Below are 55,888 nucleotides of genomic sequence, written 5' to 3'. Positions count from 1 at the left end.
CGCGTCGGGCGCACCGCCGCGCCGTGCTTCAGCGCGACGCCGCCATGGCGGCCGCGGCGGCCGAGTCGTTCATCGCGAACCAGTCGCGCGCGGTCGTGACGATCACGGTGGGCGCGACCGAGCAGTTGCCGAACGCACGCGAGCCATCGGCGCGATACCAGAGCATCGACACGATGTCGCGCGCGTCGCGCACGGTGATTTCAGGAAAATTCTGCAACATGGCCCTTCTCTCTCGGTATCGATCCAGACGGCGCGCGCCGGCCTGCTGTCGGCAGGTATCGCGGCCCGGCGCCGGGTACAACGGTTTCGGTGCAAAAGTATGGTGGCTTCACGCCTCGTCGAGCACCCACTTGACGAGGCCGTGACGTCCCTTGAAGCCCAGCTTGACGGCTGAACGCTTGATATAGGTTTCGATGGTGCTGGGCTTGACGCCGAGCTTCTCGGCCATCTCGCGAAACGTGCTGCCGCTCAACAGGCCGACGCACACCTCGATCTCGCGATCGGACAACACCACGGCAACACTGGACAACCGGCGCTCGAATTCGCTGCGCAACAGCGCCTGGCGGTTCGGGTCGGCGGCGTGGCCATCGGCCGGCTCCGGCCGGGCACCCGGCGCGAAACGCCGGTGCGATGCATGCATTTCGACGAGCGGCAGCAGCATTTCCGCGCAACTCTTCAAAAACGACATTTCCTGCAACGTGAAATCGTAAGCCTGAAAGGGACGGTACAGCGAGATCACGTAGCGCCGGTTCGCCTTGCGCGACACCAGGTGACATTGGAACCCACGCTCATGACGGCACGATGGCAACGCCTCACGCGTGTCGTCGCACGACAACGGGGGATTCAGGTGGATCAGTTGGGTATCCGACGCATCGAGCACTTTCCGCGAGAGCGGATCGTGCGCCGGATCGGCCTTCGGCATGGCGGGCCGGATGTCCTGGTCGTGCGAGGCGAACGCGCCCAGCAGATGCACGCCGACGATCTCGCCGCGGCTTTCGTTGACCGACCAGGCGGTGATCTTGGTCGAGGCCAGCTCGACGGAACCGGCGAGCAGCGCGTGCAGGTTCGACGCGAAGCGCTCGGTGCCGGTGCTGGAGATGATTCTCCCTAGCTTCCCAAATAGCTCGACCAATTGGTTTTCCTCGGAATGTTCTGTTTATCCGGCTTGGGCCGCGTGCGGCGCCGGTATTGCCCCGTGTTTTGCTCGTGTTGCGTGTGCCGCATCGACTCCCGGCTGCGCCTCTCAAGGCAGCCGGCGATCCTCTCCGCGCAACGCATGAAACCGGCCATGTGTCGGGCACGGCGCATGCTGACGGAAATTCTCAGAGTTGCGACTGTACTGGATTTTCGATGACGCCGCCGTTGCGTATAAAAATACTTTTCGGATGCCTTCGCATCGATGCTGGCAACGGCGGGAGGATTCGCGCAAGGCGAGGCGCGGCAACGAATGGCCGCGCGAAAACTGCGATTGCAGTTGGGGCTGAAAAACCTGTCGAGACAGCCGGGCACAAACTGCGATCGCATGCCCGGCTTCGTGCATCACGTCATGCCGGTTGCGCCTCGCGCCGGCGCTCCAGTTCGCGCACGAGCGGCAACACGCGCTCGCCGAAATACACCACCTCCTCGTGGTAATGCAGGAAGCCGGCCAGCACCAGATCGACGCCGATCGCCTTCAACGCGACGATGCGCTCGGCGATCTGTTGCGGCGTGCCGATCAGGTTGGTGCGAAAGCCGTCGTTGTACTGCACGAGATCCTGGAACGTCGAGTTGGCCCACATGCCCTGCCCGTCGGGCGCGGCCTTGCCGGCCTGCTTGACCGCGTGGCCGAACGCGTTCACGGCGTCCACGTCGGCGTGGCGCACGATCTCGTCGAGCACGGCGCGCGCCTCCTCCTCGGTGTCGCGCGCGATCACGAACGCGTTCACGCCGAAGCGCACGCGCCGCCCCTGTTGCGCGGCGGCCGCGCCGATCTCCTCGATCTGCGCGCGATGGCCGTCGAGCGTGTTGCCGTTCATGAAATACCAGTCGGACACGGCCGCCGCCATCTTGCGCGCGGCCGACGAATTGCCGCCCTGGAAGATTTCCGGGTGCGGCTGCTGCAGCGGCTTCGGCTTCAGCGTGTAATCGTTGAAGCGGTAGAAGTCGCCCTTGAACGTGAAGTTGTCCTCGGTCCACACGCCGCGCACGGCGCGAATGAATTCCTCGGAGCGGCGATAGCGCTCGTCGTGTTCGAGCCACGGCTCGCCGAGCGCCGTGAATTCGCCCTTGAACCAGCCGCTCACCACGTTGATGGCCACGCGCCCGCCCGTGAATTGATCGATCGTCGCCAACTGCTTGGCGACCACGGCCGGATGCCATGGCCCGGGCAGGATCGCGGCGATCACCTTGAGCCGCTCGGTGGCGGCCAGCAGCGCGTGGCTGATCGCCACCGATTCGTGCTGGTATTCGGCGCCGTAACCGGCCGTGAAGCGGATTTGCGACAGCGCGTAATCGAAGCCGTTGCGCTCGGCGAGTTGCGCGAGCTTGCGGTTGTAGTCGATGTCCCAACTGGTGCGCTGCTCGATCTTGCTGACCACCAGGCCGCCGCTGACATTGGGCACCCAGTAGGCGAATTTCAGCGCTTCGGGTTCGTGGCTGATCGGCTCGTGACTCATCGGCGGATTCCTCGCATGAAAAGACGAAACGGCCGGAGCAAGCTCCGGCCGCGCGTACGACTCATGCTAGGTTTGCCGTTCGATCCGGACAACCAAGCAATTCGACTATCGATTCCGCCTCCGCTGCATAGGCGTCAGTCGCGCCCCAGATCGGCCAGCGGATGCGTATCCGGCGTCCATGGCGAAGACAGGAAATGCCGCACGCGCTCGCCGCTCACCTCGGCCAGCGTGGCCGGCGACCAGCGCGGCCGGCGATCCTTGTCGACCAGATGCGCGCGCACGCCCTCGACGAAATCGCCTTCCTCGATCGCGCGCACGCCGATCTCCAGCTCCATGCGGAACGCTTCGGCCAGCGTCATCTGCCGGCCGCGCAGCAGCGCATCGCGCGTGACGGCCAGCATGGTGGGCGAATGGCCGAGCAGCGCATCGAGCGTGGCCAGCAGCCATTGGCGGTATTCGCGGCCGGTTTCGTCGCGATCGAGTTCCTGACGCAGCGTCGCGACGATCCGCTCGACGCTCGAGCGCCGGTCGAAGTGCCGGACGATCCACGGCAACTGGCCTTCGAGCACGGCGTGCGGCACGACGTTGGCCGGCGGCTCGAACACGGCGCGCAACGCGCCCGGCAGATCCGCGCCGCCGAAATCGGCGCGTTCGAGCCGCTGTTCGAACGTGTCGAGCCACGCGCCGGGCACGCACACGTCGGCGAGCCGGGCGGCCAGCGCATCGGCGCCCGACAGCGTCACGCCGGTCAGCCCGATGTAGAGCGCGAGCTCCACCGGCAGCGCCGAGAGAAAGTGCGTCGCGCCCACATCGGGCACGAAGCCGATGCGCGTCTCGGGCATCGCGATCTTGCTGCGCTCGGTCGCGACGCGCAGCGCCGCGCCCTGCGCGAGCCCCATGCCGCCGCCCATCGTGATGCCGTCCATCAGCGCCACGAGCGGCTTGGGGAACGTGTGCAGCGCGTAGTCGAGCCGGTATTCGTCGACGAAGAAGCCGATCCAGCCGCGCGAGCCTGCCCTGGCCTCGTGATAGAGCGCGCGCACGTCGCCGCCCGCGCAGAAGCCCTTGCCGCCCGCGCCGCGCAGCACCACGGCGGCCACGCCGTCGTCGCGGCGGCAGCGTTCGATCAGCACGGCCAGCTCGCGCACCATCGCGTGCGACAGCGCATTGAGCGCAGCCGGCCGATCGAGCGTGACGACGGCGACGCGGTTGATCACGCGCATCGTCACCTCGGGCGCGGCCGCGGCGGTCGCCGCATCGCGGCCGGTGTCGTTCAATGCAATCATCGGGATTCCTGTTTGTCTGGCATCTGGTAGAGGCGGATCACCGCCGAGAAATCGAGCCGGCCGTCGCCGCGGCTGCTCATGGTCTGGTAAAGCTGTTGCGCGAGCGCGCCGAGATAGACAGGCTGGCGCACCTGCCGCGCCGCGTCGCCGGCGAGACCCAGATCCTTCAGCATCAGGTCGGTGCCGAAGCCGCCCGTGTAGCCGCGCGACGAAGGCGCCGTGTCGATCACGCCCGGATACGGGTTGTAGGTGTCCGCGCTCCAGCAGCGGCCGGTGGACGTGCTGAGAATGCCGCCGAGCACCTTCGGATCGATGCCGAGCGCCGCGCCCAGCGCCATCGATTCGGCCACGCCGGCCATCGAAATGCCGAGCACGAGGTTGTTGCAGATCTTCGCCACCTGCCCCATCCCCACCGGCCCGCAATGCACGAGGTTGCGGCCCATGCCGCTCAGGATCGGCGAGACGTGCGCGAACGCCTCGGCGCTGCCGCCCACCATGAACGTGAGCGTGCCGGCCGCCGCGCCGCCGGTGCCGCCCGACACCGGCGCATCGACGAAATGGCCGCCGCGCGCCTCGACCAGCGCGCCGAACGCTTGCGCGCTGGCCGGATCGATGGTGCTCGAATCGATCACCGTCGCGCCCGGCGCGAGGCCGGCCAGCACGCCGTCGTCGGCCGTCAGCGCCGCGCGCACGTGCGCGGCGGCCGGCAGCATCGTGATCACACAGGCCGCGCCGTCCGCCGCGTCTCGGGCCGATTCGGCGAGCGTCGCGCCGCCGTCGGCCACCAGCCGCAGCGCGTCGGCACTGAGGTCGAACGCGTGCACGTCGTGGCCCGCCTTGACGAGGTTCAGCGCCATCGGTGCGCCCATGTGCCCGAGGCCGACAAATCCGATCTTCATGCTGCGTCTCCCGGTTGTTGCGTCATCCTGCGTATCTGTCCGGCGGCCCGCGATTCAGGCCGGAAAATCCTCTTCCCAGTATTCGTCGGGCATCCGCGCCGACGGATCGGCGTCGCGCTCGATCTCGCGCCGGCGCAGTTCCACGCGACGGATCTTGCCGGAGATCGTCTTCGGCAGCTCGGCGAATTGCAGGCGGCGGATGCGCTTGTACGGCGCCAGCTTCTCGCGCGAAAAGCGGAAGATTTCGCGCGCCAGCGCCTCGCCCGGCGCGTAGCCGGCGCGCAGCGTGATGAAGGTTTTCGGCACTGACAGCCGCAGCGGATCGGGGCTGGGCACCACGGCCGCCTCGCCGATCGCCGGATGCTCGATCAGCACGCTTTCGAGTTCGAACGGGCTCAGGCGATAGTCGGACGACTTGAACACGTCGTCGGCGCGGCCGATGTAGAGGTAGTAGCCGTCGCTGCGGCGCAGCGCGATGTCGGAGGTGCGGTAATGGCCGTCGCGCATCGCCTGCGCGGTGGCTTCGGCGTGGTTCGCGTAGCCGCGCATCAGGCCGGCGGGCCGCTCGCCGTCGAGCGGCAGCGCCACTTCGCCTTCCTCCACCGGCGCGCCGTCCGGATCGAGCAGCGTCACGCGATAGCCGGGCATCGGCCGCCCCATCGAGCCGGCCACCACCGGCTGGCCCGGCGAATTGCCGATCACGCAGGTGGTTTCGGTCTGCCCGTAGCCGTCGCGGATCGCGATGCCCCACGCGCGGCGCACGCGCTCGATGATCTCGGGATTGAGCGGCTCGCCCGCGCCGATGATCTCGCGCAGCGTCACCCCGTAATCGGCGAGCGGCTGCTGCACGAGCATGCGCCAGACGGTCGGCGGCGCGCACAGCGTGGTGATGCCGTAGCGCACCAGCGCGTCGAGCACCTGCTTCGGATCGAAGCGCGTGTAGTTGAACGCGAACACGCAAGCCTGCGCATTCCACGGCGCGAACAGGCAGCTCCACGCATGCTTGGCCCAACCGGGCTAACTGATGTTCCAGTGGATGTCGCCCGGCTGCAGGCCGATCCAGTACATCGTCGACAGGCTGCCGATCGGGTAGGTGCGGTGCGTGTGCTCGACGAGCTTCGGCTTCGACGTGGTGCCGGACGTGAAATACAGCAGCAGCGTGTCGTCGGCATGCGTGGGCGCGTCGGGCGCGAACTCGGGCGATGCGGCGTAGCCGTCGTCGTAGCGCAGCCAGCCGTCGCGCGCGCCGCCCACCACGATGCGCGTCAGGTTCACGCCGGCCTCATCGAACTTGGCCGCTTCGTCGGCGTCGATCACGGCGTAGCGCGCGCCGCCGATCGACACCCGATCGCGAATATCGTCGGCGGACAGTTGCGTGGTGGCCGGCAGCACCACCGCGCCAAGCTTCATCGCCGCGAGCATGGTTTCCCACAGCTCGACGCGGTTCGGCAGCATCAGCAGGATACGGTCGCCGCGGCCCACGCCGAGCGCGCGCAGATGGTTGGCAATCCTCGACGATCGTTCCGACATGCGCGCGAACGACACCGGCTCGCCCACGCCCGTCGCCGCGTCGACGATCCACAGCGCGGGCTTCGCGTTGCCGCGCGCCATCGGGTCGAAATAGTCGAGCGCCCAGTTGAACGACTCGACCTGCGGCCAGCGGAACTCGCGATACGCGGTGTCGTAATCGGTGCGGTGCCTTAGCAGGAAATCGCGGGCGTCGAGGAATGCCTGTGCCGTCATCGTGTCGTCTCCTTCGGTCTCGCGCACGTGATCGTGCGTCGTTTGCGTCGTGGATGCTGCGGTCCGGCGCTGCCGGCGGGCACGGCTAAAGCTGGCGCGCGATCACCATGCGCTGCACTTCGCTCGTGCCTTCGTAGATCTGCGTGATGCGCGCGTCGCGATAGTGGCGCTCCACGTCGTAGTCAGCCAGGTAGCCGTAGCCGCCGTGGATCTGGATCGCATCCGAGCATACCGCCTCGGCCATCTCGGAAGCGAACAGTTTGGCCTGCGAAGCTTCCGACAGGCATGGCAGGCCCTCGGTGCGCAGCCGCGCCGCATGATGGACGAGCAGCCGCGCCGCGTTCAGTTGCGTGACCATGTTCGCGAGCTTTTCGGCGATCGCCTGATGCGCGGCGATCGGTTTGCCGAATTGGGTGCGCTCCGCCGCGTAGCGGCGCGCCTTGTCGAACGCCGCGCGCGCAATGCCCACCGCCTGCGCCGCGATGCCGATGCGCCCGCCCTCTAGATTCGACAGTGCGATCTTCAGCCCCTCGCCGCGCGCGCCGAGCAGGTTCGCCTCGGGAATCGCGCAGTTCGTCAGCGTGACCGGGCAGGTGTCCGACGCGCGGATGCCGAGCTTCTTCTCGGGCTTGCCGACCTGAAAGCCGGGCGTATCGGCCGGCACGAGGAACGCCGACAAGCCGCGCTTGCCGAGCTCGGGATCGGTCATGGCAAAAACGATCGCCACGCCGGCGCGCGACGCGTTCGAGATGAACTGCTTGTTGCCGTCGAGCACCCACCGGCCGTCGTTCAGCACGGCGCGCGTGTGCAGATTGTTCGCCTCCGAACCGGCCTGCGGCTCGGTCAGGCAGAACGATCCGACCATCCGGCCCGACGCCAGCGGGCGCAGCCAGCGCTCGCGCTGTTCGTCGGTGCCGTAGCCGAGGATCGGGCCGCAGCACACCGAGTTCTGCACGCTCATCAGCGTGGCGCACGACGCGCAGCCGGCCGCGATTTCCTCGACGGCCAGCGCGTAGGCCGTGTAATCGGTGTAGGCGCCGTCCCACTCCGGCGGCACCACCATGCCGAGCAGGCCGAGTTCGCCCATCTGGGCCACCACGCGATCGGGCAGCGCGCCGTCGCGATCCCATTGCGCTGCGTTCGGCGCGAGCACCTCGGTGGAAAAATCGCGCACGCTGTCGCGAATCATGCGTTGATCTTCGGTGTAGAGCGCATCCATGGCGTGCCTTGTCTCCTGATCTTGTGTGTCGCGCGCCCGGCCGGTGGCGGCGCGGCGCGCGCCGATAAAGGCAGTGTAGGCAACGAACGGCGCCGTATCGATGCTCGCCGCACTCAATTACAATGATCGTTTTTGCCATACCGTGTTCGCGGCGGCCATACCGCACCGCCGCCACACGCCGCGTTCGCGTGAAAACCGCCGACAAAGGAACCGTTTCCGTCCGCCTCGTGGCCACCAGCCTTGCGCTGGCGCGCCAACGCGGCGCCGATCCCGACGCGCTGCTCGCGCAGGCCGGCATCGCGCCGGGCGTGCTCGACGCGCCCGACGCGCACGTGGGGGCGCGCCAGTACGGCGCGCTCTGGAATGCGATCGCGCGCACGCTCGACGACGAATTCTTCGGACAGGATTCGCACCCGATGCGCAGCGGCGCGTTCGTGGCGATGAGCGAGGCCGCGCTCGGCGCGCGCACCGGCCTGGGCGGGCTGTCGCGCGCGCTCAACGTGATGCGCTGCGTGCTCGACGATCTGCATGCCGAACTGGAGGTGGACGCCACGCGCGTGCGGTTGCGTTTCGTCCATCGCGACGCCGATGCGCAGCCGCCCGCGTTCGTCTATGCGACGTTCTTCATTCTGGTGTACGGGCTGACCTGCTGGCTGATCGGGCGGCGCATTCCGGTGCTGAGCGCGAGCCTGCGCAGCCCCGCGCCCGAGGTGGCGCGCGATTACCGGCAGATCTTCTGCGACGACCTGCGTTTCGAGGCCTCCGACGCCTGCGTGGATCTCGATCCAGCGTTCGCCACGCTGCCCGTGGTGCAAACGCCAACCTCGCTGAAGGCGTTCCTGCGCAACGCGCCGGGCAACTTCATCGTCAAGTACCGCAACCCCGATTCGCTGGCGAGCCGCGTGCGCGCCGTGCTGCGCGCCACCGCGCCGGCCGACTGGCCCGATGTGGCGAGCCTGGCCGCGCGCCTGCACGTGGCCGAGGCGACGCTGCGGCGCAAGCTGCGCCAGGAGGGCGCGTCGTATCAGGACATCAAGGATGCGTTGCGCTATGAAATCGCCTGCGCCGCACTGGCCGACATCACGCTGACGGTCGCCGACGTGGCGAACGCCGCCGGCTTCGCGGAGCCGAGCGCATTCTATCGGGCGTTTCGGGGGTGGAGCGGCATGAGCCCGGCGGCCTATCGCGAGCGCGCGTCGAACGCCGTGCGGGCGGAATGAGGGGAACGCTGGATGCCGCGAGTGCGGCGATCAACGATGGGACATCTTGAGGAACGTGCGGTTTTTGCCGATTCGCACCGTCTGACTGCGCAAATCGGCGCAAACCGCACGATGCCTGCACTCAGGTGCTGGCGGCCAGACGGGGGCCGCTCTGGCCGCGCGCGACGCCGGAAGGCGCAACGTGCTCCGGCGTTTGCGCCGTGGCGCCGACCCACGGATCGATGCCCTGCTTCTGCACTTCCTCGAGGAACGACACACGCGTTCGCCAATATTCGGCCTGCGTTTTCGCATCGATCACGCGCTGTTCGGCTGCGAACAATTCCATGCGTGCGGTAACGAGCATCGAAGCGGCAGTTTTCTCGGGAGTGGGGGCATGCCGCATCGCCCAACGACTGATCAAGTTCATCATGCTGACCTCCGTATCGACCGTTGAATTCGAACGGGAAGCCGGGCGCTGGTCACCCGGCCAATACCGGTAGTGCGTATCGCCGGGCCTGAAAACAAGCGCTTTGCGTCGCCAGTGTCCAGGTACGGCATCGTTCGACCCACCGTCACATCGTAGTGTCCAAACCCGATTTTCGCGATAGCACCTTGCAATCTTTTACATCCTGAACCCGTTTTTTTATGGGCTCCGAAGCAAGGTTTCGCACGCCGCGCGTTGCTCGGCAAGGCTTCGCCACGAATCTAGCCGCACGCAGCGGTGTGGTATGTGCGGTACGGAGCATTCCAGCGATTTGCCGCGATGTGCAATCTGCACAATCGCGGTGCGCAAATCCAGGCTAGCCGCCGCTCGGCCAGCGATAACCCAGCAACGACGATCCGTCGTAAGCCAGCTCGCGAACCGTCTCCAGCTGATTGCCGCCGAACAGCACGATGGCATCCCCCTCGTGACGCAGGTAGAAACCGACATGCCCTTTCCAGCTTCCCGGATCGTCGCGCGTCAACACCGCGATGCAGCCGTAACGCGGCTTGTCGAGCGGCCGGCCCCATTCGAGCCACGAACGCGCGAGCGCCGAGCCGGTGCCGCTCAATCCGGCGCGGGCGATGCACCAGTTCGCGAACGACGAGCACCACGACACCTTGTCGTCGTAGCCCACGAGATTCGTCGTGCCGTTGTATTCGACGATGCGCGGATTGCTGCGCCCTGGGCCGTGACGCGTCACGCCGGATTCCGCCAGCGCGATCGGCATCCAAGGCGGCACGATGGCGTGCGGCTCGGAACGGTTCATCGCACGCCCTCGAGCAGCCGATTCGCTTCATTTCGATATGGTTGCGTGCGCAACCAGCAGGCGCGCATTCGATGCAGCGCATCGAAAAATGGAATTGAAAGCATCGGCGCAGCCACGGACGTTTCGACGCTCGGCGGGAAAGGCCGCTGCAACAGTCCGGCGCATCGTTGCGGCCGGGCGGGCATTCGCGCCGCGGCGCGGAGGTTGGGCATGATCTCTCGGGTATTTTGGCGACTTATCGTATGACGCGCGGCGCGCTTCGCAAGGCGGCGCACGCGCGGCGGCCGCAGCCATCGTATCGTTTCCCGGCACGCGGCCGCAACGGCGATAGGCGCGCGGCCGCGCTGCGTTTACAATCGCGGCCGCCACCCGGGGCCGGCAACGCCGCCCCGAACACACGATACGTCGAGCACGACACGACCACCGACCGGAGAAGCCCCCTCATGGACTCGATCAAACGGTATTTCGGCTTTCAGGAAGCCGGAACCGATCTGCGCACCGAATTGCTCGCGGGCGTCACCACGTTCCTGACGATGGCCTACATCATCTTCGTGAACCCGGCGATTCTCGGCGACGCGGGCATGCCGAAGGAATCGGTGTTCGTCGCGACCTGCATCGTGGCCGCGCTCGCCTCGCTGATCATGGGGCTCTACGCGAATTACCCGGTGGCCTGCGCGCCGGGCATGGGCCTGAACGCCTACTTCGCCTACGCGGTCGTGAAGGGCATGGGCTTCACCTGGGAGGCGGCGCTCGGCGCGGTGTTCGTGTCGGGCTGCCTGTTCCTGATCGTCACGCTGCTGCGCGTGCGCGAGGCCATCATCAACGGCATTCCCAAGACGCTGCGCGTGGCCATCACCGCCGGCATCGGCCTGTTTCTCGGCATCATCTCGCTGAAGACGGCCGGCGTGATCACCGGCAGCCCGGCCACGCTCGTCACGCTCGGCAACCTGCACGAGCCCACCACGCTGCTCGCGATCGTGGGCTTCTTCGTGATCGTCACGCTCGACGCGCTGCGCGTGCGCGGCGCGATCCTGATCGGCATCGTCGCGGTCACGATCCTGTCGTTCTTCTTCGGCGGCAACCAGTTCCATGGCGTTTTCTCCGCGCCGCCGTCGATCTCGCCGACGCTGTTCAAGCTCGATATCAAGGCCGCGCTGTCGACCGGCGTGATCAACGTGATCCTGGTGTTCTTCCTGGTGGAGCTGTTCGATGCGACCGGCACGCTGATGGGCGTGGCGAACCGCGCGGGCCTGCTCGTCAACGGCAAGATGCATCGCCTGAACAAGGCGCTGCTGGCCGACAGCACCGCGATCGTCGCAGGCTCCGTGTTGGGCACCTCGTCCACCACGGCCTATATCGAAAGCGCCTCGGGCGTGCAGGCCGGCGGGCGCACCGGCATGACGGCCGTGACCGTCGCCGTGCTGTTCCTGGCCTGCCTGTTCATCGCGCCGCTGGCCGGCGTGGTGCCCGCCTACGCCACCGCGCCGGCGCTGCTCTACGTGTCCTGCCTGATGCTGCGCGACATGGTGGACGTGCCCTGGGACGACGCCACCGAAGCCGTGCCGGCCGCGCTGACCGCGCTGCTGATGCCGTTCACCTACTCGATCGCGAACGGCGTGGCGTTCGGCTTCATCGCCTACGCGGGCCTCAAGCTGCTGACGGGCCGCGCGAAACAGGTCAAGCCGGTGGTCTGGATCATCGCCGTGGTGTTCCTGTTCCGCTATTTCTACCTGGGCGCGGATTGACGCGCGCGCACGCCGCGCCAACGACGCCGCCCGCGGGCGGCGTCGGCGTTTCGGAGCACGATGCGCTTGCGGACACGGATCGATATACTGTGCGCCCCGGTTTCGTTTCCCCGAGATCCATGCGGCGGCTCACCTGTTCGATCGTTCTTCTGTTGGGCTGCGCATGCACCGCGTCGGCCGCGCTCGCGGCTGCCTCGGCCGACGGCGCCATGGCCGCATCCGATCAGCAACTGGCGGCGGCCCCGGCCGAGCCCGCCTCGGGCCTGTTGCTCGACGCCGAAGCGCCCGCCCAGCATGGCCCCGTCTCCACGTATCTGATCCACAAGTTCGGCGTCGCGAAGCAAAAGGCGCAGCAGATCTCCGACGCCGTCGCGCTCGCCTCCGCCAAGTATTCGCTGCCGCCGGCCGTGCTGCTCGCGATCATCTCGATCGAGTCGCGCTTCCGCGAAAAGGCCAAGGGCGCGAACGGCGCGACCGGGCTCATGCAGGTCGTGCCGTCGGTGCATCGCGGGCTGGTGCGCAATCAGGACCTGACCGAACCCACCACCAACATCAAGATCGGCTCGGCGATTCTCTACGGCTACATGCAGGGCGCGAACGGCGATCTCGACGTCGCGATGCGCCGCTACGGCGGCTCGCAGGCCTATGCGCAGAAGATTCGCGTGCGGGCCGCGGAATTCAACCGCGCGCTCGACACCGATGCGCAACCCGCCGCCCCCGCCTCGGAAGCGGACACCCGCCGCGGTTTCTCGCGCGCGCGGTAATCCCCCGCGCGACGCGGCGATTCGCTCGTCATCCTGAATGATCGCCACGCGGGCGAGCGCCGGCCTCCGGCCCCGCCCCGCCGCCTGCTCAGCGCAGGTTCGCCTCGTGGAAGCGCACGTAGCCGCTGCGCAGCGTCACGCACTGCGCGCGCGTATCGGCCAGCAGCCGCCGCGCGGCCGCCTCGATGCGCGGGCGGTGATTCGCGAAGGCGCCTAGCATGTCCTCGGAACGCGACGAGGCCGCGCCGAAATGCGATTCCAGCGCCTCGGCCGTGATCTCGCAACACACCCGCTCGCCATCCACCGTCGCCGCAAACAGCAACGTCAGTTCGGGGCCCGAGTACTCGGGGGCTTCGTTCGGGAAGAGGATCTGCATGGGCGCGCCTTTGTCGTGACGAGAATGCAAAAGGCCGCGCACGCCGTGGCGGGCCGGTTCGGCCGGGGCGAGCGCGGAACAGCCGGCAAGCGGTGCGCGACGGAAGGCGCGCCGGAGGTCGAGCCGGTTGCCTTTCACTGTAGACGCTGCACGCGCACAAGCAAGGCCAACCGGGCAAACCCCGATGCCGGGCCGCCGGCCTGCGCCGCGGCGGCCGTTTTCAGCAGCCGCTGACGAATTCGCGCCGCCGCGCGCCATCGTTTTGCACTGCGCAACGAATCGGGCCGCCCGCACGCGCCGGGCACCTTGCAGCCGCGCGCCGTCGGCTTGCCGCGCCGCCGCAGCGGCGAATCGCGGTCGCACTGGGCGGGCGGCGCTTGTATCATGGCGCGAGCGGCGTGCTGCCCTGCGCCCATCGAACAAGGATCGGAGCGCCGCCGACGCTTCCCTGGAGACACGACATGCCGCAATCCTCCGTGCTGCCCGCCACGGCCAGCCGACTCGACGTCATCGCGCAGGCGCATGCGCGCTCGGCCTCGGTCGGGCTGCGCGCCGCCGACCGGCCCGACGCTCCGCCGCTGTCGGCGCCCGCGCTGCGCGAGCTGATCGACGGCAGCCGATCGCTCTACACGCTTGCGCGCCCGGTGATGGACGCGCTGCACGCTCAGATCGCCGACACCCAAAGCCTCGTACTCCTGACCGATCACGACGGCATGATCCTGCACAGCATCGGCGACGCCGATTTCGTCGCCAAGGCGAACCGTGTGGCGCTGCGCCCCGGCGCGTCGTGGGCCGAAACGGCGCGCGGCACCAACGCGATCGGCACCGCGCTGGCCGCGCGCCAGGCCGTGACCGTGCACGGCGACGAGCACTTCCTGCGCGCCAATCATGTGCTGTCGTGCTCGTGCGCGCCGATCGCCGATCCGTTCGGCCGCCTGCTCGGCGCGCTCGACGTCAGCGGCGATCCGCGCGGCTTCGGCCCGCACACGCTCGCGCTCGTGAAGATGTCGGCGCAATTGATCGAAAACCACCTGTTTTCCAGTGCCTGCGACGCCACGTTGCGCGTGCGCTTCCATGCGCATGCCGAGTTCGTCGATTCGCTGTTCGGCGGCCTTGCCGCGTTCGGCGCCGACGGCGCCCTGCTCGCGGCCAACCGCAGCGCGCTGTTTCAGTTCGGCGCCACGCTGGGCGAGTTGCGGGACCGCAGTTGCGACGAGCTGTTCGGCCTGCCGTTCGCCCGGTTGGCCGACCGCGCCGCGCGCGACCCGGGCGCGACCGTCGCGCTGATGCTGCCGACCGGCGTGCGCGTGCTGGCGCGCTGCGAGCACGCCCAGGCGCGCCGCACGCGTACCCAGGTCGAATCGCGCTCTCCGGTCGCCGTGCCGCCGGCCCAGGAAACGACCGCGAAACCGGCCATGCACGAGGCCGATGCGGACGCCATCACCTTCGCCGCGCTCGACAGCGGCGACGCGCGCATGGCCGCGATCCTGCAACGTGTCGCGAAGATCCGCGGGCGCGACCTGCCCGTGCTGATCCTCGGCGAAACCGGCACCGGCAAGGAGTGGCTGGCGCGCGCACTGCACGATGCGTCGCCGCGCCGCGACGGCCCGTTCGTCGCCGTCAACTGCGCGGCGCTGCCCGATTCGCTGATCGAGGCCGAACTGTTCGGCTACGAGGACGGCGCGTTCACCGGCGCGCGCCGGCGCGGCAACCCCGGCCGCATCGCGCAGGCCGACGGCGGCACGCTGTTCCTCGACGAAATCGGCGACATGCCGCCGGCCCAGCAGGTGCGGCTGATGCGCGTGCTGCAGGAGCGCGCGGTGGTGCCGCTCGGCGGCGGGCGCGCGGTGCCGGTCGACCTGCGGATCGTGTGCGCGACGCACCGCGATCTGCGCGCGATGATCGCCGACCAGCGCTTTCGCGACGATCTCTACTACCGCATCAACGGGCTGGCCGTCACGCTGCCGCCGCTCGCGCAACGCAGCGATCTGCCGGAACTGGTGCGGCGCGTGCTGGCGCGTCTGGCGCGCGCCGAAGCCATGCCGCCGCGCGTCTCGAACGCCGTGCTGGCCGCATTTGCGCGGTGCCGCTGGCCAGGCAACCTGCGGCAGATGACGAACGTGCTGCGCACGGCCGGCATGCTCGCCGACAACGCGCCCGAGATCGATCTCGAACATCTGCCCGAGGATTTCTGGCTCGACTGCCCGGACGGCGCCGCCGAGTGGGCCACGTCGCCGGCCGCCTGCGCCGCCGCGACGACGCTCGACGCGCAGCAGGCCTCGCTGATCGACGGCACGCTCGCGCGCCATCAGGGCAACGTGTCGGCCGCCGCGCGCGAGCTCGGCCTCGCGCGCAATACCGTCTACCGGCATCTGCGCCGCCGGCGCGGCGACGCCTGACGCAAACGCAAGCCGCGCTTCGGGTATGCTGGCGGGCTCGCATCCGCCCGCCTGCCACCGATGACCGAATCCGAACGCCCGTTCCGCGTCCGCGTCGAACCGCTCGGCGCGAGCTTCGACGCGCCCGACTCGCTGTCGCTGCTCGAAGCGGCCGGCTTCGAGGGGCTGTCGCTGCCGCGCTCGTGCCGCAACGGCGTGTGCCGCGCCTGCCTGTGCCGGATGGTCAGCGGCAGCGTGACGTATCGCGTCGAATGGCCCGGCGTGACGCGCGAGGAGCGCGCGGAAGGCTGGATTCTGCCCTGCGTCGCCGTGGCCGCGTCGGATCTGGTGATCGAATATGCGGCCGACGTCGATCTCTCGCCGCGCTAGCGCATGATTCGGGTTCCTGACGGATACACGCCGCATCCGCTCGCGTAACGTTCAACCGCCTCACCCCACTCTCCCCTCCATGGATTTCGACGTCATCGTGCTCGGCGCCGGCATCGTCGGCGTATCGGTCGCGCAACACCTGCAGGATCGCGGCCGGCGCGTCGCGCTGATCGACCGGCAAGCGCCGGGCCTCGGCACGAGCTTCGGCAACGCCGGGCTGATCGAACGCTCGTCGGTCATGCCGTACGCGTTTCCGCGCAGCCCGCTCGCGCTGATGCGCTACGCGACGAATCGCGCCACCGCGCTGTACTGGCACCCGCGCTCGCTGCCCGATTTCGCGCCGTGGCTGCTGCGCTTCTGGCACGAATCGGCGCCCGCCCGCCACGCGGCGGCCGCGCGCGACATGCGCCCGCTGATCGAGCGCAGCGTCGACGAACACGATGCGCTGGCGGCGCGCAGCCCCGAAGCCGCCGCGCTGATTCGCGGCTGCGGCTGGCTCGAAGCGTTCCGCTCGCCGCCCGCGTTCGAGCGGGGCATCGCCGAAGCGGCGGCCCTCGCGCGCACGCATGGGCTGCGTCACACGGTGCTCGACGCTGCCGCGTTGCGTGCGCAGGAGCCGTCGCTGCGCGCGGGTTTCACGGGCGCCATTCACTGGCTCGATCCGAAAGCGGTGTCGAATCCGGGCGCGCTGGTCGCCGCCTACGCGCGCTTGTTCGAACGCGATGGCGGCCGGATCCTGCGCGGCGATGCCACGACGCTCGCCCGCATCGACGGCGGCTGGCGTGTCGAAACCGCCGACGGCGAGACCACCGCGCGCGAGGTCGCGATCGCGCTCGGCCCCTGGTCCGACAGCGTGTTCGCGCGCTTCGGCTACCGCATCCCGCTGCGCGACAAGCGCGGTTATCACATGCACTACGCGCCGCCACCGGATGCGCCGCGGCTGTCCGCGCCGGTGGTCGACATCGAGCACGGCTACGTGATCGCGCCGATGCAGCGCGGCCTGCGGCTCACGACCGGCATCGAACTGGCCCGGCGCGCGCTGCCGCCAACGGGCATCCAGCTCGCGCGCGCCGAACGCGTGGCGCGCCCGGCGTTCGGCCTTGGCGAGCGGCTCGACGACGCACCGTGGCTCGGCTTCCGCCCCTGCACGCCGGACATGCGCCCCGTGATCGGCGCGGCCCCGCATCATCCCGGCATGTGGTTCGCGTTCGGCCACAACCATCACGGCCTGACGCTCGGCCCGGTCACCGGGCGGCTGCTCGCGCAGGCCATCTGCGGCGAGCGCCCCGACGTCGATCTCGCGCCGTTCGACGCGGCCCGTTTCGCTCGCTGAACGCGGGATGCGGCGCACGCCATTGCCTTGCGCGGCGCCATTGCATCCCGCCATTTTGTGATGCGATTCGAAAGCCCATTCGATCGCGCCGATTATCGGATCGAATGGCGCATTACCCGATCCTCAGAATTTCCTCATGAATAGGCGTAAATCTGCAACGCAGTGTTCGCAGATTTATCTTATTCGCCATACCCTGACCGGAGAAACGGCATTCGTCGGACATTTCTGACGAAATCGCCATGTTCGCGTCACGTTACTAGCCGCGTACGCCATGCATCATGGCGTCTGTCCGGAGATGCACGGCACGTGGCGCGACGCAGGTTCCCGCGCGCGGCCGACCGATCCGCGAGGAGCCGAACATGATGCGCAAGCCTGGAATCGCCGCCGCAGCCTGTGCGCTGTTGGCCTTCGCATCGTCCGCCCATGCGGCGGACGGCGCCCCGCAAGCCCCGTCGCAGCCGGTTTCCGCCGCCCGGCAAGGCGGCGAGCGAAACGGCGCCGAGCCATCCGGATACGGTGCACAGCCGCGCATGACGGCCGAAGCAGGAAAACGGGCGCAAGACCCGTTCACGATCAACGGCCGATCGATGTACGACGTGCACTGAACCGTCTCCAAGGGCGAGCCACCTCAGCACGGGATTCACCCCAGGCGTCTATGCGAGTAAGAAGCCTGCCGTGTCGCTCGCTCCTTTTTCCACCCCGGATCCCCTCCGGGGTTTTTTCTTTGTGGGCCCAAACACGTGCCGATCGATTGTTTCTAAATTGGCAAAATGTAATTCGATCCAGGCAGGATGTTTTTTCTTGCCAAGGGCGCTTACATTTAGCCCCAGATTCTCATTGGAAACCGCTACGGAATCGACAAAACGCAGTTGCAAATACTGCCTAGGCCGATACCGCACGAGCTTTAGGAAACGGCAAATGAAGTCTTCCAAATTGATGCCTCTGCGCGATCCCGCCGACGTTCACGTCGAAATTCTCGAACAATCGGACACGCTGCTCGTCGTTCGTTGGGTCGAACCCGGCCGCTGTCACTACGGCGAGCAGCGCTGGCGCCGCCGCTTCGCGCAACGCACGGGCACGTGCGCGCTGTCGCGCGAAGTGATCCAGCGCGGCGACGAAGTGTTTCGTCCTGCCGAGCGTCCGGCTCCCGCGAACGCGGGCGCGATGATCTCCGCCTCCCAGGTGCTCGGCCTGCACAGCGGCAAGTAAGCCCGGCCCATCGCGCCGCGATGCATTCGCGGCGTGTTCTTTTTGTGCTCGTCCAGCGGCGGCGCACCTTGCTTCGGTGTGCCCGCTCGCCATGTGCATCGGCGCATTCCGCGCTTTGATTCCCCCATCTGCCCTCCCTACGCGCGACGCGCTCGCGTGCGTTGCCTCGCGTCACGTCGCCGCTTTGCTTCCCCGCCCCCCGATCGTTGCTTTTCACGTATTTGTCCGACCATTGACGCGCTGCGATTTTATCGATTTAAGCAACGATCTATGATCAAAACCAGTATTTACCCTAGGTGGCCCGAGGTCTACGATTCACATCAACCGCTGACGACAAAACGCCGCAAGCGGACATACCAGATAAAATTTCGGAGGTTGTTATGAATAAGCTCATCGCCGCAGTTGTTGCCGCTACCGCCCTCACCGCCTCGGTTTCCGCTTTCGCCCAAACCGCGCAAAACGGCCCCGTGACCCGCGCCGAAGTGCGTGCACAGCTGGTTCAACTCGAGAAGGCCGGTTATCATCCGGGCGTCGCAAGCCCGTACTACCCGGAAGACATCCAGGCCGCAGAAGCCCGCGTGGCAGGCCCGGACACCAGCGGCTACGGTTCGCAGGCAGCCCCGGTGGTTCATTCGGGCAGCCCGGTCGCCACGGTCACGCCGGCTCACGATTCGATCTACTACGGTCACTAAGCAGCAAGCTCCGGGGTTGCCCGCGCGGCAGCCTCGCTTCGGTAACGAGTCCGGCAACGGGCTCGTCGCCGTTTTCAGGCCCCAAACCTCCGCCGTCCCGTCAGGGAAGGCTTAGCCCGGGCGCCTGGCGCCCGGGCCTTTTTTCGATCCTGGCGCAAGCCTCTTCCGCCCACTGGACGATCGAAGCGGCCTGAAAATTTGTTGTCGACATTGCAACAATCCGTTTCGCGGAATGTGATGGTGACGCGGCGAGATACCGGCTTCAAGCAGGGTTCGCCGCGCCCCATTCCGCGAAGCACAGCAGTTCCGAACGGCCGCCCTCCTCGCGAGAGCGGCCGTTTTTCTTTGGCGGCGACAAAGGCGGCATCTGCATTCGAATCCGGGGCTTGGCTAATAGCGTGCATGCTCGGATTTACGAATTGAAAGCCATCCTTAGGTTTCCTATACTCCAAGCCGCATCCGACTCGTGCCAATGGACAGGATGCGACTCGACCTCGGCCCGATGCTGGTCCGAGGTATTTTTTTATGCGCCTTCGCCGCCCCCGGCAACGCCGGCGAGAAACGATTCGATGGCCGCCGCCAATGCCAGCGGTGTTTCGTTCATCGGATAGTGGCCCGCGTTTGCCAGCACCTCGACGCATGCGTGCGCGTAGCGGCTCGGATAGGTTCGAGCCATCAGTTCGGCATCGAACGTGGGATCGTGCTCGCCGACCAGCACCTTGATCGGGTGCGTGCCGCCGATCTCGTCGCTGAAATCCGTATCGGCCCAGGCGGCGAAGTACGCCGTGAAGGCTTCCGGGTTCGACTGCCGCATCGAATACGCGACTTTCCAATCGAGCCACGCCGGCGGCAAGCGGCCGCCCGTGCTGCGATCGACGATGTCCCGGCGCACGAGCGCGTCGCCCGCCGCCGCTTCGAGCCTGCGCCGCGCGGCCGGTTCGTACCTCACCCCGCCGCACGGCACCGGCGCGACGCCGATCAAGGCCCGCACGCGATCCGGAGCCAGTGTCGCGATTCGCTCGATCGCCATGCCGCCCATCGAATGGCCGATCAGGCTGAACGCCCGAAACCCGAGCGCATCGGCCAACGCCAACGCATCGCCCGCGATTTCGTCGATCGTGTAACGGCCGCCGGCGCCTCGCATGCCGCCATAGCCGCGATAGTCCATGAACACGTAGCTGAAGCGCTCGCGCGACAGCCACGGTTCGATCGGCTCGAACGAACGCGCGTCGCCGAACCAGCCGTGCAGGACGAGCACGGCGTGGGGCCCGTGCCCCACGCGATGAAAGGTATTGGGCATGTCAGCTCCGAAGGAAGTCGCGATGGATGCGGCACAGCCTAAGACGCACGCGAGCCGCCCGCCTTCGATAACGGGTCATTCGCTATAGAATTCGGGCCATGAGACATACCCTGCTCGATCCGTTCGAGGACATCCCGCGTGCCGTCGTCGTGACTGCGAACGATTACGCGGCCGGTTCGACGTTTCCGGTGCACGCGCATCGGCGCGGGCAGTTTGCGTTCGCGTCGCGCGGCGCGATCAGCGTGGCCACGCCCGAAGGACGATGGCTCGTGCCGCCGCAACGCGCCTGCTGGGTGCCGGCCGGCGTGGCGCACGAAATGACGATGAGCGGGCCGGTCACGATGCTGAACGCGTTCGTGTCGGCCGATGCGGCGCGGGCCGCGCGGATGCCGGCGCAGTGCTGCGTCCAAGGCGTGTCGGCACTGCTGCGGCAGTTGATCGAGGAGGCCGTCGATCTGCCGGCCCTGTATGCGCTCGATGCGCGGCCCGGAAAGTTGATGGATCTGCTCGTCGCGGAAATGGCCGCGATGCCGAGCCTGTCGCTGCACGCGCCGTTGCCCGCCGACGCGCGCCTGTCCCGCGCGTGCCTGAAGTGGTTCGCGGCGCCGTCGATCGCCCTCGGGCTCGATGCGGCGGCGGCCGAAGCCGGCATGAGCCGGCGCACGTTCACGCGGTTGTTCCGCGAACAAACCGGCGTCAGCTTCGCGCAATGGCGCCAGCAAATCTGCCTGCTCGCCGCCATCGAGCGCCTGAGCCGCGGGCAGCCCGTGACGCGCGTGGCGCTGGACCTCGGCTACGCGAGCGCCAGCGCGTTTTCGTCGGCGTTTCGCGGCGTGCTCGGCGCCACGCCGAGCCAATATCTGGCGACGCGTCAGCCCGGTTGAGCGCGCCGCTCACCGCGCTCGTTCGGCATCCGCATCGATCCGCTCGCGCAGAAATGCGCAAACGTCCGCGTGCATGCGCGCCGCACCGGGGCTGACATCGAGCGCGCGCCAGCAGCCGTGCACCATGCCTTCGGCAAGCACGAAGCGCGCATCGCCGCCCGCCGCACGGATTTTCCCGGCGTAGACACGCGCATCGTCGCGCAGCGGATCGTGTTCCGCGCCGATCGCCAGCACCGGCGGCAGCCCGTCGAAGCGCTCGGCCAGCAGCGGCACGGTGCCCGGCGGGGGCGAAACCGGCGCCGCCGCGGCCCCGTCCGCCGATCCCCAGTACCACTGACGATAGCGGCGCACATCGGCGAGCGTCAGCATCGGCGCATCGGCTTCGCTTTCGCGCGCCGGCAGTTGCGGCTCGAGCCCGAGCATCGGATAGACGAGCGCCGCGCCCGCGAGCCGCGCGCCGAACCACGCCGCCACGCTGGCCGCCAACGTGCCGCCCGCACTGTCGCCGGCCAGCGCGAGCGGCTGCCCGGCAGCAAGATCGAACGGCAGGCGGCCGTCGAGCGCCGCTTGCGTGACGGCGCGCACGTCGTCGTGCGCGGCCGGCGCGCCATGCTCCGGTGCAAGCCGGTAATCGACGGCGATCACGTCTGCGCCCGTATCGGCCGCCAGCCGCGCCGCGATCGACCGGTGGCTCGCGAGCGAACCCAGCACGAAGCCGCCGCCGTGGAAGAACAGCACCGCGCCGCGCGAGGCCCGCGCGACGCGGTAACGCCGCAACCCGATCCGATGCCCGGCCGGCGCGACGAACACGGCATCCTCCATCGTCACGCCGTCCGGCAGGCGAGCCGGCGTCCAGCGCGCGGCGAAGTGCTCGTAGCCGTCGCGCAACGCAGCCACCGACACCGCATGCGGATCGCCGCCATCACCGCCTTCGGCCGCGATCCGCGCCACGAACGCGGCGATTTCCGCTTCGAGCGCCACTTCAGCGCGGCGCCGGCAAGCCAATCACGCGCCCGGCCCAGGCCGGCGCGGGCATCTCGCGCTGCGCGTCGTGCATCTCGGCGAGCCGCGCCTGCACATCGGCATCGAACGGCGCGGATTTCGGCCCGTTCGTGTCGATGTGCATCAGCATCTGCTCGCTGGCCGACACCGCGCCGTCCACGCCGTCCGCAAACATCTCGAGGTAGAGATGAATGCGTTTCGCATCGAGCGCCAGCACGCGCGCGTCGATCCGCACCGCCGTATCGAGCTTGATCTCCTGCAGGTAGTTCACGTGCGCCTCGAGCGTGTAGATCGAGCGCGCGCGCGCCTGCCGCGTTGCCGCGTCGAGGCCGATCCGGTCGATCAGCGCATCGGTGGCGAAGCTGAAGATCAGCAGGTAGAACGCATCGCGCAGGTGTCCGTTGTAGTCGACCCACTCCTCGCGCACCACGTCGCGATGAATCGTCAGCGCGGTTTCGGTGTTCATCGTCAATCCTCGTAGCGCATGCCGTGACGCGCCTTCACGCGGGCGATCGCCTCGATCACCTCGGTGATGCAGTCGTCGCGATAGCGTTCGAGCGACTTGATGCTGCGTTCGCCCTGCTGCTCGGTGGTGCCGTCCACCACGCGGTCGATCAGTTCGTCGGTCAGCGTGGGCGCGACGAGCTTGGTCCACGGCAACTCGAGCGCCGGCCCGAACTGCTTCATGAAGTGGCGCATGCCCGCATCGCCGCCGGCCAGCGTATAGGTCAGGAACGTGCCCATGAACGACCAGCGGATGCCCGCGCCGAAGCGGATCGCATCGTCGATCTCGCCGGTGGTGGCCACGCCTTCGTTGACGAGATGCAGCGCCTCGCGCCACAGCGCCTCGAGCAGGCGATCGGCGATGAAGCCCGGCACTTCCTTGCGCACCTTGAGCGGACGCATGCCGAGCGACGCGTAGATCGCGATCGCCGCCTCCACCGCTTCGTCCGACGTCCGCTCGCCGCCGAGCACTTCGACCAGCGGCAGCAGATAGACGGGGTTGAACGGATGCCCGACGACGCACCGCTCGGGATGCGTTGCGCGCGCATAGAAATCGCTCGGCAGCAGCCCCGACGTGGACGACGCGATGATCGCGCCCGGCTTGGCCGCGCGGCTGATCTGCTCGTGCAGTTCGAGCTTCAGCGCCTCGCGCTCGGGCGCGCTTTCCTGGATGAAATCGGCGTCGGCCACGGCCGCCTCGATGGTCGGCACGAAACGCAGCCGCTCGGGCGACGCGCCCGGCTTCAGCCCGACGCGCTCCAGCGCGGGCCACGCGTTGGCGATATTGGCGCGCAGTTGCGCCTCGGCGCCGGGGGCCGGGTCCCAGACGACCACGTCGAGCCCGTTAGCAAGCGCGCGCGCCACCCAGCCGCTGCCGATCACGCCGGTGCCGATCGCGGCGAAGGTCTTGATGTCGGTGATCACAGTCATGAAACGTCCTTGGTTTTCCTGAATATCCGGCGAGGCGGCGGCAGCGCCGCCCCGCATCGTGTCATCTCAAGCGAATTCGGCGATCGCGCGCCGTTCGAGCGGGCGCTGGCCGCGCGGCGGCAGGCCGAGCTTGGCGCGCCCCTCGGCCGGCGTCAGCACGCGCGCGCCGAGCCGCTCGATGATTTCGCGCGCGCGCTGCACCAGCGAGCCGTTCGTGGCGGGCACGCCGCGGTCGAGCCAGATGTTGTCTTCGAGGCCCACGCGCACGTGGCCGCCCAGCAGCATCGCCTGCGCCACCATCGGCATCTGCATCCGGCCGATGCCGAAACCGGCCCAGTGCGCGCCGGGCGGCAGGTTGTCGACCATCGATTTCAGCGTGCCGGTGTCGGCCGGCGCGCCCCACGGAATGCCCATGCAGAGCTGGAACAGCGGCGGATCGTCGAGCAGGCCTTCCTTGAGCAACTGCTTGGCGAACCACAGGTGGCCGGTGTCGAAGATCTCCAGCTCGGGCTTCACGCCAAGCTGCTGGATCCGCTTCGCGCCGGCGCGCAACTGGGCGGGCGTCGACACGTAGATGTAATCGCCGTCGCCGAAATTGAGCGTGCCGCAATCGAGCGTGCAGATCTCGGGCAGCAGTTCCTCCACGTGCACGAGCCGCGTCAGGCCGCCGACCAGATCGGTGCCCTGGCCGAACTGCATCGGCGCTTCGCCCGCGCCGATTTCCAGATCGCCGCCCATGCCGGCCGTCAGGTTGATGATCACGTCGACGTCGGCCGAGCGAATCCGGTCCACCACCTCGCGGTAGAGGTTCGGATCGCGGCTGCCGCGCCCGGTTTGCGGATCGCGCACGTGGCAGTGCGCGACGGTCGCGCCGGCCTTCGCGGCCTCGATCGCGGCCTCGGCGATCTGCTTCGGCGTGACCGGAATCGCCGGATGCTTGCCGACCGTGTCGCCCGCGCCCGTCACGGCGCAGGTCACTATCACTTCGTGGTTCATTGCATGTGCCTCGTTGCTTGCAGTATGGGGATGGCGCGCGGCGCGCCGGTCACAGGCCGAGCGCCGCCTTCACGGCCGCGAGGCCGTCCTTGCCGTCGTAGCTCTTGACGCCGGCGAGCCAGCCGTCGAGCACCTGCGGGTGCTTGCGGATGTAATCCTTGGCCGCATCGGCCGGGCGCGCCTTGTTCACCACCGCCAACATCAGTTGGTTCTCCATATCGGTGGTGAAGCGCAGGTTCGACACGAGCTTGCCCGCGTTCGGGCAGCGCTCGGCATAGCCGTTCGAGGTCAACGTGTAGACACGCGCCTCGCCGTAGTTCGGGCCGAACGACGCATCGCCGCCCGACAGGTAATTCATCTGCAGCTGGATGTTCATCGGATGCGGTTCCCAGCCGAGGAACACCACCCATTTCTTGGAACGCACGGCGCGCTCCACCGTCACGAGCATGCCGGCCTCGCTCGATTCGACCAGCTTGAAGCCGCCGAGCCCGTATTGATTGGTGTCGATCATCTTCTGGATGGTCGCGTTCGCGCTGCTGCCCGGCTCGATGCCGTAGATCTTTCCGTCGAGCTCCTCGCGATGCTTGGCGATATCGTCGAAGGTCTTCAGGCCGGCCTGGAATTCGTAGGCCGGCACCGCGAGCGTGGCCTTCGCGCCCGACAGGTTCGGCGTGTCGAGCACCGTGATCGATTTCGAATCGAGGAACGGCTGAAGCTGCTTCTGCTGCACCGGCCACCAGTAGCCGAGCGACACGTCGATCTGCTTGGCCTTCAGGCCTGCGAACGAAATCGGCACCGACGAGATGGTGGTGGTGGGCTTGTAGCCGAGCGAGTCGAACAGCATCGAGGCGAGCGCCGTGGTGGACGTGATGTCGGTCCAGCCGATGTCGGAGAAACGCACCGTGCGGCAGGCGGCGGAATCCTGGGCAAACGACGGCAACGGCAACGCGGATGCCGCGGCCAGTGCCGCAACCAGCGCGAGGGTCTTGCACGACTTCATGTTGGCTCCCTGTTCGGCGGTGTCTCGCAGGCGGTTGATAGAGGAACGACGAGGCCTGCACCGTGGAAGAAAAATAACGGGCCATATTCGGCGCAAGGCGACCGGCCGCGACGTTTTGTTGACTGTCAGCGACCTTCAGTGGAAACCATGATGGCGGCGGTGCATGCCCGCATGACGGGGCTGGGGGTCACGATCGCGCGCCGTCGGGCTTGACCCGATGCGGCGTGGCGGGGAATGGCGGGACCCGCGGCTCGGGCGAATGCCGGCCGGGCGAAAAGCGGACGTAAAAAAGCCCGTCCGAAACGCATCGGACGGGCAAAAGGGACTCGCACGAATCGACGAGCGAGGAGCCGCGCGATCGCGACGGCGGCGTGCCGCCGCCGTCGCGCCCGGTGGATCCCGCACCGGCATCCGGCACACCGCGAGTCCGCTCGGAGGCGGGCCGGGGGCTGCCCCGGCCGCGAAACGCATCTCGAAGAACGTCAGGACTGCATCGGAAGCGCGGCTCAGAAGCGCGTCAGCATGCCCACCGCGCCCATCACCTGATTGCCCGTGGTGGAGGCGCCGCCGGCGTTGTACATCATCGCGACGTTCTTGTTGCCGGTGGCGTGCTGGTACATCGCCTCGGCGTACAGTTCGGTGCGCTTCGACAGCGCGTAGCGCGCGATCGCGTTGACCTGGTTCCACTTCGGATCGGCGCCGTAGGCGGTCGCGCCGCTCAGGTGCGCGTCGGTGTACGTGTAGGACACGCCCGCGCGCAGCGCCGGCGTGAACTGGTACATGCCGTTCACTTCGTAGTTGTCGAAGCGCGCGCCGCCGTTGTTCAGGCCGAACGCGCTGGTGCCCTGATATTGCGCGTGCGAATAGACGAAGCCGAGCGTGGCGGGGCCGAACGCGTAGTTGATGCCGGCGGCCACGCTGCGCTGCACGTCCGAGGTCAGGCTGCCCTTCACTTCGGCCTGATCGACCGCGCCGGCCGTGTTGGCGAACGCGGTGCCGCTGCGCGTGCCGGAGCCGTTGGTCTGCAGGTAGCCGGCGGCGGCCGTCAACGGGCCGTTGCTGTAGCTCGCGCCGACGCTGTAGGCGCGGCTCGTGGCGAAGTTCGTGCTGTTGCTGAACGCGTACATGCCGCCGAACTTGAAGCCGCCGTAGTTGACGCTGGTGAACTTGGCCGCGTTGTTGAAGCGCACGCTGTGCTGCAGGTTGTCGTTGTCGTACGGATGCGCGAAGCCGGAATCGCCGAACGTGCCGGCCGTGCCCGACAGCGGCGAAACGAAATCGACCACGTCGTCGTACTGGCGGCCGAGCGTGAGCGTGCCGAACGCGTTGCTGCTCAGGCCCACGTAGGCCTGGCGGCCGAACATGCGGCCGTTCTGGCCGAGCTGGCCGTTGTTGACGTTGAAGCCGTTCTCGAGCACGAACACCGCCTTGAGGCCGCCGCCGAGATCTTCCGAACCGCGCACGCCGAAGCGGCTGCCGCTGATGTTGCCGCTCGCGAGCGCGACGCGGCCGCTGCCGCCCACGTTGTTGGTGTAGGCGATGCCGGCATCGACGAGACCGTACAACGTGACCGAGCTTTGCGCGTGGGCCGAGGCTGCTGCGAACGTCGTCACGCATGCCGCCGCGATAGAGATTTTTTTCACCTGAGACTCCGGTTCTGTGGAAACGCTGGGTTGAGACGCCGGCGAGTATAGAAACGGAGACGCTCCGAAATGAGCACGCGCAGCCGCAAGCTTCCTTCCGAAAAATGGAAGAATCCGATCATCAAAATGAAATATTCGGCCGCCGCGCGCTTTTCGATTCGCGCGCGCTCGCCTCTATAATCGAGCGCGCCCCACACGACCCCACCGCCCGCCCATGCCGGAAACCTTTCATTTTCTGTTGCTCCCCGGCTTTTCCGCGCTCGGTTGCATGTCGGCGATCGAGCCGCTGCGCGTCGCCAACCGCTTCCGCCCGGATCTGTATCGCTGGCAACTGCTGAGCATGGACGGCGCGCCGGTGATCGCCAGCAACGGCGTGGCGCTGAACGCCGATGCGCCGTTCGGCGAGATCGGCCGCACCAGCACCGTGTTCGTGATCGCGGGCTTCGAGCCGCTCGCGCGCTACACGCGCACGCTCGGCGATTGGCTGCGCCGCCAGCATCACGGCGGCGCGACGATCGGCGCGATCGATACCGGCAGCTTCGTGCTGGCCGAGGCGGGGCTGTTCGATCCGAGCCACTCGCTGACGCTGCACTGGGAAGCGCTGGCCGCGTTCCGCGAGCGCTATCCGCGCCTGAACGCCACGCAGGAGCTGTTCGAGACGGGCGACCGGCGCATCACCTGCGCGGGCGGCACCGCGTCGATCGACATGATGCTCGACCTGATCGGCCGCCGGCACGGCGCGGATCTGGCCGCCAGTATTTCCGAGCAGTTCGTGGTGGGCCGCATCCGCCAGCATTCGGATCGGCAGCGGCTGGAGATCGCCGCGCGCTACGGCGTGCACAACCGCAAGCTGATTCAGGTGATCGGCGCGATGGAGCGGCACACCGAAACGCCGCTGTCGTCCGATGCGCTGGCGCAGGATGTCGGCATCACGCGCCGCCAGCTCGAACGCCTGTTCAGCTCGATTCTCGACGACACCCCCGCGCGCTTCTACATGCAGTTGCGGCTCGACCGCGCGCGCGAACTGCTGCAGCAAACCGACATGACCATCACGGCGGTCTGCGTGGCGTGCGGCTTCGAATCGCCGTCGCATTTCTCGCGCAGCTACCGGACGCGCTTCGGCGCGAGCCCGCGCAACGACCGGCAGGTGCAGCGCTAGCGATCGGCGGGAAACTGAAGCGATCGACGCCGACGGGCCGGCATGACGCGACAAGCGCCATGCCGGCCCGTTTCGGTTGGCTGGCGCGCAGTGCGATCAGAACGAGTGGCGCATCCCGATCCGCACGTCGGCCTGCGTCTGCGTGGTGGACGGCGTGAAGCTGTAGCCGATCACCGCGTTGACGCCGTTGGACGCACGCAGATAGTCGCCCGACAGATACACGTCGGTGCGCTTGGACAGCAGGTAATGCACGCCGGCCGAGCCCTGGTTCCAGTGATGGCCCTCGAAGCGCGTGTGCTGATAGCCGCCGATCACGCTGAGCGCCGGCGTCAACTGATAGGTCGCGCCGCCTTCGTACACCAGCATGTGCGAGGTCTGGCCGAAGCCCTTGATGGTGGTGTACGTGAAGTTGCCGATCAGCGACACCTTGCCGATCGCGTAGCTCGCGCCCACGCCGAGCGTGCCCTGCTTGTCGATATTCATCGGCGTGCTGGCGAACAGGTCGGTCACCGCGCCCGTGGTCGGATTCACGGTGGCGGTCGGCTGGCCGAGGAACGTCTTGGTGCCGATCATCGCGTACGGATCGAACGCATAGATGCCGTTCGGGTTGTTCAACTGCGTGTAGGCCACGCCGGTCGAGAAGTTGCCGTTCGCGTAGCTGCCGCCCAGGCTGAACGCGCTGTTCTGGTGGAAGTTGCCCGAGACGTTGCCGAACGAGTACATGCCGCCGAACTTGAAGCCGCCGAACGTGTTCGACAGGAACTTGATCGAGTTCGGCAGGCGGTCGCCGTTGAAGCGGTCGAAGTCGCCCTGGTGGATCGCGTAGCCGCTGGCCCACGCCGACACGTTGGTCAGATAGACCATCTCCTCGGTCATGTCGAGCTGATCGCCCAGCGACAGCGTGCCCCAATCGTTCTGGAGTCCGACATAAGCCTGACGGCCGAACAGCGCGCCGCCGAAACCGAGCTGCCCGTTGCCGAGATGGAAGCCGCTCTCGAGCACGAACACCGCCTTCAGGCCGCCGCCGAGATCCTCGACGCCCTTGAAGCCGATGCGGTTGCCGTAGGACACGCCGTCGTCGAACTTGAAGACGCGCGATCCGCCCGAATTGCTCACATAGGTGACGCCGGCATCGAGAATGCCGTACAGCGTGACGCTGCTTTGCGCATGACTCGTCGACGACATGCCTGCCAGTGCCAGCGCGGCGGCGCCGGCTGCGGCAACTTTCTTTCTTTTAATCATCGTGGCAACCCCAAACCTGCATTTCTGTTGGAAGAATGACTCGCACACGCACGAGCCTTATGTCTTGCATGAAACCGGGTATCGCTGACGCGGCCATCGTGGGTGGGTGAGAGCTACGGCCGCGTGAAGAAAAAATACAAACCCAATTTTTGCGAGACCCGTCCATGAACGACAACAAATGGCCTGTTTGCGACCGCTGCTGATAAACCCTGAATGCAGCGGCCGCACCGCAGGCGCATCGGTTCACAGGCCGAGCACGCCCTTGGCGGCCGGCAGCGCGGGCGCGCCGCTCGCGGTGGTCACGCCGTCGAGCCAGGCGCCGAGCAGCTCGGGATGGGCACGCAGCGCGCGCTTCGCGGCGTCGGCCGGCGAGAGCTTGTCGAGCAGCATCGAGGCGATCATCGCGTTCTCGAGATCGACGTTGAACGTGATCTGCTTGAACAGGCGGCCGAGGTTCGGGCATTGGTTCGCATAGCCGCTGCGCGACACGGTGTTGACGGTCGCGCCGCCGTAGTCCGGGCCGAAGTAGGCGTCGCCGCCCGACAGATAGACGGGATGGAACTTGGTGTTCATCAGGTGCGGTTCCCAGGCCAGGAACACGATCCACTTGCGATCGCGTTCGGCGCGCTCCACCTGGGTCAGCATGCCCGTTTCGCTCGATTCGACGAGCGACCAGTTCGCACTGCCGAGCGCCTTGTCGGCGATCATCCGCTTGATGTTCTGGTTGGCCGGTGCGCCCGGCTCGATGCCGTAGATGCGGCCTTCGAAGCGGTCGGCATACTTGGCGAGATCGGCGAACGAATGCACGCCGGCCGCGGCCACGTAGTCGGGCACCGCCAGCGTGAACTTCGCATGACTGAGGTTCGCGTGCAGCACGTCGATCGATTTCTCGTCGACGAACGGCTTCACGAGCGGGCCTTGCGCGGGCATCCAATTGCCGAGGAACACGTCCACCTGCCCTTTCTTGAGGCCCTGGAACGTGATCGGCACCGACAGGTTCGCGACGCGCTGGTGGTAGCCGAGCGCATCGAGCACCGCGCCCGTCATGGCGTTGGTGGCGTCGATGTCGGTCCAGCCCGGCGCGGCCATGCGCACGTCGCCGCACGACGCCGGGTCGGCAGCCTGGGCCGCGCCGGCGAACGCGAGCGCAAGGCCCGCGGCGAGCATGGTGCGCCGCAGCGCGTGCGCCGGTCCTGCAATGCGAAGGTGTCGTTTCATTGCTTGTTTCCCCGTCTGGATGGAAGGTGTGCCGGCGCTCAGCGTTGCGGGCGCGGGTAGCGCGCCATCGCTTCGAGCGTGTCGAGTTCGATATGGTTGCGCATGAAGCGCTGGCTGGCGTCCTGCATCGGCTGCCAGTCCCACGACTGGATGCGGCCCTGCGTGGTGGCCGCGAAATGGAAGCGGCGGCGGCGCTGGCTGGCCAGCACGTCCGCATGGATCCGGTCGAGATCCCAGCGCTGCGCGACTTCGGCGCGGAACGACGCCACCAGCTCGGCGAGCGCCGGATCGGCCGCGAGGTTGGTCAGCTCGCGCGGGTCGTCCTTCAGATTGAACAACTGATCCGGATCGACCGGCGTGTGGATGAACTTCCAGTCGCCGCGCCGGATCATCACGATCGGCGCGATCGCGCCTTCGGCCAGGAATTCGCCGATCGCCTCGTCGTGGCCGCCCGCGCCCGTCAGGTGCGGCACCAGGCTCTGGCCGTCGATCGGATCGGGCCATTCGGCCGGCGCGCCGCCGGTGGCGAACTCCACGAGCGTGGGCAGCAGGTCGAGATGCGAGACGGAAGCCGACACGCGCGAGGCCGCGAACCGGCCCGGCGCATTGACGATCAGCGGCACGCGGCAGCCGCCCTCGAAGAACGTCATCTTGTACCAGAGGCCGCGCTCGCCGAGCATGTCGCCGTGATCCGCCGTCACGATCACGATCGTATCGTCGGCGAACCCGCAGGCTTCGAGCGTGTTCATGACCGCGCCGAACTGCGCGTCGGCATAGCTGGTCGAGCCGTAATAGGCGCGGCGCGCGGCGCGGATCTGCGCCTCGCTGGGCGGCGTGCGATCGATTTCGCTGACGCCGCGCAGCCGCCGCGAGTGCGGATCGCTCTCGTCGAAGCCGAGCGTGACGGCCGGCATCGGCACGTCCTCGTCGCGGTAAAGGTCCCAATACTCGCGCGTGATCGCGTAGGGATCGTGAGGATGGGTCAGCGACATGACCAGGCAGAACGGGCGCGTTTCAGTGCCCATTTCCTTCTCGCGCGCCAGATCGTAGAGCTTCTGGCGCGTGGCGAACGTCACTTCGTCGTCGAAATCGAGCTGGTTGGTGCGCACGCACGGGCCGGCGTCGAGCACCGAGCCCATGTTGTGATACCAGCTCGGGCGGTCGGCCGGCTGGGTCCAGTCGGGCACCCAGCCGAAATCGGCCGGGTAGATGTCGGTGGTCAGGCGCTCCTCGAAGCCGTGCAGTTGATCCGGCCCGCAGAAGTGCATCTTGCCTGCCAGCGCCGTGCGGTAGCCCGCGGCGCGCAGGTAGTGCGCGAACGTCAGCGTCTGGGCCGGCAGCTCGGCCGCGTTGTCGTAGGCGCCGATCGCGGCCGGCAGCTTGCCCGCCATGAACGAGAAGCGCGACGGCGCGCACAGCGGGCTCGCGCAGTAGGCGGATTCGAACACCACCCCGCCGGCGGCCAGGCGATCGATGGTCGGCGTGATCGCGCCGCGGTGCCCGTAGGAGGACAGCGCGAACGGCGTCAGTTGATCGGCCATCAAGATAAGGATATTCGGCTTCGTGTTAAGCATCGCGAATTGGCTGAATTAGAATCGACGGAATCGCACCGCCGCCGGCTGCATCGGGTAAGCCCTGAGCTTGCCCCCGCGAGCCACGGCGCGGCGCGGCTGACTTCACTGTCGCTGGCCGGAATCGCGCGGGGAAGATGTCGAATGCTTATGGGCCATCAGAGGTGCTTATGTCAGACGGGCTTCCGGGAAGAACCGACCGCTTGCCGCCGATGCAGGCGCTGTCCGCGTTCGAATCCGCGGCGCGCCTCGCGAGCTTCACGGCTGCGGCGCGCGAGCTGGGCTCCACCCAGCCCGCCGTCAGCCAGCGCGTGGTGCAGCTCGAGGAAGCGCTCGGCACGCCGCTGTTCGACCGCGGCCATCGCGGCGTGACGCTGACGGAAGACGGCGAGCGGCTGTTCGAGGCGGTGCGCCAGAGCCTCGACACGCTGCGCTGCGCCACGGCCGACATCCGCGAGCGCCGCGCGCGCGGCGCGCTGACGCTCGTGACCGACGTCGGCTTCGCGACCTACTGGCTGATGCCGCGCCTGTCGAAGCTCAAGGAGGAACTGCCGGACGTGGACGTGCGCGTGGTGACCGCCCAGCACGTCGACCTGCAACGCGATCATGCCGACGTGGCGATCCTGTTCGGCGACGGCGATTGGCCGTCGTGCACCTCCACGCGGCTGTTCGAGGAATCGGTCACGCCGGTCTGCTCACCGGCCTTCCTGGCGAGCCAGGCGCCGATCGCGGCACCCGCCGACCTGCTGACGCGCCCGCTGCTGCACGTGCAACCCACCCGCCCCGAGCGCTGGCTGGCCTGGCAGGGCTGGTTCGGCGCGCACGGCCTGAGCGCGCCGCCCGAGCCGCATGGGCTGACGTTCAACAGTTATGCGCTGGTGGTGCACGCCGCGCTGATGAATCAGGGCATCGCGCTCGGCTGGTCGCCGCTCGTCGACCAGCTCGTGCAGACCGGCCAACTGGTGCGCTGCGTGGACGCCACCGTGGTCACCTCGCGCGGCTACTTCCTGGTGCGCCCGCCGTCGCGGCCCGAGGCGCCGGCCGTCGGGCGCTTCCGCCGCTGGCTGTTCGACCGCTGCCGCGAGGCCAACGCCGGCGAGCGCGCCGTGCTGGCCGCCGGCATCTGACGGGGCCGGGCTGCCCCCGCTTGACGTTTCGATACCAGCGTCACGGCGTTTCGATTCTATTCAGCCCGATATCGGACTGTTCTACTGGAGCCTGGCCGCAATCGTGCGGCCGCGTGCGGCGCACCGCGCCGCCGCCGATCCGAGGAAAGCATGTCCGGCTCCGAACGCAATTCCCGATTCCTGTTGACGCTGTCGTGCCCGAGCGCGGCCGGCCAGGTGGCCGCCGTGGTCGGCGTGCTCGACCGTCACCGTTGCTACGTCGACGAACTGACCGTGTTCGACGACGACCTGAGCGGCCGCTTTTTCGTGCGCTGCGTGTTCCATGCGAACGACGCCGCCGATACGCCCGACATCGAGGCGCTGCGCACCGAGTTCGCGCCGATCGCCGAGCGCTTCGACATGCAATGGGCGATCCACGACGCCAGCGCGCGCCCGAAGGTGCTGATCCTGGTGTCGAAGCTCGAGCACTGCCTGGCGGATCTGCTGTTCCGCTGGAAGATGGGCGAACTGAAGATGGATATCGTCGGGATTGCTTCGAATCATCCCGATCTCGAACCGCTGGCCGCGCAGCATCACCTGCCGTTCCACCATTTCCCGATCACGCCGGACACCAAGCTGCAGCAGGAAGCGCAGTGGCTCGATCTGTTCGAGTCGAGCGGCGCGGAGCTCGTGATTCTTGCGCGCTACATGCAGGTGCTGTCGCCCGAGACGAGCGCGAAGCTCGCCAACCGCGCGATCAACATCCACCATTCGTTCCTGCCCGGCTTCAAGGGCGCGAAGCCGTATCACCAGGCGCATGCGCGCGGCGTCAAGCTGATCGGCGCGACGGCGCACTTCGTGACCGACGATCTCGACGAAGGCCCGATCATCGAGCAAGTGGTGGAGCGTGTCGATCACGCGTACCGGCCCGAGCAGTTGCTGACGGTGGGGCGCGATACCGAGTGCATGACGCTGGCGCGGGCGGTGAAGGCGTTCACCGAGCGCCGCGTGTTCCTGAACGGCGACCGGACGGTCGTGTTCAACTGAGCGAGGGCGAAAGCGCCGGGCATTCGGCGCGCCGCCCGCTCGAACGGCATTTCCTTTGGTCTCTCTGACCCTGCCGGCCCGATCGCAGCGATGCGGCCGGGCCGTTTTTTCATGCGCTCCGCTCAGAGCGTATCGTCAGGATTCCCCAGCACCCGCTCGCCGATCGCGCGGCACGCCGCGAGCAGCGGCGCGACATACGCATCGAGCGGCGCGTCGCTCATCCGGAACATCGGCACGCTGACCGACACGGCCGCGAACGGCCGGCCATCCGGGCCGACGATCGGCGCACCGAAACAGAAGATCTGCAGTTCGTTTTCCTCGCGATCCTCCGCATAACCGCGCACCGCCACTTCGGCGATTTCGCGATCGAGCACCGCACGGTCCGTCACGGTGTGATCGGTCCAGCGCTGCAGCTTGATCTTCGACAGCAGCGTGTTGCGCTCGGCGGCCGGCAGCCGGGAAATGAAGGCCTTGCCGACCGAACTCGAATAGAGCGTCACGCGCGTGCCGATCCGCGAGGCCATCCGCACGGCCTGCGGGCTTTCGAGCTTCTCGATGTAGACCATGCCGGTGTCGCTCGGCACCGCGAGGTGAACCGTTTCGCGCGTCGCGTCGCGCAGTGCGCGCAGCGGGTCGGCGGCAGCCACGCGCAAATCGGAGCGCCCCCAGTAACGGCTCGCCAGATTCACGAGCCGCGCGCCGAGTTCGAGCGTGCCCGTGACCGGGTGCTCGATCAGCAAGCCCTCCGTCACCAGCGCGCCGACGATCCGGTACACCGTGGGACGTGGATAGCCGCTCGCGCGCGCGAGCTGTGCGATCGATTGCGGCGTATCGGCATCGGCCACGAGTTGCAGCACCGCCATGAACTTCGAGAACGCGGCGGTGCCAGTGGGCTTGGCGCCATCGTCGGGCGACGCGTCGGCTGCCTCGTCGGGACGGCGTTCGGCGGGAGAAGCGGGAGTCTTGGGCATGAACGGGTTGGAAAGCGGCATACGGTGTCGGCCGATTATAGCGGGCCGCCCGAGCGGCCCGCCCACGCCTTTCGCGCCGCGTCAGGCGGTCAGGCGGTCAGGTACCCGCCATCCACCGGCACGATCGCGCCGGTCATGAACGCCGCCGCCGGCGTGGCGAGAAACACCGCCACGTCGGCCACCTCGGCCGGCGTGCCCCAGCGCTTCATCGGCGTGCGCTCGAGAATCGGCCCCGAGCGCGCCGGATCGTCCTGCAGCGCCTGCGTCAGCGGCGTGGCGATCCAGCCCGGCGCGATCGCGTTCACGCGGATGCCGTCGGCGGCATAGGCGATCGCCAGCGACTTCGTGAGCTGCGCCACCCCGCCCTTGCTGGCGCTGTAGCCCGGCACGAGGCCGCCGCCGAAGAAGCTCAGCATCGACGCCGTGTTGACGATCGCGCCGCCCGATTTCGCCAGCAGCGGCCGCGCCGCCGCGCACACCCGCATCGTGCCGTTCAGGTTGATGTCGATGACCTGCGCGAACACGTCCGGATCGAGTTCGGCCTGACGCCGGATCACGCCCGCGCAGTTGACGACGATGTCGAGCGACGCGAACCCGCCCACCAAGGCGGCGACTTGATTGGCGTCGGTCACGTCGAGCGCCAAGGTCGTCACGCCGGCGGGCGGCTCGGGCGTGCCCGGCGGCACCGCGAGGCCGGCCGCCGTCACTTCGGCGCCGAGCTCGGCGAGCCGTGCGGCGATCGCCGCGCCGATGCCGGTCGTGCCGCCCGTCACGAGCGCGCGCTTGCCCGCCAGCAGATTGGCCTGGTACGTCATGGTTTCACTCCTGAAATGAAAGGCGCACGGCTCAACGCACGAACTGATCGACGTAATCGGCGCCCAGGCCCACCGCTTCGTAGTGCTTGCGGCACATCTCGAGCTTCGTGAACACGTCCTCGAAACCCATGTGCTTGCCCCACGGATCGACGTAGTACATGACGCCGTTCACCTGGAACATCGTGATCATTTCCTCCACGTCGTCCGGCACGACGAGCGTGTGCGTCTCGCCCGGCGGCTCGAACACGTAGCTGCCCTCGGTGGCGACCCAATCGTGTTCGAGGTATTGCCAGCGGCCCTTCAGCACCAGGCCGTGCACGCCCTGCGGATGGCGGTGGCGCGACAGCACGCCCGATTTGCGCACGCGCAGCAGGTTCATCCAATAGCCCTGCGATACGTTCAGGCACAGCGGACGGAACCAGACGTTCTCGGCCTGCGGCACCCACACGCGTTCGTCGGTCGGGATCGCGTTCGGCACCACGATGTCCGCCAGCGCCTCGGGCGGGTTCGGGTACTGGTACGGCATCCGCTTCAGCACCTCGGGATCGGTCGGTCGTTGCTCGCTCATGATGGCCTCCTTAGTCCATATTGTGGATACAATGTCCTTCTTGTGGACATAATTGTTCGACAGCGATCCGAGCGTTGTCAAGCCGGTCATGCCGGCCAACAACGGCGCCGGCGTCCGTCCCGACACGTCGAGCGACCTGCGGCGAGCAACGCCGATCCCGCGATACATGCTTGATTTATCGAGGTTGCGAGGTAAATCCCGTGTTCGTCGGCGCGGGCGTTTCAGGCCGCGCCGATCCCGTCTCATGGATTTCCCTAGTCTTGACCGCACCTCCGCGCATTCGAATAATTGTCCACATTACGATTTATATATCCATATTATGGGCATTTCGAATTCGCCAATCCACGCGTCACCGGCATTCGCGTCATACGATTTCGCCGGCCGCGTGGCGGTCGTGACGGGCGCCACCGGCGGCATCGGCCGCGCCGTCCTCGACCGGCTCGCGGCAAGCGGCGCCACCGCGGTGAACTGGGATCTCGCGCCCGGCCCCGACGACGCCACCGGCGCCGCGAGCCAGCAGCGCGTCGACATCGCCGATCCGGCCTCGATCGAACGCGCGCTGGCCGCGACGCTCGCGCGCCACGGCCGCATCGACATCCTCGTCAACAACGCCGGCTATGCGGGCCCGACCGCCCCGCTCGACGGCTACGATCCGGCCGAGTGGCAACGCATCGTGGAGATCAACCTGATCGGCACGTTCCATGTGTGTCGGCATGTCGTGCCCGCCATGCGCACGGCCAAGGCGGGACGCATCGTCAACATCGCGTCGCTGGCCGGCAAGGAAGGCACGCCGAACGCCTCGGCCTACAGCGCGGCGAAGGCCGGCGTGATCGCGATGACCAAATCGCTCGGCAAGGAGCTGGCGAATGCCGGCGTGCTCGTCAACGGCATCGCCCCGGCCGCGGTGGCAACGCCGTTGCTCGCGCAGATGTCGCCCTCGCATGTGCAGACGATGATCGACAAGAGCCCGATGCGTCGTCTCGGCACCGTCGACGAAGTCGCCCAGCTCGCGCTGTGGCTCTGTTCGGATTCCTGCTCGTTCAGCACCGGCGCGATCTTCGATCTGTCCGGCGGACGCGCCACGTACTGACACACCCCGATCCCGACGCATTCATAACAAGCTGCCCGGCCTTGCCGGATTCCCCACGCAGGAGACGCCCCCATGCTTCAGAAATCGAAGCGCCTGAAACGCACGCAGTTCATCGCGGTGACCTTTCTGACGATCGCAGGCATCGTCAACTATCTCGACCGCACGACGCTGTCGATCGCCAATCACTCCGTCAGCGAGGAACTGCACCTGTCCGGTGCGCAGATCGGCCTGCTGCTTTCGGCGTTCTCGCTGGCGTATGCGTTCGCGCAGTTGCCGGTGGGCGCGATGCTCGACCGCTTCGGCTCGCGCGTGATGCTCGGTCTCGGCATGTTCGTGTGGTCGGTCGCGCAGATGGCGGGCGGCTTCATCCAGTCGCTGAACCACTTCCTGCTCGCCCGCACGGTGCTCGGCATCGCGGAGGCGCCGCTGTTCCCGGCCGGCGCGAAGGTCGTCAACGAGTGGTTCGCGATGCACGAGCGCGGCGGCCCGACCGGCACGTTCATCGCGTCGTCGACCATCGCGCCGATGATCGCGCCGCCATTGCTGACCGTGCTGATGCTGTCCTTCGGATGGCGAACCATGTTCGTCATCATGGGCGTGCTCGGCGTGATGGTGTCGGTGGGCTGGTACCTCGTCTATCGCAACCGCGATCAGGTGGCGCTGGAGCCAGGCGAAATCGCCTATCTCGACCAGAACGCGAACACCGAAACGCGGCCGAGGAAGGGCCTGAGCTTCGGCGAATGGTCCGCGCTGTTCAAGCTGCGCAACACCTGGGGGATGATCTTCGGCTTCATGGGCGTGATCTACATGGTGTGGCTGTACCTGACCTGGCTGCCCGGCTATCTCGAACACGAGCGGCACCTGAGCATCGCGAAAACGGGCTGGCTCGTGTCGATCCCCTACATCTTCGGCACGCTCGGCATGGCCGGCAGCGGCTATATCGCCGATTACCTGCTCAAGCGCGGGATGGCCCCGATTCGCAGCCGCAAGTGGCCGGTGTGCATCGGGCTGGTGGGCGCGGCCGCGTTCACGGTGCCCGCCGCCTACACGCCGAGCACGGCGATGGCGATCGTCTACGTGTCGCTGGCGATGTTCTTCGTGAATTTGTCCAGCGGCAGCGCGTGGGCGCTCGTGACGGTGGCCGCGCCGCGCCATCTGGTGGCTTCGCTCGGCAGCATGCAGAACTTCGGCGGGTATCTCGGCGGTTCGTTCGCGCCGGTCATCACCGGCATCGTGGTCGATCGCACGCATTCGTTCGTCAATGCACTGCTGATCAGCGCGGCCGTGGCGTTCGCGGCGGCGCTCGTCTATCTGTTCGTCGTGAAGGAAGCCGCGCCGGCCGAGGCCGGCGGTTCGGTCGAATCCCTGCCGACTTGAATCGAGCGGCGGCAAGCGGGAGACCGAGGCGGCGACGCCCCGGCTCCGGCTCCGATGACGCATGGGTTCGGCACTGTCTCGATGAGCCGAGGCAGCGCCGAAGCCCGCTCGCCGTCAAGCTCAGGGCGTGACGTCGATACGGCCGTACACGCCCGTGGTCGGCGTCGGGCCGGCCGCGTAGAACAGCGTGTTGGCCGGCTGGTTCGCCGCATTGTTGCCGAACGACATGCCCCAGATGCCGGCCTGCTTGAACGTCGAGCCGTCCGGGTTCGGCAGCGCGCCGATCAGCGCATTGCTGGTGGGATCGAACACGTCGATCGTGCCGTCGCCGAAGTTGCCCACCAGCAGATCGTTGCTGGCCGAGCCGAAGTTCGACGGCGCGACCACCATGCCCCACGGCGAATTCAGCGTGCCGCCCGTGGCAACGCGCTTGACGAAATTGCCGGCCGTGTCGAACGCGTCCACCACGCCGTTGCCTGCGCCGTTCACCTGCGTCCGGCCGTTGCTGCCGAGCACCGCATACGACACGTAAACGTTGTTGCCGATCGCCGCGATGCCGAACGGCGAGAAGCCCGCCGGCAGATTCGGATCGACGAACTTGCCGACCAGGATCTTGTTGAACGCGCGGTCGAACGTATCCACCTTCTTGTTGTGGAAATCGGTGGCGTAGATCACGTTCGCCCCGGCGTTCACGCCGATCGCGAGGCCCTTGTAAACAGCCCCGCCCGCGCCGTCGTCGTAGGCGTTGACGGCCTGCGTCGGCAGCACCTTCGGCGACCACGCGGCGATCGTGCCCGCGTCGGTGGCCCACATGAACACGGCGTTGGCGGCCGCGCCGCCGTTCGCGCTGATCTGGAAATCGGCGGCCGTCTTGTTGAACACGATGCCCGTCGGGCCGGCGGCCGTGCCGGCCGCGTTGGCCGGGATCGACACCACCAGCGATTGCGGCACGCCGTTGCCGTCGTACAGCGTCGACAGATGCGTGTTGTTGTCCGACACCCACATCACGCCGGTGGGGTTGAACGCGATGCCCCAGCCGTTCTTCAGGTTCGGATCGATGTTCGCGGCCGTCGCGCTGCCGTCGGACACCAGCGTGGTGGCCTTGAATTGCGTCTTCAGCGCCGGCGGCGGCGGTGCGGTGACTGCTGGCGGTGTGCTGTTGTCGTCTCCCCCACCGCATGCGGCGAGCGTGAAGGCCGTGACGGCGGCCAACGAGGCCATGGCTGCAATGCGCGTCAATGTCATTTTCCATTCCTTATCGAATCACACGGATGAAATCCGGCCGGGCGTGGCTCGGCCGAACCGGTATGCCGACGGCGCGACCCGGCGCTCGGCCAAGTCGCGGTGTTCGCCTGTGTTGTCGTGAACACGTTCTCGTCGACCACATAACGCCGGGGCGAAGCGGCTTATTCCATCGGTTTCGAATTGTTTTTTTGCCCGATGGATCGGCCGCCCGGCCCCCGTCATGCCATGCCGGCATGCTTTCGAATTGGAAAGGAATCTTGAAGATTGAAAGAATGCGCCGCCGGGCAGCGGCGCGGGTTCGACCGATCCGGCTGCAACCCGATTTCCGGCGCGCCATGAAAAAGGGCCGCTGATTCGCGGCCCTGCGGGCTTCATGGTCGATTCGCTCGAGGCTTACGTCACAGCCAGGCCAGGCGATACGAAATCGCGACCGTCAGCGCCGCCGCGATCAACGCCGCGAACGGCAGCAGTTCGTACACGGCATGGCGCTTCGGCACCGCCAGCTCCATGTCCTGCTGCATCTGCTTCGGGAAGCGCCCGCGATCCTGCCAGTAATGGCGGTAGACGAACACCGGCACGATCAGCAGCATCGCGATGATGCCGTTGCGCAGCGTGCCCTCGCCCTGCAGGTTCGCGCCGGCGCCCACATACACGAGATTCAGATACCCGCAGATCGCGCCCGCCACCAGCAGCCAGGTCGGGCAGCGGAACGGACGTTTCCAGTTGCCGCGATCCATGCGATGAATCCAGCCCGACTGCAAATTCAGGAACACGAAGATCATGTAGCAGACGTTCGAGATCGACAGCACGGTCATGTAATCGGACATCATCAGCAACACGAGGTTGAACCCGAGATCGGTCCACATCGCGCGCGTGGGCGCGCCGTGTTCGTTGACGTGCGACAGATAGCGCGGCAGCCAGCCGTCGACGGACGCCTGATAGAGCGTGCGCGACGAGCCCATCATCGAAGTCATCACGATCAGCAGGATCGACAGCATCAGCATCACGACGATCGCGTTCGCCACCCTCGCACCGCCGCCCACCATCTTCGCCATCGCGGCGGCCACGCCGGTGCCGTCGCCGATCTTCGGGTCGAGCATCGCGCCGGTGCCGAGCGCCCCCTGGAACGCGAGCGGCACGAGCGTCATGACGATCAGGCACAGCGCGCCGGACCAGAAGATCGCCTTGGCCGTGTCGCGCGCCGGATCGCGGAATTCGCGCGTATAGCACACCGCCGTTTCGAATCCGTAGGAGGCCCAACCGGCCATGAACATCGCGCCGAGCGCCATCGTCACGCCCTGCCCGTTCCAACTGCCGAACCTGGAGGCGGTGAGCTGGCCGTTGGCGTCGTGACCGAGCGGCAACAGCGGCAGCAGATGCGAGATCGGCACGTCGCCCGTCGCGAACGGCACGATGCCGACGATCAGCAGCGGCGTGAGCGATGCGATGCCGAGAATGCACTGGGTTTTGGCGGCGGCGGACGCGCCGCTGTGTTGAAGGCGGAACGTGATCAGCAGCAGGATCGCGGCGATCACGAACGTGGCGTTGATGCGCAACGTGAGGCCCGGCTTGATGAAGCCGAGGTTGGCGACGGTGAGCTGCCAGTGCTGGATCGCGGCGTCGGCCGGAAACAGCGAGGTGAGCGCGTAGCTCGCGGCGAGCCCGCAACCGAGTGCGAGCATGGGCGACCAGGCGAGCCAGTTGCACCACACCGACACCGGGGCAATCATCTTGCTGTACCGCACCCAGCCGATCGCGCCATACACCGACGCGCCGCCCGATTTATGTGGAAATAGCCCCGATATTTCCGCATAAGTCGCGCTCTGGATCAGCCCCATCGTGATCGCGCCAATCCAGATGGCCCACGCGGGTTGACCGATCGTGGCGCACACGCCGCCGATCGTGAAGAGGACACCGGCCGGCACGCCGCTGGTGACCCAGAAAGCATCTTTCCAACTGAGGCCGCGGTGCAGCGAGCGGCCTTCTTCCACATGTGAGATGGTCTTGTCGACCTCGCCGGTGCTGCGCGCGCGCAGTCCTGCCTGACCCATCCAGAACCTCCTAGCAAGAGTCTTCGGAAGTGGCACAGTGTAACAACACTTTCACAAAACCCCTTGAAATACGCGGTTTTCTGCAAAAAACAATGCCCGTCCGACATCGAATCGGACGGGCATTTTTTACTTCGCACTATTGAATAACAGCGCAGTCTTGCCGCTTTTGCGCGATTACTGCGCGCCGTCGGTCCAGCTCTTGACGCGATCGCCGTGCTGCGAGATCCATTGCGTGGCCGCTGCGTCCGGCTTCGCGCCGCCCTGGATCGCCAGCATCACCGAGTCGAGCTCGCCGGCCTTCCACTGGAACTTCTTCAGGAACGCCACCACCGGCTTGGCCTTGGTTTCGAGGCCCGGGTTCGCGACGCTGTCGACGTGCTCGGCTTCGCCGAACACCTTCTTCGGATCGTCGAGGAAGCGCAGGTCCCACTTCGCGAACATCCAGTGCGGCACCCAGCCCGTCACGATGATCGGCTTCTTGGCGTTTTCGGCACGCGCCAGTTCGGCCGTCATGGCGCTGCCCGAGCTGGCCATCAGGTTGTACGACAGGCCGTAGGCCTTGATCGCGTCGTCCGTCTTGCGCATCACGCCGGCGCCGGCATCGATGCCGACGATGCGGCCGCCGAAATCGGCCTTCTCGGCCTCGAGATCGGCGATGCTCTTCGCCTTCACGTAGGTCGGCACGATCAGGCCGATCTTCGCGCCCGGGTAGTTCACGCCGAGGTCGACGACCTTGGTCTTGAACTGATCCCAGTACGCGCCGTGCGTCACCGGCAGCCAGGCCGACAGCGTCGCGTCGAGGTCGCCGCGCGCCACGCCCTGCCACATCACGCCCGCGGCGACCGGCACGAGCTGCACCGGATAGCCGAGCTTCTTCTCGATGATCTGCGCAGCCACGTTCGACGTGCCGACGCTGTCGTCCCAGCCTTCCACGTAACCGATCTTGATGGTCGGCTTCGTGTCGGCGAAGGCGGCGGGCGCGGCCGCCGTCATCAGCGCGGCGAAGGCCCCGCACCAGGCCAGTTTTGCGATGAATTTCATGGTCGATCTCCTTGGGTGGTCATTGGCGCGACGTTGCACGCCTTGTGGGTCTCTCTAGGTTCCGCAACCACAATTCATCGGTATCGTCGTTTTCCGACACGTCCTTGTCGATAAGCGACGTGTCGCCTTTTCCGCTGCCTTGCCCCGCCTCGCTTACTTTTCCACCACGAGATCGGACAGCGGCTTGCTGCAGCACAGCAGCACCATGCCGTTGTCGATTTCACGCTGGCGGATCCCGCCGTTGTGCTTCATGTCCACCTGCCCCGACACCAGCTTGACCTTGCAGGTGCCGCACATGCCCTGCGAGCACGACGACGGCAGCCGCACGCCCGACTGGCGCGCCGCATCGAGCACGTGCTGGTCGGCGCCGCAACTGATCTCGCGGTTGCTCTTCGAGAACGTGACCGAGAAGTGCGTGGTTTCCGGCACCGGCACGCCTTCCTCGACCAGCGTTTCCACCGTCTCGGGCGCGGCCTCGTCGAGCATCGTCTCGAACGAGAAGCTTTCCTCGTGATACTGCTTGCGATCGAAACCGGCCTCGTCGAGCAGGTCGCGCACCGCCTTCATGTACGGCGCGGGGCCGCAGGTGAAGATCTCGCGCTCCATGAAATCCGGCGCGATCAGCTTGAGCAGCGGCAGCGACAGGTAGCCCGTGATGCCCGGCCAGTTGGTTCGGCTTCCTACCCGTTCGCAAACGAACGCGGTGCGGAAGTTGTTCTGGCTCGACGCGATCATGTCGATTTCGCGCGGGAAGATGATGTCGTCCGGCGTGCGCGCGCTGTGCACGAACACGATGTCGCGATCCTCGGCGAGATCGTAGTGCGCGCGGCTCATCGACATCAGCGGCGTGATGCCCGAGCCGGCCGACAGGAACAGGAACTTGCGCGCGGGGTGGCGGGCGCAGGTGAATTCCCCGGCCGGGCCGAGCACGCGCACCTGCGCGCCGGCCTGGAGGTTGTCGTGCAGCCAGTTCGACACCTTGCCGCCCGGCACGCGCTTGACCGTGATCGACAGCGTGTGCGGCCGCGCCGGTGACGACGAGATCGTGTAGCAGCGATTGATCGTCTCGCCGTCGATATCGAGTTCGAGCGTCACGAACTGGCCCGGCTCGAACGCGAACGTGCGGCCCGACGGCGACCGGAAAAAGAAGCTCCGCACATCGTGCGTTTCCTGCCGCACATGGCAGCAGATCAGTGTTTCCTCGACGTCGCTCGTCCAGAGTTCGGGCAACGCCTTCCAAAAATCGGGCTGCGTCACGCGGCTGTCTACCGGTTCGAAATTCGCGGCATCTCGCATCATCTCTTGCTCCGCCTGTCCTGTCCGTGCTGGTGGTGTGCTGTCTGTAACTGTCGTCAAGCGCCGAGGTGCGCGGCCATGCGGCCGATGTACCACGCCGAAAACTTCTCGACCAGGCCTTCCGTGAACGGCGAGTACGGGCCCGGCTCGTAGGCGCTGCTGGTGGCGCCGCGCTGCGAGAACTCCACGAGCGCGCGATCCTGATCGTTGGTGGCGTTCCACACGGCCGTGAGGTTCTTCACGTCGTAATCGATGCCTTCCTTCGCGTCCTTGTGAACCAGCCACTTGGTGCGCACCAGCGTCTTGCCGGCCGACAGCGGGATCACCGAGAACGTGACGATGTGATCGGCCATGAAGTGGTGCCACGAATTCGGCTGGGTCCAGAACGACAGGCCGCCGAGGTCGGCGCGTTCGAATTCGCCGAGCAGCTTCTTCGACGCGGCTTTCGCGTCGAGCGTCTGCGATTCGCCGGCGCGATCGAGCGGCAGGCGCTGGGTGCGGAAGCCGGTCACGTCGAGCAGGCGCTCCACCTCGACCGACGGCAGGCCCTGTTCTTCCCACTGCTTCTCGCGCGCCGCGCAGGTGGCCTCGAACGCGGCCATGCCCTCGGCCGTGGCCGGCGACGGCTGATAGCCGAAGCCGTATTCGTACAGCGAAATGGTCAGCTCCGGATGGTTCGCGACGCAGTGATAGCACTCGCGATTGTTCTCCATCGTCAGCTTCCAGTTGCCTTCCTCGATGATGTCGATCTGCGCGGCGATCTTGGTGCTCGCCAGATCGTGCGGCAGCAGGTACGGCTCCATCGCGGCGCGCAGGTTCTCGAAATCGGCCGGCGGTTCGTCGGCCAGGCACACGAACAGCAGGCCGCCGAGGTTCTGCAGATGCACCGATTTCAGGCTGTGCTTGCAGCGGTCGAACTTCTCGCCCATGTGCTCGGCGAACATCAGCGCGCCGGTCAGGTTGTAGGTCCAGCTGTGGTACGGGCAGACGATGTTGCCCACCGAGCCTTTGTCTTCGTTGCAGAGGCGCGCGCCGCGGTGGCGGCAGACGTTATGGAACGCACGGATTTCCATGTCGTCGTCGCGCACGATCAGGATCGAATCGCTGCCGATTTCCACCGTCACGTAATCGCCCGGTTCCGGCACGTCCGGTTCGATCGCGACCTGAATCCAGTGCTTGCGGAAGATCGCGTCCATATCGAGCTGGAAAATTTCCTCGCTCAGGTAGAACGGGGCCTCCAGGCTGTAACCCGCTTTGCGGCGCTCCACCAGCGCGCGAATGTCTACCGTTTGACTCATGGTTTGCTCCGGACTCTATGCTTGGTTCTGCCGACGGATTCGGGTCAGCGATTCAGTAATCGATCAGTTGATGCTCGCGCAAATACGCCAGAATCACTTGTGCTTTTTCGACCGAACTCCCTTCATTTACGACGTTGCCGCCGCGGCTTTCGGTGGTGGTCGCGGACAGCATCCGGGCATGCCCGGAGCGCTTCTCGGCCGCCACCAGCTTGACGGGTTTGCGCTCGGTCGGCGCGGTTTTCCAGGCTGCGAAATCGGCCGATGCGGCGGGCGCCGCCACGGCCGCGGCGGGCACCGGCGCGACGCTGCCGGCGCGCTGGCGCGCATAGGCATAGCGTGGCTGCGCGTTGGCGAGCGGATGCACCGCCACCACGGCGGGCAGCGTCACGGCCACCCGGCGGCGCAGGCCCTTCGGCAGGAATTGCCGGATCACCGCTTCGCCGTTCTGCACCTCGATATCGACGGCCGTGCCGGCCAGCCGGTAATCGAGCTTCGCGGCCACCTGGTACGGCAGCAGGCCGGTGTCGAACGCGCCCTCGGCGCGCGTGCCGGTCAGCACCAGATCCACGCCGGCGAGGCGGCCCGCCAGCGGCGCGACCGCGTCGTCGCCGGGGCGGCACTCGATCACGTCGATCTTGCGGGCGCCGAGCGCCAGATAGTCGGCCAGCGCTGGATCGTTCGGATCGCCGGCGTGCAGCACTTCGAGCTGCGTGCCGTGCTCGCCGGCCAGCGTGCGGCCCAGTTCGAGCGCGGCCGCGTCGTTGCGGCTGTAGCGCGGCGCGCCGCTGACCGGATGCCGGCCCACCGACACCAGCACCGCGATTCGCGACAGTTTGCGGGGGGCGTTCATGCGGCCACTCCTTCCAGATGCCGCGCACCGTGCTCGCTGGCACGGCCGCGTGCCGCGCGCGCGGCGTTCACTTGTTCGATCAGCGCGGCGATGGTCGCCTGCGCGTCGCCCACCACCGTGAGGTTCGCGCGCTTGGCGATCGGCGCGCTGGCGTCGAGGTTCACGGCGATCACATGCCGGCAGTCCTTGATGCCCTGCAAATGCTGGACCGCCCCGGAAATGCCGAACGCGATGTAGAGGCTCGCCTCGACCGTCTTGCCGGTCGCGCCCACCTGCTTGTCGCGCGTGAAGTGGCCGTTGTCCACCGCCACGCGGCTCGCGCCGATCGCCGCGCCGAACACGCCGGCCAGTTGCTCGAACGCGCCCACGTCGGTCACGCCGTTGCCGGCCGAGACGATGAAATCGGCCTCCTCGAGCGCCACCTGCGCGGCGTCGAGCTCTTCCATGCCGAGATCGCGATAGCCGGCGGCAGCGCCGCCCGAACCGATCGCGAACGGCGCGGCGAGCGTTTCGCCCGCGCCGACGAACGGCAGTTTCGGTTCGACCGCGTTCGGCGCGAGCAGCACCACGTCCGGCAAGGCCCGCGTGCAGAACTGGCGCTTCGCATCGGCGTATGCGCCCACATGCTTCGCGTCGATCTCGACCACCTGGGCGGCCACGCTCGCGCCGAGCGCCGCGGCGTAGCGGCGGCCGAGGTCGCCGTCGCCGGTGGCGTTGTCGGGCACCAGCACATGACGCGGCGCGAGTGCGGCGGCACAGGCCAGCAGCGCATGCAGCTCGGCGTCGGGCGCGAAGCCGCGGCGGTCGAAACCGGGCAGCTCGATCAGCTTGTCGATGCCGAGTTCGGCGATCTCGTCCTTCAGTTCACCGAACGACAGCAGCACCACTTCGCTGCGTGCGTCGGCCAGCAGCGCGGCGGCGGCGGCCACCTGGCGCGTGTGATCGTCGAGCGAGCCGCGCTCCGGGTGGGCCACCACCAGCAGCACGTGCTCGGCGGCTTCCACGGTGCGCTTCGGCTTCGGCGCATCGTGATGGGCGTGGCCGATCCATTGCGCGACGTTGCCGCCGGTGCCCACCTCGCCCAGCGTGATGCGCTTGAGTCCGGCCGGCGTGACCACGAAGGGCCGGCGCGGATCGATACGTTTGAGGGTGTTCATCGAATCACTCCAGCGAGGCGGCGACGAGTTCGGCGACATCGAGCACGTCGGGGCGCGGGCCGACCACGCCTTCGAGCATCGCCGTGCAGTTCGGGCAACCCACCGCGACCACGTCGGCGCCGATGGCGCGCGCGTCCGCGATGCGGATGTCGGGAATCCGCTGCTTGCCCGGGATGTCGGTCAGCGGCGCACCGCCGCCACCGCCGCAGCAGCGCCCGCGCATGCCGTTGCGTTCCATCTCCACCACCTGAATGCCGATCGTCTTGAGCAGCTTGCGCGGCGCTTCGGTCTCGCCGTTGTAGCGGCCGAGATAACACGGGTCGTGATACGTGACCTTCTTTTCGCGCAGCGCTTCGTTCGCTTTCGGCGAGATGCGGCCCGCCTCGGCCAGCTCGGCCACGAACGCCGTGTGATGCTTGACCGTGTAGCGCGCGCCGAGCGCACGGTATTCGTTGCGCAGGCTGTGCATCACGTGCGGATCGGCCGTCACGATCTGCTTGAACGACAGCGTGTCGAGCGTGGCGATCAGGCGCTTGGCCATCTGCTGGAACGTGGCCTCGTCGCCGAGCCGGCGGGCCGTGTCGCCCGTGTCGGTTTCGGCGCGGCCGAGCACCGCGTAATCCACGCCGGCCTTGTTCAGCACCTTGATGAACGCGCGCAGCGTGCGCTGGTAACGCATGTCGAACGCACCCTCGCCGGCCACGATCAGCACGTCCACCGGGCGGCCCGGCTGCGCCACTGGCGCTTGCAGATCCACCGACCAGTCGTAGCGCGAGGCCGTGTCGAAACCGCCCATCGTGCCGGTTTCGCGCAGGTTCGCGATGGTTTCCGCGCCCTTGCCCGGCACCGTGCCGTGCACCAGCGTCTGGTTGCGGCGCATGTCGACGATCGCGTCCACGTGCTCGATCAGCATCGGGCACTCCTGCACGCAGGCGCGGCAGGTGGTGCACGACCACAGCGTGTCGGCTTCGATCAGGCCCGAGACGATCGGCCCGTTCGGCTCGCCGCCGTGGCGGCCCACCGCGATGCCCGGCGTCGGGCTGCCGGCGTAGGCCGCATCCGTGCCGCCGGCCATGCCGGTCACCAGATCCTGGATCAGCTTCTTCGGGTTCAGCGGCTGGCCCGAGGCGAACGCCGGGCAGGCGGCCTCGCACTTGCCGCACTGCACGCAGGCGTCGAAGCTCAGCAACTGGTTCCAGCGGAATTCCACCGGCTTGCCGACGCCGTATTCCTGCTGCTCGATATCGGGCAGCTTGAGCGCCGTGGGCGGCACGGCCGTGCCGTTGCCGGTGAAGCTCTCGCGGGTTGCCGCGAACCGTTCCTGACGCGGGTGGAACGCGAGGTGCAGCAGGCCGGCGATGGCGTGCTTCATCGGGCCGCCGCGCGCCGCGCCGAACGTCATCGCGAACGCGCCGATCGCGATCAGCACCGCGCACAGCACCGCCACCGCGCCCGACATCGCGCTGGCCGGCACCACGGCGTACAGCGCGAGGCCGAACGCGAACGAGCCGAGCAGCCAGGGCAGCGTATTCCACGGGCCGCGCGACAGGCGCGCCGGCACGTCCTTCGCCGCGCGGCGGCGCCAGACGAACACCGCGCCCACCAGCATCGCGAGCGAGGCCAGCAGGATCAGCTTGTCGAGCCACGGCGAGTAGATCGCCAGGCCGTAGTTGACGAACACCAGCGCCATCGCGCCGATCGCGCCGCCCGCCGTCGCCACGTGCGTCTTGGCGATGTACGGGTCGCGCGCCACCACGTGGTGCAGGTCGACGAAATAACGCTTCGGGATGGTAAATAAATTGCCGATGCCGAACGCGCCGGGTGCCGTGGCGCGGCCCACGCGCCAGAACGCCGAGCGCTTCGCCACCGCGAACGCAAGCCCCGCCACCGACAGCCACAGCAGGGCGGTAATCATGAAAGCCGGATTCATCGTCAGAAGTCCTTCACGAGACGCAGCGAGTCGTAGATCGCGCCGTGGACGTTGTGCATCGAGATGCAGTCGCCGACGCGGAACAGCAGGAAGCGGCCGTTGCCCAGTTCTTCCGACAGGCACGGTTGCGGCTCGGCCGCGAACAGCGTATGCGGATCGATCTGGCCGCGGTTCAGCGATTCCGGCTTGAGCTTCCAGTACAGCTCGTCGTTCGGCGACGAACCGTTCTCGACCACCACCTGGTCGACGACGCGCTCTTCCTGCTCTTCGGTGTATTCGTTGCGCAGCACCGCGATGGTCTTGCCGTCTTCCACGTACACGCGATCGAGCATGTAGTTGGGCGTATGGATCACGCCGAACGCATACAGGCGGCGGTAGAAGATCGGGAACGTCGTGCCGCCGCAATCGTCGGCCACCTTCACGTCGGGCGTGACGATCTCGACCTGCGAGCCGCGGCTCGCCATGAAGTCGGCCACGCCCGCGCCGGCATGCGTGCTCACGCCGTCGAACAGCAGCACGTTCTTCTTCGGCTCGACCTTGCCGTTCAGGATGTCCCACGAGCTCACGGCCAGGCCTTCGTCCACGCCCCAGCCCGGCACCTGCCAGGTGAAGCTGGAGCCACCCGTGGCGAGCACCACGATGTCCGGCTTCTCGGCCATGATCATCTTCTCGTCGGCGGCCACGCCGAGGCGGCGGTCCACGCCGAGGCGCTTGGTTTCCATGTCGAACCAGCGGATGATCCCCGACATCTGTTCGCGCTGCGGCGCCTTGGCCGCGATCATCACCTGCCCGCCCACTTCGGCGTTCTTCTCGAACAGCACCACGTCGTGGCCGCGCAGCTTGGCGACACGCGCGGCTTCGAGGCCGGCGGGGCCGGCGCCCACCACCACCACCTTGCGCTTCGGGCCGCGCGATTTCTCGATGATGTGCGGCATCGTCGATTCGCGCGAGGTGGCGGCGTTCTGGATGCACAGCACGTCGAGGCCGTTGTATTGACGGTCGATACAGTAGTTCGCGCCCACACACTGCTTGATTTCGTCCTCGCGGCCGTCGCGAATCTTGATGACCATGTGCGGATCGGCGATCTGCGCGCGCGTCATGCCGACCAGATCGATCATGCCGGTGGCGAGCAGGCGCTCGGCCTGGCCCGCGTCGCGAATGCTCTGCGCGTGCATCACCGGGATCTTCACGACCGACTTGATGCCGGCCGCAAGGTGAACGAACGGTTCCGGCGGCAGCGCCATCGGCGGCATGCAGTTGGCGATCGTGTTGTGCGTGTCGCCGCCCGAGCCGACCACGCTCAGGTAATCGATCAGGCCCGTCTCGGACATCGCCTGCGCGATTTCCTTGAGCGCTTCGTGATCGAGGCCATCCTCGTGGAATTCGTCGCCGCACATGCGCAGGCCGACGCAGAAATCCTTGCCCACCGCCTCGCGCACCGCCGTCAGCACTTCGATGCCGAAGCGCAGGCGGTTCTCGAGGCTGCCGCCCCATTCGTCGGTGCGGTGGTTGGAGCGCTTGCTCCAGAACTGGTCGATCAGGTGCTGGTGGGCGGCCGAGATTTCGATGCCGTCCATGCCCGCGGCCTGCACGCGCTTCGCGGCCGCCGCGAAATCGCCGATGATGCGGCGGATTTCCTCGATCTCGATGATCTTCGCGTTGCCGCGGTGCACCGGCTCGCGCACGCCCGACGGCGACATCAGGTGCGGCCAGTGCTCGCCGTGGAACGACGAGCGGCGGCCCATGTGCGTGGCCTGGATCATGATCTTCGCGCCGTGCTGGTGCATCGTGTCGGCCAGGCGCGTGAGCGGATCGATGATCTTGTCGGTCGACAGGTTGACCGATTTCCACCAGCCCTGCGGGCTGTCGACCGATACCGGGCTGGAGCCGCCGCAGATCGCGAGGCCAACCCCGCCTTTCGCCTTCTCCTCGTAGTAACGGATATACCGGTCTCCCGGCAGGCCGCCCGGCTCCGCGTACACCTCGGCGTGCGCGGTGCTGACGATGCGGTTGCGCAAGGTCAGCTGGTTGAGCGTCATGGGCTTGAAAAGGTTCGGGTAACGCATTGGGGGCGACCTCTGGCGGGCTCAGTCGTATTGGTATCGGTTATGAATCAGGCAGCGATCGGCGACACTTCGAACACGCAATGGCCGTGATGGTCATGGTGTTCGCCGGCGCAATGCGCTTCGGTCGAGAACGCGCGCGGCGCGCCCTTGCCTTCCGGCGTGGTGTCGTTGACCCAGTCCATCGCGCCGGCGAACCAGCCCGCGAACATGTAGCAGAGCTTGCCGATCTTCTCCGGCTGCTGGAGCACGAACGACGAATGGCGCAGCTCGATGCGGGCGCGCGCGTTCACCGGGTCGGCCTCGATGATGCTGAACAGGCCCCAGCCGCGTTGCGACAGGCGGTTCAGGTAATGCTCGAACACCGCCATGCCCTGAATGCCGTGCGCCGGCGCTTCCTTGTCGCACCAGTAGTAGGCGGACTTGTAGCCGGCCTTGTAGAGGATCTCGGCATAGGCGTCCTGGCCCAGCGCTTCTTCCACGGCAACGTGGTTGTTCGTGAAGAAGTGGCGCGGCACGTACAGCATCGGCAGCGCGTCGGTGGTCCAGACACCGGTGTTGGGATCGACGTCGATGGGCAGTTGCGGTTGCATCGTTGACTCCGTGGTGAGGCATGGCGCCCGGGTTCGGGCGCGACTTCGCCCGCGCGCCGTCGCTCGTGGAGCGGGCGCGTGGTGCGGATCGATTGATTGAATGACGGTGGGCCGGCCCGGGGCCGGCGCGGAATCAGGCGCCCCAGACGTCCTTGAACACGCGAACCCAGTTCTCGCCCATGATCTTGCGGATGCGCGACTCCTTCCAGCCGGCGCGTTCCATCGCCGCGGTCAGGTTCGGGAATTCGCCGATGGTTCGGATCCCTTCGGGGTTCACGACCTTGCCGAAATTGGTCAGGCGGCGGTAGCGGCCCTTGTCGTGCGTGAGCATGTCGAAGAATTCGGTGCTGTAGCCCTGCGTGAAATCGGTGCCGATGCCCACCGTATCCTCGCCGATCAGGTTCACGACGTAGTCGATCGCCTCGATGTAGTCGTCGATCGTGGCGTCGATGCCGCGCTTCAGGAACGGGGCGAACATCGTCACGCCCACGAAGCCGCCGGCGTCGGCGATCTCGCGCAGTTGCTCGTCGCTCTTGTTGCGCGGGTGTTCCTTCAGGCCCGAGGGCAGGCAGTGCGAATACGTGACCGGCTTCTTCGAGAACGCGATCGCTTCGGACGACGTATTGCCGCCCACGTGCGAGAGGTCGACCATGATGCCGACGCGGTTCATTTCGGTGATCACTTCGCGGCCGAAATCGGACAGGCCGCCGTCGCGCTCGTAGCAGCCGGTGCCGACCAGGTTCTGCGTGTTGTAGCAGAGCTGCACGACGCGCACGCCCATGTCGGCGAACGCTTCGATATACGAAAGGTTGTCTTCGAACGCATGCGCATTCTGGAAGCCGAGGATCACGCCGGTCTTGCCTTCGCGCTTGGCGCGGGCGATGTCGTCGGTGGTGCGCACCAGCGTCAGCAGTTCGCTGTTGTCGCGGATCGCCTGCTTCATCGTGCCGATGTTGTCGACCGTCTTGATGAAGCTGTCCCACACCGACACGGTGCAGTTGGCCGCGGTCACGCCGCCCTTGTGCATATCCTCGAATACCGAACGATCGAACTTCGAGATGTTCAGGCCGTCGATGATGATGCTGTCCTGATGCAGCGTGCTCATGTGATTCTCCAGAATGGCGCGTATGTGTGGGCGATCGTGCGGGTTATCCCGGCGGCTGGCGCTTCCGGGAAAGGCCCGTCCTGTAAGGGTTCGGGGCGGGTTTTCGCAGTGGCTGCCGACGGCTCTATTCTTGTCGTTCGGATTTTTTGCCGATTGATGAATTCAGACGCTTTCTTTGCCTTTTCCGACATGCGCGTCCGTTTTGTACAAGTCGGCCGAGGCGCGTCGCCGCAAGGCTCGCGGCGTGTCGTTTCCGGACAGGTGCGCGGCTCCGGGTAAGCCCGTAGGCGGCGATCGGCGCGGGCGGGTGCGATCCGGCACCGCGACGGTGCCGGCCGCGCCCGGCGCGAGTCGGCGCGGTGCAGCGCCTCCCCGCCGCGGTGCGCCGCACCATGCGCCGTCAAGCCCCGCCCACGTTGCGATCAGGGTTTAGCCGTATGGCATGGTTGTTGCGCGGGATTCCACAATAGCCGAGCCGTGTTTCCCCAGCGCGCCGATTCCCGATTCAAGGAACGCCACATGTCCCCCGATCGCACCGCGAGTCTGTCTCACTTCGCGTTCGTTCCACTGCCCAACTTCACGATGATCGCGTTCACCAATGCGATCGAAGTGCTCAGGATGGCCAATTACCTGAGCGGCCAGACGCTGTACCGCTGGTCCGTCGTGTCGCCGGGAGGCGGCCCGGTCACGGCAAGCAACGGCCTGAGCGTGGATACCGCGCCGGCCGAAACCCTGGGCATTCCGGACGTGGTGTTCGTGTGCGGCGGGGTGGACGTGCAACGCGCCACCACGGCCGAGCATCTGGCCACCATGCGCCGCTTCGCGCGCGCCGGCGTGGCGCTCGGCAGCCTGTGCACCGGCACCTACGCGCTGGCCAAGGCCGGCCTGCTGTCGGGCTACGCCTGCGCGATCCACTGGGAAAACATGTCGGCGCTCAAGGAAGAATTTCCCGACACGCGCTTCCTGAAGGAACTGTTCGTGATCGACCGCGACCGCATCACCTGCACGGGCGGCGTGGCGCCGCTCGACATGATGCTGAACCTGATCGCGCCGCGCGTGGGCACGGCGCGCGTCACGCAGATCGCCGAGCAGTTCATCGTCGAACACGTGCGCGATACCAGCGCGCAGCAACGCATGCCGCTCGTCGCGCGGCTCGGCTCCGCGAACAAATCGCTGTTCGAGGTGATCGCGCTGATGGAGAACAACATCGAGGAGCCGCTCTCGCGCGAGGAGCTGGCGCGGCTCGCGAACATGTCGCAACGCCAGTTGCAGCGCCTGTTCCGCGAACACCTCGGCATGACGCCCACCCATTACTACCTGACGCTGCGCCTGCGCCGCGCACGCGAGCTGCTGCTGCAGACCGACATGTCGATCATGCACATTACAATGGCATGCGGTTTCCAGTCGGCCTGCCATTTCAGCAAGAGCTATCGCGATGCGTTCGGCACCGCGCCGACCCGCGAACGCCGCAAGCAGGTCGCACCGCTGGCGCAACCGATGCTGCCGATCGGCGCATCGCAACCGGCGCTCGTGCTGCACGCCTGACGCTCCCGCCCCGGCCGGACGCGGGCGGCGCACGCCGCCCCACCAACCGGACCGCACGTGCAACACGATGCCGCGCTGGCGAGCGCCTATCTCGCCTACCTGAACGCCCCCGATAGCGACGCCGCCCTGGCGCTGGCCCGCCGGCTGCGCGAAA

At 67.3% G+C, this 55,888-nt stretch carries 51 protein-coding genes and 1 pseudogene; 16 read left to right on the top strand and 36 right to left on the bottom strand.

Going from position 1 to position 55,888, the window contains the following annotated elements; translation table 11 throughout:
* Window positions 1-28: 28 nt before the first annotated feature.
* From G3N92_RS02365 to G3N92_RS02335, 7 genes and pseudogenes are all read right to left on the bottom strand, one after another.
* Window positions 29-220: a hypothetical protein gene (locus G3N92_RS02365; protein ID WP_206125827.1), complete on the bottom strand. Its 192-nt coding sequence runs from the start codon at window positions 218-220 to the stop codon at window positions 29-31.
* A gap of 108 nt (window positions 221-328) precedes the next feature.
* On the bottom strand, window positions 329-1,132 hold the full coding sequence (locus G3N92_RS02360; protein WP_206125826.1) for a LuxR C-terminal-related transcriptional regulator: 804 nt from the start codon (window positions 1,130-1,132) through the stop codon (window positions 329-331).
* Window positions 1,133-1,544: 412 nt separating this feature from the next.
* Window positions 1,545-2,639, bottom strand: coding sequence for a dimethylsulfone monooxygenase SfnG (gene sfnG / locus G3N92_RS02355; protein WP_206125830.1), 1,095 nt, complete (start codon window positions 2,637-2,639; stop codon window positions 1,545-1,547).
* 149 nt (window positions 2,640-2,788) lie between these two features.
* Entirely contained in the window at window positions 2,789-3,940 is a 1,152-nt protein-coding gene (locus G3N92_RS02350) for an enoyl-CoA hydratase/isomerase family protein (RefSeq protein ID WP_206125825.1), read from the bottom strand.
* Window positions 3,937-4,839, bottom strand: coding sequence for a 3-hydroxyisobutyrate dehydrogenase (mmsB, locus tag G3N92_RS02345; protein WP_206125824.1), 903 nt, complete (start codon window positions 4,837-4,839; stop codon window positions 3,937-3,939). Before mmsB ends, G3N92_RS02350 begins: the two co-directional genes overlap by 4 nt.
* Before the next feature lie 54 nt (window positions 4,840-4,893).
* Window positions 4,894-6,582 (bottom strand): annotated as a pseudogene (locus tag G3N92_RS02340) (AMP-binding protein).
* Between the two features lie 85 nt (window positions 6,583-6,667).
* Window positions 6,668-7,801, bottom strand: coding sequence for an acyl-CoA dehydrogenase family protein (locus G3N92_RS02335; protein ID WP_206125823.1), 1,134 nt, complete (start codon window positions 7,799-7,801; stop codon window positions 6,668-6,670).
* A 188-nt stretch (window positions 7,802-7,989) separates the two neighbouring features.
* Between G3N92_RS02335 and G3N92_RS02330 the strand changes: the two genes are divergently transcribed.
* Window positions 7,990-9,021 carry an AraC family transcriptional regulator gene (locus G3N92_RS02330; protein ID WP_339385922.1) on the top strand — a complete coding sequence of 344 codons (1,032 nt, stop codon included), beginning with the start codon at window positions 7,990-7,992 and terminating at the stop codon, window positions 9,019-9,021.
* 121 nt (window positions 9,022-9,142) lie between these two features.
* On the opposite strand, the gene G3N92_RS02325 is transcribed toward G3N92_RS02330, so the two are convergent.
* The 3 genes from G3N92_RS02325 to G3N92_RS02315 all read right to left on the bottom strand — a co-directional run bounded on the left by G3N92_RS02325 (window position 9,143) and on the right by G3N92_RS02315 (window position 10,462).
* Entirely contained in the window at window positions 9,143-9,430 is a 288-nt protein-coding gene (locus G3N92_RS02325; RefSeq protein ID WP_206125822.1) for a hypothetical protein, read from the bottom strand.
* 370 nt (window positions 9,431-9,800) lie between these two features.
* Window positions 9,801-10,250, bottom strand: coding sequence for a TIGR02594 family protein (locus tag G3N92_RS02320; RefSeq protein WP_206125821.1), 450 nt, complete (start codon window positions 10,248-10,250; stop codon window positions 9,801-9,803).
* Window positions 10,247-10,462, bottom strand: a complete 216-nt coding sequence (locus G3N92_RS02315) for a hypothetical protein (RefSeq protein WP_206125820.1) — start codon at window positions 10,460-10,462, stop codon at window positions 10,247-10,249. Before G3N92_RS02315 ends, G3N92_RS02320 begins: the two co-directional genes overlap by 4 nt.
* Window positions 10,463-10,693: 231 nt before the next feature.
* Here G3N92_RS02315 and G3N92_RS02310 point away from each other — a divergent pair, with 231 nt between their 5' ends.
* Complete coding sequence (locus G3N92_RS02310; RefSeq protein ID WP_206125819.1) at window positions 10,694-11,995, top strand: NCS2 family permease; 1,302 nt, start codon at window positions 10,694-10,696, stop codon at window positions 11,993-11,995.
* A gap of 119 nt (window positions 11,996-12,114) precedes the next feature.
* Window positions 12,115-12,759: a transglycosylase SLT domain-containing protein gene (locus tag G3N92_RS02305; protein WP_206125818.1), complete on the top strand. Its 645-nt coding sequence runs from the start codon at window positions 12,115-12,117 to the stop codon at window positions 12,757-12,759.
* Window positions 12,760-12,847: 88 nt separating this feature from the next.
* Here the strand turns inward: G3N92_RS02305 and G3N92_RS02300 are convergent, their stop codons facing one another.
* Both G3N92_RS02300 and G3N92_RS02295 read right to left on the bottom strand, forming a co-directional pair.
* Entirely contained in the window at window positions 12,848-13,135 is a 288-nt protein-coding gene (locus tag G3N92_RS02300; RefSeq protein WP_206125829.1) for a DUF1488 domain-containing protein, read from the bottom strand.
* Between the two features lie 134 nt (window positions 13,136-13,269).
* The gene (locus G3N92_RS02295; protein ID WP_206125817.1) at window positions 13,270-13,551 is read right to left on the bottom strand and encodes a hypothetical protein; all 282 of its coding nucleotides are present in this window, start codon (window positions 13,549-13,551) and stop codon (window positions 13,270-13,272) included.
* 45 nt (window positions 13,552-13,596) lie between these two features.
* On the opposite strand from G3N92_RS02295, the gene G3N92_RS02290 reads away from it, so the two are divergent.
* From G3N92_RS02290 to G3N92_RS02265, 6 genes are all read left to right on the top strand, one after another.
* The gene (locus tag G3N92_RS02290) at window positions 13,597-15,534 is read left to right on the top strand and encodes a sigma-54-dependent Fis family transcriptional regulator (RefSeq protein ID WP_206125816.1); all 1,938 of its coding nucleotides are present in this window, start codon (window positions 13,597-13,599) and stop codon (window positions 15,532-15,534) included.
* Window positions 15,535-15,594: 60 nt separating this feature from the next.
* Entirely contained in the window at window positions 15,595-15,903 is a 309-nt protein-coding gene (locus tag G3N92_RS02285; RefSeq protein ID WP_206125815.1) for a 2Fe-2S iron-sulfur cluster-binding protein, read from the top strand.
* Between the two features lie 79 nt (window positions 15,904-15,982).
* Window positions 15,983-17,236: an FAD-binding oxidoreductase gene (locus tag G3N92_RS02280; protein ID WP_206125814.1), complete on the top strand. Its 1,254-nt coding sequence runs from the start codon at window positions 15,983-15,985 to the stop codon at window positions 17,234-17,236.
* 359 nt (window positions 17,237-17,595) lie between these two features.
* Window positions 17,596-17,841: a hypothetical protein gene (locus G3N92_RS02275; RefSeq protein ID WP_206125813.1), complete on the top strand. Its 246-nt coding sequence runs from the start codon at window positions 17,596-17,598 to the stop codon at window positions 17,839-17,841.
* A gap of 313 nt (window positions 17,842-18,154) precedes the next feature.
* Window positions 18,155-18,445, top strand: a complete 291-nt coding sequence (locus tag G3N92_RS02270) for a DUF3331 domain-containing protein (protein WP_206125812.1) — start codon at window positions 18,155-18,157, stop codon at window positions 18,443-18,445.
* Between the two features lie 380 nt (window positions 18,446-18,825).
* Window positions 18,826-19,137, top strand: a complete 312-nt coding sequence (locus G3N92_RS02265) for a DUF4148 domain-containing protein (RefSeq protein WP_206125811.1) — start codon at window positions 18,826-18,828, stop codon at window positions 19,135-19,137.
* Window positions 19,138-19,660: 523 nt separating this feature from the next.
* Here the strand turns inward: G3N92_RS02265 and G3N92_RS02260 are convergent.
* Window positions 19,661-20,437 (bottom strand): alpha/beta hydrolase, encoded by a 777-nt coding sequence (locus G3N92_RS02260; protein ID WP_206125810.1) that lies wholly within the window; start codon window positions 20,435-20,437, stop codon window positions 19,661-19,663.
* Window positions 20,438-20,535: 98 nt separating this feature from the next.
* On the opposite strand from G3N92_RS02260, the gene G3N92_RS02255 reads away from it, so the two are divergent.
* Window positions 20,536-21,321 carry a helix-turn-helix transcriptional regulator gene (locus G3N92_RS02255; protein WP_206125809.1) on the top strand — a complete coding sequence of 262 codons (786 nt, stop codon included), beginning with the start codon at window positions 20,536-20,538 and terminating at the stop codon, window positions 21,319-21,321.
* A gap of 9 nt (window positions 21,322-21,330) precedes the next feature.
* Here G3N92_RS02255 and G3N92_RS02250 read toward each other — a convergent pair whose 3' ends face one another.
* From G3N92_RS02250 to G3N92_RS02225, 6 genes are all read right to left on the bottom strand, one after another.
* Window positions 21,331-22,302, bottom strand: a complete 972-nt coding sequence (locus tag G3N92_RS02250; protein ID WP_206125808.1) for an alpha/beta hydrolase — start codon at window positions 22,300-22,302, stop codon at window positions 21,331-21,333.
* A gap of 1 nt (window position 22,303) precedes the next feature.
* Entirely contained in the window at window positions 22,304-22,789 is a 486-nt protein-coding gene (locus G3N92_RS02245) for a thioesterase family protein (RefSeq protein WP_206125807.1), read from the bottom strand.
* Between the two features lie 2 nt (window positions 22,790-22,791).
* Entirely contained in the window at window positions 22,792-23,757 is a 966-nt protein-coding gene (locus tag G3N92_RS02240; RefSeq protein WP_206125806.1) for an L-carnitine dehydrogenase, read from the bottom strand.
* A 66-nt stretch (window positions 23,758-23,823) separates the two neighbouring features.
* Window positions 23,824-24,753 carry a 3-keto-5-aminohexanoate cleavage protein gene (locus G3N92_RS02235; RefSeq protein WP_206125805.1) on the bottom strand — a complete coding sequence of 310 codons (930 nt, stop codon included), beginning with the start codon at window positions 24,751-24,753 and terminating at the stop codon, window positions 23,824-23,826.
* A 49-nt stretch (window positions 24,754-24,802) separates the two neighbouring features.
* Entirely contained in the window at window positions 24,803-25,753 is a 951-nt protein-coding gene (locus G3N92_RS02230; RefSeq protein WP_206125804.1) for a choline ABC transporter substrate-binding protein, read from the bottom strand.
* 506 nt (window positions 25,754-26,259) lie between these two features.
* Complete coding sequence (locus tag G3N92_RS02225) at window positions 26,260-27,396, bottom strand: porin (RefSeq protein ID WP_206125803.1); 1,137 nt, start codon at window positions 27,394-27,396, stop codon at window positions 26,260-26,262.
* A 214-nt stretch (window positions 27,397-27,610) separates the two neighbouring features.
* Here G3N92_RS02225 and G3N92_RS02220 point away from each other — a divergent pair, with 214 nt between their 5' ends.
* The gene (locus G3N92_RS02220) at window positions 27,611-28,555 is read left to right on the top strand and encodes a GlxA family transcriptional regulator (RefSeq protein ID WP_206125802.1); all 945 of its coding nucleotides are present in this window, start codon (window positions 27,611-27,613) and stop codon (window positions 28,553-28,555) included.
* A gap of 96 nt (window positions 28,556-28,651) precedes the next feature.
* On the opposite strand, the gene G3N92_RS02215 is transcribed toward G3N92_RS02220, so the two are convergent.
* From G3N92_RS02215 to betC, 3 genes are all read right to left on the bottom strand, one after another.
* Window positions 28,652-29,797 (bottom strand): porin, encoded by a 1,146-nt coding sequence (locus G3N92_RS02215; protein WP_206125801.1) that lies wholly within the window; start codon window positions 29,795-29,797, stop codon window positions 28,652-28,654.
* A gap of 243 nt (window positions 29,798-30,040) precedes the next feature.
* A complete protein-coding gene (gene choX, locus G3N92_RS02210) occupies window positions 30,041-30,964 on the bottom strand; it encodes a choline ABC transporter substrate-binding protein (RefSeq protein ID WP_241014528.1) in 924 nt (307 codons plus the stop codon).
* Between the two features lie 89 nt (window positions 30,965-31,053).
* Complete coding sequence (betC, locus tag G3N92_RS02205; protein ID WP_206125799.1) at window positions 31,054-32,589, bottom strand: choline-sulfatase; 1,536 nt, start codon at window positions 32,587-32,589, stop codon at window positions 31,054-31,056.
* A 209-nt stretch (window positions 32,590-32,798) separates the two neighbouring features.
* On the opposite strand from betC, the gene G3N92_RS02200 reads away from it, so the two are divergent.
* Together G3N92_RS02200 and purU are read left to right on the top strand one after the other, a co-directional pair.
* Complete coding sequence (locus tag G3N92_RS02200) at window positions 32,799-33,713, top strand: LysR family transcriptional regulator (RefSeq protein WP_206125828.1); 915 nt, start codon at window positions 32,799-32,801, stop codon at window positions 33,711-33,713.
* Between the two features lie 150 nt (window positions 33,714-33,863).
* Window positions 33,864-34,739 (top strand): formyltetrahydrofolate deformylase, encoded by an 876-nt coding sequence (gene purU / locus G3N92_RS02195; protein WP_206125798.1) that lies wholly within the window; start codon window positions 33,864-33,866, stop codon window positions 34,737-34,739.
* Between the two features lie 122 nt (window positions 34,740-34,861).
* On the opposite strand, the gene G3N92_RS02190 is transcribed toward purU, so the two are convergent.
* The 3 genes from G3N92_RS02190 to G3N92_RS02180 all read right to left on the bottom strand — a co-directional run bounded on the left by G3N92_RS02190 (window position 34,862) and on the right by G3N92_RS02180 (window position 37,093).
* Window positions 34,862-35,710 (bottom strand): IclR family transcriptional regulator, encoded by an 849-nt coding sequence (locus G3N92_RS02190; RefSeq protein WP_206125797.1) that lies wholly within the window; start codon window positions 35,708-35,710, stop codon window positions 34,862-34,864.
* A gap of 89 nt (window positions 35,711-35,799) precedes the next feature.
* Complete coding sequence (locus tag G3N92_RS02185) at window positions 35,800-36,525, bottom strand: SDR family oxidoreductase (RefSeq protein WP_206125796.1); 726 nt, start codon at window positions 36,523-36,525, stop codon at window positions 35,800-35,802.
* A gap of 31 nt (window positions 36,526-36,556) precedes the next feature.
* Complete coding sequence (locus tag G3N92_RS02180) at window positions 36,557-37,093, bottom strand: 2,4'-dihydroxyacetophenone dioxygenase family protein (RefSeq protein WP_206125795.1); 537 nt, start codon at window positions 37,091-37,093, stop codon at window positions 36,557-36,559.
* A gap of 319 nt (window positions 37,094-37,412) precedes the next feature.
* Here G3N92_RS02180 and G3N92_RS02175 point away from each other — a divergent pair, with 319 nt between their 5' ends.
* Complete coding sequence (locus tag G3N92_RS02175) at window positions 37,413-38,183, top strand: SDR family NAD(P)-dependent oxidoreductase (RefSeq protein WP_206125794.1); 771 nt, start codon at window positions 37,413-37,415, stop codon at window positions 38,181-38,183.
* Between the two features lie 72 nt (window positions 38,184-38,255).
* On the top strand, window positions 38,256-39,560 hold the full coding sequence (locus tag G3N92_RS02170) for an MFS transporter (RefSeq protein ID WP_206125793.1): 1,305 nt from the start codon (window positions 38,256-38,258) through the stop codon (window positions 39,558-39,560).
* A 120-nt stretch (window positions 39,561-39,680) separates the two neighbouring features.
* Here G3N92_RS02170 and G3N92_RS02165 read toward each other — a convergent pair whose 3' ends face one another.
* The 11 genes from G3N92_RS02165 to G3N92_RS02115 form a co-directional block, all read right to left on the bottom strand.
* A complete protein-coding gene (locus tag G3N92_RS02165) occupies window positions 39,681-40,805 on the bottom strand; it encodes a TIGR03118 family protein (protein ID WP_206125792.1) in 1,125 nt (374 codons plus the stop codon).
* Between the two features lie 398 nt (window positions 40,806-41,203).
* Window positions 41,204-42,856: an APC family permease gene (locus G3N92_RS02160; protein WP_206125791.1), complete on the bottom strand. Its 1,653-nt coding sequence runs from the start codon at window positions 42,854-42,856 to the stop codon at window positions 41,204-41,206.
* Window positions 42,857-43,030: 174 nt separating this feature from the next.
* On the bottom strand, window positions 43,031-43,897 hold the full coding sequence (locus G3N92_RS02155; protein ID WP_206125790.1) for a glycine betaine ABC transporter substrate-binding protein: 867 nt from the start codon (window positions 43,895-43,897) through the stop codon (window positions 43,031-43,033).
* A 153-nt stretch (window positions 43,898-44,050) separates the two neighbouring features.
* Window positions 44,051-45,196: a hybrid-cluster NAD(P)-dependent oxidoreductase gene (locus tag G3N92_RS02150; RefSeq protein WP_206125789.1), complete on the bottom strand. Its 1,146-nt coding sequence runs from the start codon at window positions 45,194-45,196 to the stop codon at window positions 44,051-44,053.
* Window positions 45,197-45,249: 53 nt separating this feature from the next.
* On the bottom strand, window positions 45,250-46,491 hold the full coding sequence (locus tag G3N92_RS02145; RefSeq protein WP_206125788.1) for an aromatic ring-hydroxylating dioxygenase subunit alpha: 1,242 nt from the start codon (window positions 46,489-46,491) through the stop codon (window positions 45,250-45,252).
* Window positions 46,492-46,543: 52 nt separating this feature from the next.
* Window positions 46,544-47,341, bottom strand: a complete 798-nt coding sequence (locus G3N92_RS02140; RefSeq protein WP_206125787.1) for an electron transfer flavoprotein subunit beta/FixA family protein — start codon at window positions 47,339-47,341, stop codon at window positions 46,544-46,546.
* Window positions 47,338-48,498, bottom strand: coding sequence for an electron transfer flavoprotein subunit alpha/FixB family protein (locus G3N92_RS02135; protein ID WP_206125786.1), 1,161 nt, complete (start codon window positions 48,496-48,498; stop codon window positions 47,338-47,340). Before G3N92_RS02135 ends, G3N92_RS02140 begins: the two co-directional genes overlap by 4 nt.
* A gap of 4 nt (window positions 48,499-48,502) precedes the next feature.
* Window positions 48,503-50,428, bottom strand: coding sequence for a (Fe-S)-binding protein (locus G3N92_RS02130; protein WP_206125785.1), 1,926 nt, complete (start codon window positions 50,426-50,428; stop codon window positions 48,503-48,505).
* Between the two features lie 2 nt (window positions 50,429-50,430).
* Complete coding sequence (locus tag G3N92_RS02125; RefSeq protein ID WP_206125784.1) at window positions 50,431-52,494, bottom strand: NADH:flavin oxidoreductase; 2,064 nt, start codon at window positions 52,492-52,494, stop codon at window positions 50,431-50,433.
* A gap of 47 nt (window positions 52,495-52,541) precedes the next feature.
* Complete coding sequence (locus tag G3N92_RS02120) at window positions 52,542-53,084, bottom strand: DUF5943 domain-containing protein (RefSeq protein ID WP_206125783.1); 543 nt, start codon at window positions 53,082-53,084, stop codon at window positions 52,542-52,544.
* A 133-nt stretch (window positions 53,085-53,217) separates the two neighbouring features.
* Window positions 53,218-54,189: a dipeptidase gene (locus G3N92_RS02115; RefSeq protein WP_206125782.1), complete on the bottom strand. Its 972-nt coding sequence runs from the start codon at window positions 54,187-54,189 to the stop codon at window positions 53,218-53,220.
* 519 nt (window positions 54,190-54,708) lie between these two features.
* Here G3N92_RS02115 and G3N92_RS02110 point away from each other — a divergent pair.
* Entirely contained in the window at window positions 54,709-55,734 is a 1,026-nt protein-coding gene (locus G3N92_RS02110) for a GlxA family transcriptional regulator (RefSeq protein WP_206125781.1), read from the top strand.
* Window positions 55,735-55,888: the final 154 nt, after the last annotated feature.

It is taken from the genome of Burkholderia sp. Ac-20379 (assembly GCF_017104645.1).
Lineage (GTDB): Bacteria > Pseudomonadota > Gammaproteobacteria > Burkholderiales > Burkholderiaceae > Burkholderia.
This window is presented reverse-complemented; position numbering and strand designations above follow the sequence as displayed.

Excerpts from the sequence above, each read along its gene's own strand:
- G3N92_RS02200 (WP_206125828.1), top strand. The coding sequence starts at position 32,799 with ATGCAGGCGCTGTCCGCGTTCGAATCCGCGGCGCGCCTCGCGAGCTTC.
- purU (WP_206125798.1), top strand. The coding sequence starts at position 33,864 with ATGTCCGGCTCCGAACGCAATTCCCGATTCCTGTTGACGCTGTCGTGC.
- G3N92_RS02235 (WP_206125805.1), bottom strand. The coding sequence starts at position 24,753 with ATGAACCACGAAGTGATAGTGACCTGCGCCGTGACGGGCGCGGGCGAC.
- G3N92_RS02185 (WP_206125796.1), bottom strand. The coding sequence starts at position 36,525 with ATGACGTACCAGGCCAATCTGCTGGCGGGCAAGCGCGCGCTCGTGACG.
- G3N92_RS02295 (WP_206125817.1), bottom strand. The coding sequence starts at position 13,551 with ATGGGCGCAGGGCAGCACGCCGCTCGCGCCATGATACAAGCGCCGCCC.
- G3N92_RS02270 (WP_206125812.1), top strand. The coding sequence starts at position 18,155 with ATGAAGTCTTCCAAATTGATGCCTCTGCGCGATCCCGCCGACGTTCAC.
- G3N92_RS02180 (WP_206125795.1), bottom strand. The coding sequence starts at position 37,093 with ATGAGCGAGCAACGACCGACCGATCCCGAGGTGCTGAAGCGGATGCCG.
- G3N92_RS02365 (WP_206125827.1), bottom strand. The coding sequence starts at position 220 with ATGTTGCAGAATTTTCCTGAAATCACCGTGCGCGACGCGCGCGACATC.
- G3N92_RS02145 (WP_206125788.1), bottom strand. The coding sequence starts at position 46,491 with ATGAGTCAAACGGTAGACATTCGCGCGCTGGTGGAGCGCCGCAAAGCG.
- G3N92_RS02245 (WP_206125807.1), bottom strand. The coding sequence starts at position 22,789 with ATGAACACCGAAACCGCGCTGACGATTCATCGCGACGTGGTGCGCGAG.
- G3N92_RS02290 (WP_206125816.1), top strand. The coding sequence starts at position 13,597 with ATGCCGCAATCCTCCGTGCTGCCCGCCACGGCCAGCCGACTCGACGTC.
- G3N92_RS02175 (WP_206125794.1), top strand. The coding sequence starts at position 37,413 with ATGGGCATTTCGAATTCGCCAATCCACGCGTCACCGGCATTCGCGTCA.
- G3N92_RS02155 (WP_206125790.1), bottom strand. The coding sequence starts at position 43,897 with ATGAAATTCATCGCAAAACTGGCCTGGTGCGGGGCCTTCGCCGCGCTG.
- G3N92_RS02280 (WP_206125814.1), top strand. The coding sequence starts at position 15,983 with ATGGATTTCGACGTCATCGTGCTCGGCGCCGGCATCGTCGGCGTATCG.
- G3N92_RS02260 (WP_206125810.1), bottom strand. The coding sequence starts at position 20,437 with ATGCCCAATACCTTTCATCGCGTGGGGCACGGGCCCCACGCCGTGCTC.
- G3N92_RS02140 (WP_206125787.1), bottom strand. The coding sequence starts at position 47,341 with ATGAACGCCCCCCGCAAACTGTCGCGAATCGCGGTGCTGGTGTCGGTG.
- G3N92_RS02300 (WP_206125829.1), bottom strand. The coding sequence starts at position 13,135 with ATGCAGATCCTCTTCCCGAACGAAGCCCCCGAGTACTCGGGCCCCGAA.
- G3N92_RS02190 (WP_206125797.1), bottom strand. The coding sequence starts at position 35,710 with ATGCCCAAGACTCCCGCTTCTCCCGCCGAACGCCGTCCCGACGAGGCA.
- G3N92_RS02265 (WP_206125811.1), top strand. The coding sequence starts at position 18,826 with ATGAATAAGCTCATCGCCGCAGTTGTTGCCGCTACCGCCCTCACCGCC.
- G3N92_RS02240 (WP_206125806.1), bottom strand. The coding sequence starts at position 23,757 with ATGACTGTGATCACCGACATCAAGACCTTCGCCGCGATCGGCACCGGC.
- G3N92_RS02325 (WP_206125822.1), bottom strand. The coding sequence starts at position 9,430 with ATGATGAACTTGATCAGTCGTTGGGCGATGCGGCATGCCCCCACTCCC.
- G3N92_RS02120 (WP_206125783.1), bottom strand. The coding sequence starts at position 53,084 with ATGCAACCGCAACTGCCCATCGACGTCGATCCCAACACCGGTGTCTGG.
- mmsB (WP_206125824.1), bottom strand. The coding sequence starts at position 4,839 with ATGAAGATCGGATTTGTCGGCCTCGGGCACATGGGCGCACCGATGGCG.
- G3N92_RS02220 (WP_206125802.1), top strand. The coding sequence starts at position 27,611 with ATGCCGGAAACCTTTCATTTTCTGTTGCTCCCCGGCTTTTCCGCGCTC.
- G3N92_RS02125 (WP_206125784.1), bottom strand. The coding sequence starts at position 52,494 with ATGCGTTACCCGAACCTTTTCAAGCCCATGACGCTCAACCAGCTGACC.
- G3N92_RS02310 (WP_206125819.1), top strand. The coding sequence starts at position 10,694 with ATGGACTCGATCAAACGGTATTTCGGCTTTCAGGAAGCCGGAACCGAT.
- G3N92_RS02315 (WP_206125820.1), bottom strand. The coding sequence starts at position 10,462 with ATGCCCAACCTCCGCGCCGCGGCGCGAATGCCCGCCCGGCCGCAACGA.
- G3N92_RS02130 (WP_206125785.1), bottom strand. The coding sequence starts at position 50,428 with ATGAATCCGGCTTTCATGATTACCGCCCTGCTGTGGCTGTCGGTGGCG.
- G3N92_RS02305 (WP_206125818.1), top strand. The coding sequence starts at position 12,115 with ATGCGGCGGCTCACCTGTTCGATCGTTCTTCTGTTGGGCTGCGCATGC.
- G3N92_RS02255 (WP_206125809.1), top strand. The coding sequence starts at position 20,536 with ATGAGACATACCCTGCTCGATCCGTTCGAGGACATCCCGCGTGCCGTC.
- G3N92_RS02160 (WP_206125791.1), bottom strand. The coding sequence starts at position 42,856 with ATGGGTCAGGCAGGACTGCGCGCGCGCAGCACCGGCGAGGTCGACAAG.
- G3N92_RS02135 (WP_206125786.1), bottom strand. The coding sequence starts at position 48,498 with ATGAACACCCTCAAACGTATCGATCCGCGCCGGCCCTTCGTGGTCACG.
- G3N92_RS02165 (WP_206125792.1), bottom strand. The coding sequence starts at position 40,805 with ATGACATTGACGCGCATTGCAGCCATGGCCTCGTTGGCCGCCGTCACG.
- G3N92_RS02170 (WP_206125793.1), top strand. The coding sequence starts at position 38,256 with ATGCTTCAGAAATCGAAGCGCCTGAAACGCACGCAGTTCATCGCGGTG.
- G3N92_RS02275 (WP_206125813.1), top strand. The coding sequence starts at position 17,596 with ATGATGCGCAAGCCTGGAATCGCCGCCGCAGCCTGTGCGCTGTTGGCC.
- G3N92_RS02320 (WP_206125821.1), bottom strand. The coding sequence starts at position 10,250 with ATGAACCGTTCCGAGCCGCACGCCATCGTGCCGCCTTGGATGCCGATC.
- betC (WP_206125799.1), bottom strand. The coding sequence starts at position 32,589 with ATGCTTAACACGAAGCCGAATATCCTTATCTTGATGGCCGATCAACTG.
- G3N92_RS02215 (WP_206125801.1), bottom strand. The coding sequence starts at position 29,797 with ATGATTAAAAGAAAGAAAGTTGCCGCAGCCGGCGCCGCCGCGCTGGCA.
- G3N92_RS02335 (WP_206125823.1), bottom strand. The coding sequence starts at position 7,801 with ATGGATGCGCTCTACACCGAAGATCAACGCATGATTCGCGACAGCGTG.
- G3N92_RS02115 (WP_206125782.1), bottom strand. The coding sequence starts at position 54,189 with ATGAGCACGCTGCATCAGGACAGCATCATCATCGACGGCCTGAACATC.
- G3N92_RS02350 (WP_206125825.1), bottom strand. The coding sequence starts at position 3,940 with ATGATTGCATTGAACGACACCGGCCGCGATGCGGCGACCGCCGCGGCC.
- G3N92_RS02110 (WP_206125781.1), top strand. The coding sequence starts at position 54,709 with ATGTCCCCCGATCGCACCGCGAGTCTGTCTCACTTCGCGTTCGTTCCA.
- G3N92_RS02285 (WP_206125815.1), top strand. The coding sequence starts at position 15,595 with ATGACCGAATCCGAACGCCCGTTCCGCGTCCGCGTCGAACCGCTCGGC.
- G3N92_RS02230 (WP_206125804.1), bottom strand. The coding sequence starts at position 25,753 with ATGAAGTCGTGCAAGACCCTCGCGCTGGTTGCGGCACTGGCCGCGGCA.
- choX (WP_241014528.1), bottom strand. The coding sequence starts at position 30,964 with ATGCTCGCCGCGGGCCTTGCGCTCGCGTTCGCCGGCGCGGCCCAGGCT.
- G3N92_RS02150 (WP_206125789.1), bottom strand. The coding sequence starts at position 45,196 with ATGATGCGAGATGCCGCGAATTTCGAACCGGTAGACAGCCGCGTGACG.